The following is a 57671-nucleotide window of genomic DNA, read 5'->3' on the forward strand; positions in this document are numbered from 1 at the left end:
CGTTTGAGGCGCTGGGGGAATGGTGGTCTGACCGGGAAGACGCCTACACCACCACCCTCAAAATCGCCCGCGACCCCACCACCGTCACCGACATCCGTGAGGTAGCCGTTGAGGCGCTGGGGGAATGGTGGTCTGACCGGGAAGACGCCTACACCACCACCCTCAAAATCGCCCGCGACCCCACCACCGTCACCGACATCCGTGTTGCAGCCGTTGGGGCGCTGGGGGAATGGTGGTCTGACCGGGAAGACGCCTACACCACCACCCTCAAAATCGCCCGCGACCCCACCACCGTCACCGACATCCGTGATACGGCAGTGCAAGAGTTGGCCGATCGGTGGCCGGACAAGAAAGACTCCTACACCACCGTCCTTGACGCTGCCCGGAACGCCAACTCCACCTCGCGTGTTGTCGCCGTGCACGTACTAGGGGAGCGGTGGTCTGACCGGGAAGACGCCTACACCACCATCCTTGACACCGCCCGCGACCCCGACTCGGACGACGCGCGCGCCGCAGCCCTGCGAGTGCTGGCCGACCGATGGCCTGACCGGCACCCCACCTACACCACCATCCTCAGCACCGCCCGTGCCCCCCACACCTCCGCGTCCGTCTGCTCTGTAGCCGTGCGAACCCTGGCTGACCGGTGGTCTGACCGGGAAGACGCCTACACCACCATCCTTGACACCGCCCGCAGCCCCGACACTAACGAAGACGCGCGCGTTGCAGCCGTGCAGGCACTAGGGGCGGGATGGTCTGACCGGGAAGACACCTACACCACCATCCTTGACACCGCCCGGCATCTCTACACTGACCCTGGGTGTCGCGGCGTCGCCATGCACGTACTAGGGGAGCGGTGGTCTGACCGGGAAGACGCCTACACCACCATCCTTGACACCGCCCGCGACCCCGACTCGGACGACGCGCGCGCCGCAGCCCTGCGAGTGCTGGCCGACCGATGGCCTGACCGGCACCCCACCTACACCACCATCCTCAGCACCGCCCGCAATCCCACCACATCAGCCCGCGATGCAGCCGTGCATATGCTGGCCGAGCGGTGGCCGGAGAGCGAAGATGCATGGGCCTGTGCAGCAGCGAGAGCGGTTGAGGAACTAGACCTAGACAGCGGCTTCAGCACCTCAGTGCAACTGCTTGCGTTGGTCTGGCCAGACCACAGGGAAACTGAGAAGTTGCTGCGGCAACTCGCAGAGAAGAGACCAACCGACAAAATCGTGATCGCCGGACTATCTTACGTTATCGAGACGAAAAAGCGTCAGCGGCTGGATTCGGCCCAGTTGCCAGACGGGCAACCGAGGATCCGTTGACTGACGTGACGACAGCCCACCGGCGACAAGGCGGTCCTTCTTATGTCCGGCGGTGCGGGGCACCCGACGGATCGAGGACACGAGTCGGGTCGGGCCCGGCCTGGGGTCGGTAGACGTTCACACCGTCGAAGTCCATGCTGCGGTGACGATGCGTCGCCACGGTGCAGTGCGGGCACGGCACCGTGAGCTTTCGCCCCCACGCAGGAATCGCCTGCTCTTCCGGTTCCTGCCGGGAAGGTGCCCCCACGTCCGCTCAGCCTCCCAGGGGTGAAGACCTGATTCCCCGCCACGGCATGACGAGGGTCTGCTGATGGAACTCCCAGAGTAACGACGCGGCCTGACGGAACAACAGCTACCAGTGGGCTGGCCCGCAAGGTGTCCTCGACTGGGGCCGGGGCCTCGCCGAAACTGATTGGCATGGGGGACATCGCTGTATGGGTCGCGGCTCTCACCGGCAGTACGGCCGTGCTCGCGAGCTGGGTGACCAACTTGGGGAACGTGCGGGCTGCCCGGGTTCAAGCCGAGGCGTCGGCACAAGCTCAGCACCGAGGACGTGTGCGGGAGGTAAGACGTGCCGCCTACCTGGGCCTAATGGAACATGCCCACGTCAGCGGCGAGTTGTACCGGCAAGTCAGGGACGCGTTCTATCGAATCACCGACCCAGAACAGCAGCTGGCGCGTTTCGAGGAACTGCGTTCCGAACTGCGCGAAGCCTACGACCCTCTCATGCACAGTGTTCGTGTCGTACTTCTGGAAGGCCCATCCGCCACTGCTGCGGCGGCCCAGGACGTCTTGGACACGGCCCAGAAGACTAACCGGTGCCTATGGCGCATCACCTGCGGTGACGCGGACGCGCGGGAACGCTTCGTCGAATTGCAAGGGGCGTATCTGCGCGATCTGGGACGGTTCGTCGAAACAGCGCGCGCGGCCATGGAAGCATCCTGACCGGGCGCCTGAGCACTCCAACCTGGGGTGTGAAACGTGCTCCGCCAAGTTCCGACCTAATTCGAGAAGACCAGGCGCTCAACTGGCCAATTCGAACGCTCAATGGCCAACTGAAGCGCGCAACCACCCACAGGCGGCGAACGCACCGCCAGCTGTCCCTACAGGTCGAACTCCACCTGCTCGACGTCCGTGAACTCGACCTCCAGGCCCGCGGCGCGGCGGCCGTCGTCGCGGAAGTAGACCTCGCCGAGCGCTTCGGCCGCCAGCGCCCGCAGCTGCTGTTCGCCGGCGCCCTGGTCCTGGGCGTCGAAGAGGCGGGCGGCGTGGTGTGGGGGCAGCGCGAGGGTGAGGTGGCGGATGCGGGCGTCGTCGGTGGTGCCGGGGGCAGCGGTGAAGCCGAAGCGGGCGCGGGTGTCGAGGACCAGGCCGGTGCTGGTGGCGGCCTGGCGGCGGGCCTGGGCGCGGATGCGGGGCTGCCACCGCTGGCGGACGGCGTCCTCCAGGCGCTGCGCGAGGTCGGCGCGCGGGCGGCGGATCTGGTCCTTCACGTACCGCTCGACGGTGCGCTGGGTGACGCCGAGCAGGCCGGCCACGGCGCGGGTGCCTTTGAGCTGTTTGACCAGGTAGCGCATCTGCGCGCCGGCCGACTTGGGGATGGGGCGGGTGAACGCTCCTTGTACGGCGCGGTCGAGACCGTCCCCGAACAGGCTCATCGTGGCCTACTCCTACTCTCCGTTGTCGGCGTCGGTGACGGTGCCGTCCTTGATGTAACGGGCGAGGTTCAGCTCCGGGGCGTCGAACCGCTCGCGGGCCTCCTCACCCCACAGGACGCTCTGCGTGCCCTCATGTTTGACCAGGCCCGGGTTGATGCCGAGCTTGAAGCCGCCGGGCAGCGGCTTGCCCTCCCGGTAGGGCAGGAAGTCCAGCGGGCTCGGTCCGTTCGCGGCGTAGACGACGCAGTCGGACAGGATCGCGACGGGGTACTGGCCGGTGAACGCTGCGTGCTTGACGATCTTGCGGTGCAGGTTGGTGCGGGTGCGGGAGATGACCGCCGCCCGGATGTCCGGCCGCCACGTCGGGCGGGACAGGGCCCGCCACGGCTGCCCGGGCTTCCAGCCCTCGCCCCGGGGGCGCTCGCGGAGCTTGCCCAGGCCGCCCTTGACCGTCGCCTTGACCGCCGAGACGACGATCGCCAGCTCCGGGTCGCGGGCCTTGTAGCCGTTCATCGCGGTGAGGAAGTCGTCCGGGGCGAGGTCGGCACCGACGCCGAGGTCGGACATCGTGGCGAGGTAGGCGTCACGCAGCCGCTGGTACCAGCCGTCCAGGTAGCGGCCGTTGTCGTAGCGGACGTATGCCTCGATCGGGCGTACCTCGTAGCCGAGTTCCGCCGCGTAGGCGACGGTGGGCGTCGCGTACCAGGCCGGCCCCTCGGGGCGTTCGCCCTTCGGCGTGAACGGGGAGGGCAGCAGGCTGCCGTCCAGCTCCACCCACTCCTTGCCGGCCTTCACCCGCGACAGATCGACGTGGGACAGGTCGACCAGCCACGAGCCGGGCAGCTTCGGGTCGAATGCGGGGTTCATGACGTGCGTCGCCTCGCCCAGGCCGACGTTCAGGCCGTTGGCGCCGGCGGCGAAGGCCATGTTGACGTCGATGCCGACCAGGTGCCGCAGCATGCATTCGTCGTCGGTCATGGGCCGGGCCCAGTCGTAGGCCTCCTCGAACAGCTTCTCCGCCGGGCCGCGCACGTGGAAGCGGGGCAGGTCCTTGAGGACGGGGTGGCCGTCGGGGACCTCGCACGGCGGGAAGTTCATCGGGTCGATGGCGTCCTTGCCGAGCGAGCCGGGGTTGTGCTCGCCGGTGCGCTTGCCGTTCTCGTCGGGCGCGGTGGCCCGGGTCGGCGGGTGCAGGGCGGTCATCAGCTCCAGGCCGGTCACGGCGGTCGAACCGCGCGGGGTCATCACGCGCGAGGCATACACGCCCAGGACGCGGGCGAGTTCGGCCGGCGGGAGCTGCCCGGCGTGGCCCCAGTGCCGGGCATCCAGCGCGTTCCACGAGGGGATGCACAACTGCACGCAGGCCCGCTGTGAACCCTGCGCCGGGCGGTAGATCCGCGCCCACGGGCCGAAGCCGCGTTTGGTCAGTTTCCAGTGCGCGCGGGCGAGCTGCTTGACGGCTTTGTGACCCTCCGGGATCCGGCCGGCGAGCCGCTCCTCGTCCGTGAGCGTGACGGGCAGGCCGTAGCGCTCCAGAGCGGCTTCGGTAAGCACGAGCAGCGGGTCGGCGTCCTTGCCCGGCCCGGACAGCCTGGCCTGCCCGAGCCGCGCTTCGCGCAGCGTCCAGTCCACCAGGGCCGCAAGGCTCTTGGCGGGCACGTCCAGGACCAGACCGCCCGTGCAGTACGCCCGTACCTGCCCGTCCTCGACGTCGACGATTGCCAGCGGGCCGTTCTCGAACCGCGGGTCCGTGCCACTGGCCGGGGCGGTGTAGAGGCAGGCAGCGCTCTGCTTCCCCTCCGGACGCCGGGCCGGCTGTCCGCCGTGCGGCGCCGGGCGGGACGGTGCCGCAGGTGCGGACGGCGGGGCGGCGCCCGGGTCCGGCCGCGGCGGCGCCTCGCTGCTGGCGGACGGCGCGGCGGACGCCGGGAAACGCCGGGACAGGCCCTCCAGGAGTCTGCGGTAGGCCTCGAGGCGTTCGGCTTTCGGTTCGGCACGGCCTGCTTCCCATGCCTCGATGCTGGCCACGCGCACCCCCAGGGCCTGTGCGACGGCGGCCTGGGTCAGTCCGGCCGCCTCACGCAGGCGGACCCGTTCGTCCAGGGCAGGCAGCACACCGCCGCCGTCGACGGCGGCGAGCAGCGCGTCGACGGCGCTGAACAGGGACTGCGGCTGATCCGTCATGGCTGCCCCTCGCCTACCGGACGCCCTGACGGATTTCTTCCAGGCGGGTCACCAGCCGCTGGTAGCGCTGGGAAGCCGCCTGGGAGGAATTCAGACCCTGATGCCCGGCGATCTGCCGCCAGTCCATACCCCGGCGCCGGGCCTCGATGACCACCTGCGTCTCGAGCCGGTCCAGCGCCACACGCATCTCCTCGAACAGACTCAGCCCAGCGGCCACCTCGTCGGCGCTCACGTCGGGACGCTGTCCACCGTCCTGCCGGTGGCCGGCGGCGGCCGCCAGCAGACGCCCCAGCAGTGCAGCGTCCTGTTCCAGACGGTGCGCCGGAGCCCAGCCCGCGGCGGAATCCTCCGCGATCGCGGACAGTTGCGCGCGGGCTGGGCCGTGGGCTTCAGATGCCATGCAGGCATGCTACCCCCACCACGCAAGGAAACAACGAAACATTGTTTCCTTGCACGCTAGGAGGACGAGGCGGCTCCCGCGGGGTCCGGGAGCCTCCTCGGCGCCCGGCCGGAACGCCCCGCCTTGAGACGGCCCGGTACACAGTGGCCAGGCCGCGCCGGCCTCCCGGCCTCAGCCGCTGCCCACGGGAGGAAATGGGCCAGGGCCCGCTCCTTGACATCGGGGCCCTGGCCCTGCCGGTGCCGGCGGATGCAGCCTCGCCACGCCGGTGAAGGTGTCAACGATGCGGTGATCACAATGGCGCAGCAGATGCGCAAGGTCGCGGGGCAGCGCGGCGTGGTTCACGAGGACGAATTCGGCAGGGGTGGTGCGGTGCAGATGCACCAGGTCCGCCCACAGGCCCGGGCCGAGCCGGTGCGCACGTAGGACCGTCACCTGGCACGGGCCCGCGGCGCGCAGAGCCACGCGGACGGCGTCCTCCTGTGCCTCCCGGCCGGCGCGGGCATCGACGCGTGCGCCCAGCGCCCGCAGGATGTCCTGCCACAGCAGCCGGCCGCTCGGGGCGACGGTGGGATGGACCACGAAGCGGGTGTGCGCCCGGCACGGACGGTGGCTGCTGGACGCGGACGCCGACCAGCCGCTGGAACACCTCGACCTGCGCGGTGCCCCGGAGGTGGCTGCGGCGCAGCGGCGGTGGGCGGGGGTGACGCGGCGTGCGGTGCGGGCCGGGGCAGAGGGCGCGGAGGCGTTCGCCCTGGCGCACGCGGTCGTGGCCCGGTGGTGGGAGGAGGCCGTGCACTGGGAGCAGGAGGAGATCTGGCCGCAGCGGCTGCACCGGGTGGCGGGCGGCAATGCGGGGACGGATTTTGAGCGGTGGCGGATCGTGGGCCGGGACGCGGTGGTCTTCCCGGAGGTGGTGGCGGTGGCCGATGCGCTGCTGGATCCGGCCATGGCCGAGCTGGTGTGGAGGGACAGCGGTGCCGGGCGGCCGCGGCCGCTGCCCGCCGACGGGGCATTCTGCCGCCGGCTGGGCGAGCGGGTGGGACGCAACTGGCTGGGGCCGCTGGTGGCGGTGGACCACGGCGGGCCTCTGCTCGCCTGGATGGGCGCCGTCATCCGTCGGCGGCGCAGTGCAGGCGGGCCGCCCGGGTGGAGGGACGATCCCTGGCGCCTGCCTCGGGAACAGCAGCCCGCCACCATGGCCGGCCGGCTGCGCGCCCTGGCGGCCGAGACGCAAGAAGGCGGCTCGGGCACCTCATGGCGTGCCACCGTGTCCGCCGAACACCGCTTTCACATCACCCAGTTGGTCAAGGAAGCCGGCGAGCAGCTGGTGGAGCTGCGCGGCGTGCACAGCGGCACCACCGCCGAGGTAGCCCGCACGCTGCTGGAGCACCTCGGCCACAGCGCCGCCCTGATCGACCAGGCCCTCGTGGACACCGCCGCCGCGGCCGTCGCCGCCGGGGTGGCGCTGGAGGATGTCGCCGCGTGGTCACGCCTGCCCGCCCGGGAACTGGCCAAGCTGCTCGTCGCGGACTCCGGTGACGGCTGACACTCCCGGTGGCCGGTGTGCTGCGGGCGGGCAGAAGAGGTCCGGCAGGTCTTGGAAAGTGCAGGAGTCTGCACTGACACCTACCCGTCCGGGCGGCATCCTGGTCCGGCATGGTCCAACCAGCCTAATTTGCACCGCAGTTGCTGTTACCGGCCGGTTCGCCTGCGCGGGATGTCCGGCATGACGTTGTGTGGAGTAGTGATCATCGACAGCAGCCAGGACGGCTTACCGGCCGCCGCAGGCAGTATCTGGCGGGTGCCGGAACCATGCGCGGTGGAGGCGGAGTTCGCCGCAGTGGACGGCAAGCTCGTGCAGCGCCGCTGGACTGACGCCGCGGTAGGCGTGCGGTTCGAGGAGCTCCAGCCGGTTGCGGCGTTCCCGGTGGTGCCGGGGCGCCGGTGGGGGCCGGGCTGGTGGTGGTCGGCCACCACCGGGCGGCACGTCACGCACGGCTCACAGGCGATGTGCACGCAGCTGATGGCCTTGGACCGTGATCCGCAGGTGGTGGGGTTGTCGGCGCGGCCGGTGCGGCTGATCTGGCGGGACCCCGACAGCGGGCGTGTGCTGACCTGGGTGCCGCAGGTGTTCGCCCGCTACGCCGACGGGCGTGCTCTCATGGCCGACTGCCCCGCCGGCAAGGAGCCGGCCGGGGACCGCGCCGCGCGCGCAGCCGCGGTGCTGGGCGCGGCGTGTGCGGCGGTGGGGTTCACCTACCGGCGGCTGCTGCCGCCGGATGCGGTGGTGGCGGCGAACGTGCGGTGGCTGGCCGGCTACCGCCACCCCCGCTACCGCGGCGCGGGCGGGCTGGAACAGGCGGTGCTGGCGGCGTTCGCCGCGCCGCGGCCGCTGATGGCCGGGGCCGCGGAGGCGGGTGAGGTCCTCACCGCGCTGCCGGTGCTCTATCACGCGCTGTGGAGCGGGCGGCTGACCGCGGACCTGGCACGGCCGCTGGGCGAGCACACCCTCGTCTCGGCCGGCTGCCCGAATACGGCCATGGACGGCACGGAGCAGGAGCGGGAGCAGCACGCGAGGTGAGCAGGAATCAAACGGCCGTCCCTGGCGGTCGGTGCGTTGCGGTGGGTGCACAGGTCACATTCGAGGACCGCGTCTGGCAGGTGACCGGCCTGGCCGGCGGGCGGGTACACATGGTGGCCGGGGACGGGGACAGCGCCTGCGTGCTGGCCTCCGCGCTGGTGGCTGCGCCCGGCTTCGCGGTGATCGGCGCGAGCTCGGCGCCGCCGGTGGTCCCGGTGCTGTGGGAGACAGTGCCCCTGGCGGTGCAGGAGCGGGCCCTGGCCTGGCTGCGGCACATCCGCGAGGTGGAGACCGGGCTGCCCGGCGGCCCCGGTAGCGGCACGCCGAGGCCCGAGTACAACCCGCAGGCGTTCACTCTGGCGCAGCGCGAGGCGGCCAAGGCGCGGGAGCTCGCAGGGCTGGGCTGGGCCAGGGTGAGCCGGACCACGGTGCAGCGGATGCGGCTGGCCTACGGCCGGCAGGGGCTGTGGGGGCTGGTCGACAAACGTCACCTGCGCGGCCCGTCGCCCGCCGGGCGGGCGGACGAGCGGGTGGTCGCCGCCGTGCTGGAGGCGCTGCGCCGGTGCCGGGGCCGGAAGAAGACCACCATCCGGCAGGTGATCGAGCTGACGGAACAGATCGTGGCGGACACCCACGGGCCGCATCAGGTGCGGCTGCCTGCCCGCTCGTCGCTGTACCGGCTGGTGAAGGCGCTGGCGGATCCGGCCGAGCCGCCGGGCAGCGCGGCGCGCACCGCCACCGCGGCGGGCCCGGCTGGTGGCCCGCCTGCCGCGCTGCGGCCCGCAGAGCGGGTGCAGGTGGCCACCGCCCGCCTGCCGGTCGGCGTGGTGGGCGAGGACGGGACCCCGGTGGTGGTGGCGGTGACGGCCGCGCTGGACCAGGCGAGCGGCTGCGTGCTGGCCGCCGTGCTGCACCCGGAGCAGGACGGGCCGGTGGAGCTGTCGGTGCTGCTGGCCGAGATGGCCGTGCCCCGGCCGCTGCGCCCGGGCTGGCCCGCCCTGCTGGAACAGGCCCACGCGGGCGGGCCGGTGCGGCGGCTGATGTCTTTGCCCGACCGGATCGAGGCCACCGCGTCGCGTCCGGCGGCCGTCCCCGAGACACTCGTCCTCGACCACGGGCCGGCCGGTATCACCTCGGCGCACCTGACCGTGTGCCAGAGCCTGGGCATCAGCCTGGAGCCAGCCCCGCCGAGAGCGGCGGGCGCCGCCAGTGGTGCGCTGCGCACACTTCAGGTGCTCGCCGGCCTGTTCACCCGGCACGCGGTGGCAGCCCGGCCGGCTCTCACCGCCGGACAGCAGGACCGGGCGGACGAGGCGGACGGGGTGTACTGGAGCATGCCGCAGCTGCAGGACCTGCTGGACGAATGGATCACTGGCGTCTGGCACCACCGTTCCCAGGAGCAGTTGCGGCATCCGCTGCTGCCCCGGGCGGGGCTGACGCCCAAGGAGATGTGGCAGGTGCTGCTGGGCGCGGCCGGGAGGGTGCCGCTGCCGCTGGCCGGGCAACACTATGGCGAACTGCTGCCGGCCCGCCGGTGCGCGGTGACCGAATCCGGCATCCGGCTGGGCGGGCGCCGCTACGACGATGCGTGCCTGGACGAACACCGCGGCCGCGGGGACCGGTTCGAGGTCCACCACCATCCTCATGACCCGCGGCAGGTCTTCATCCGGCTGCCCGACGGCCAGCTCCATGCGGTGCCCTGGGCGCTGGGCGAGCACGGCTTGCGACCCTTCGACGAGCTGCTGCGGCGCCGCACGGGCACCGTCCTCGCACACCGCGCCGCCGGCGGCGGCACGGCGGCCGTGGAACCGGGCGGGTTGTCGGTGTATGACGCCGAGTCGGCGGCCGGACAGTGGTGAACGGCCCCGGCCGGCCCGCGCCGTGGCCGCCGCCCGGCGCTGGCAGGTCAGACTCGGGGCGTATGTGACGTTCGAGGGCCGCCCCTGGCAGGTGGCCGCCACAGCCGGGGCCTCGGTACGCCTCGTCGACGAGGACGGGCAGACCGCCTCGGTTCTGACCTCGCTGCTGTTCGCCGATCCCACCTTCGCGGTGGTGGACTGCCCGGTCCCCGCCGCGGCGCCGTGGGGCCTTTTGGAGGCGGTGCCCGAACGGGAGCGGGAGCGGGCACTCGCCTGGCAGCGGCACATCCGCGAGATCGAGACCGGGCTGCCCGACGGGCCCAGCAGCACCGGCTCCCCCCGGCCCGCCTACGACCCGCAGCGCACCTCGATGGCCGAGCGGGAGCAGGCCAAGGCCGACGAACTTGCGGCCCTGGGCTGGCCGCGGGCCAGCCGGGCCACCGTGCGCCGCATGCGCGCCCGCTACCACACGGGCGGCGTCATGGGCCTGGTCCGGCAGCGCAAGCCGTCGAGCACGACCGGGCGTGCGGATGAGCGGGCGGTGGCCGCGGTGCTGGAGGCGCTGCGCCGCCAGCGCGGCCGCTCCACGGGCACCCTGAAAGGGCTGCGGGAGGTGACCGGGCAGATCCTGGCCGAGGCCCACGGGCCCGGCACGGTGGCGCTGCCGGCGCCGTCGACGTTCAACCGGCTGGTGCGGGTCCTGGCCGACCCGCTGGAACACCCGGGGCGTCCCGCCCGCACCGCCACCGCCGTGCCGGTGCGGCCGTTCACACCAGTGGTGGCGCTGCGGCCGGGCGAGCTGGTGCAGGTCGACACCACCCGGCTGGACATCATGGCCATCAGCGAGGACGGAAAGCCGGTGCGCCCGGAGCTCACGATCGCCCTGGACGTGGCAACACGGTCGGTGGTGGCGGCCGTGCTGCGCGAGCAGAGCACCCAGGCAGTGGACGCGGCCCTGCTGCTGGCGGAGATGGCCGTGCCCCACCCGGTGCGGCCCGGCTGGAGCGAGCATCTGCACCTGGCCCACGCCGCCGTCCCCTACGACCGGCTCCTCGCCCTGGACGCGCGCCTTGAACAGGCCGCGGCACGGCCGGTGGTGGTGCCCGAAACGATCGTCATCGACCGCGGGCGGGTGTTCCTCTCCGCCGCTTTCCTGGCCGCCTGCGAATCCCTCGGGGTGAGCGTGCAGCCCGCCCCGCCCCACTCCCCCACCGCCAAGGGCGCCGTGGAACGGACCTTCGGCAGCATCAACAGCCTTTTCGCCCAGCACGTCGCCGGCTACACCGGCCCCCACATCCTGGCGCGCGGCGAGGCAGTGGAAGACGAAGCCCGCTTCACCGTAACCCAGATGCAGGAACTGCTGGACGAGTGGATCACCGCGTGCTGGCAGCACCGACCCCACGACGGGCTGCGCCACCCCCTCCTGCCCAAGAAGGCGCTGTCCCCGGGCGAGATGTGGGCCGCGCTGCTGGGCGCGAGCGGCTACGTGCCGCTGCCCCTGACCGCAGCCCACTACACGGAACTGCTGCCGGTGCGCTTCCACCCGGTCACCGGCCGCGGCATCCGCATCAACTACCGCACCTACGACCACGTCATCCTCAACGAACACCGAGGACGGCCCTCGCCCACCGGCCCCGGCGGCAAGTGGGAGGTCCACCTCAACCCGCACGACGTCCGCCAGATCTACCTCCGCCTGCCCGACGGACACCTGCACGAGATCCCGTGGATCCACCGCGACCACGTCCACGCGCCCATGAGCGAGACCACCTGGCGCCACATCCGCACCACCCTCGAGCAGCGCGCCGAACGCGAGGCACACGAAGCCGCCCTCGCCGAGGCCGCCGACCAGATCCTGCGCCACACCCGGCCCACCACACCGGCGCCGCCAACTGTGCCCGCCACGGCGCCGGGCACGCGCGCCGGGCACGCGGCCTCCCAGGCAGCAGGCGGCGAACCGGCAGCACCGCACCGTAGTGCGGCCCAGGCCGCAACCAAGGCGCAGGACAGCCTGGATGCGCTGGACGCCCGATCCTCCGGCGAAGACCGGGACGACGCCGGCGCCGATGAATCCGGCGCACTCACGCCGGCGGGAAGCGGCGCGCTGACGCTGTACGACGCCGACCAGGAGGCCGAACTGTGGTGAGCCCTGCCCGCACCTCGCCCCCGGACGACGAGACGGCGGCCGCGGGCACGGTGACGACGTTCGACGGCTTCGCCCGGTTCGCCGCTACCGCACCCCCCACACCGCCGCAGCCGGGCCAGGCACCCCGTACGCTGGAGGAACGCCTGGCCTACCACTCGCAGTTCGTCACCGTGCGCACCCCGGCCATCGAATCCCTGGCACGCCAGGTCCGCACCCTGATGATCCTCGGCCGCCACCAGCAGGCCACCGCCCGCCCGTCGCTGATCGTCACCGGCCCGGCCACCACCGGCAAGACCACCGCACTGCTCCAGGTCGGCCGCACCTGCCACCTCGCCCACACCCGCCGCGCCCACCCGGGCGACACCAGCGTGCCCGTCGCCTACGTACTGGTACCGCCCGGCGCCACCGCCAAGACCCTGGCCGCCGAGTTCGCCCGCTACCTCGGCATCCCCGTCACCGCGCGCATGACCACCGCACAGATCACCACCGCCGTCTGCCACACCTACACCACGGCCGGCATCAAGCTCGTGCTGATCGACGAGATCCACCGGCTCAACCCGCGTTCCTCCAGCGGCGCGGAGGCCGCCGACTGGCTCAAGGACCTCACCGAACGTATCGGCGCCACATTCGTCTACGCAGGCATCGACGTCACCGCCAGCTCCGTTTTCAGCGGAGTACGCGGCGCACAACTGGCCGGACGCGCCTCGCTGATCGACTGCGGAGCACTGCCCGCCCGCGCCGGCCACCGCGAGCCGTTCCGCGAGCTGATCGCCACCCTGGAAGCGGCCCTCGACCTCACCGCGCACCGCCCCGGCAGCCTGCCCAGGCTGGCGCCCTACCTGCACGAACGGACCGCCGGACGCATCGGCAGCCTCTCACGCCTGATCCGCCAGGCCGCCATCGAAGCCATCTGCGACGGCACCGAACGCATCACCAAGACCCTGCTGGACACCATCGCACTGGACCACCTCGCCGAAGAGCACTACCGGCCCCGCACCCCGACAAGCCGCCGCACCCGACCCGGCCGGTGACCGCCACCACCCGGACCCACCCCACACCCGCGGTGCGGCCCGCCGCAATATGGCCCAGCCCGCCCGGCGTGCTGCGCGTACGGCCGCTGCCCCGCGAAACGGCAGCCTCCTACCTCACCCGCCTCGCCGCCGCCTACCACCTCTCCCCCGCCCAGCTCCTCGATGGCCTGCACATCACCACCACCGGCCCCCCCCCGCCACCCCGCACACCACCGAACTCCACTACAGCTGCGAAGCCGCCCGCCGCCTGGCCGCCTTCACCCGCATCCCGCCCGCCCACCTCGACCGCGCACTGACCCGCCGGCCCCCACCCGCCGCCATCGCCACCGCCCCCACCGCAACCGCCCGCTGGCAGCCCCTCGCCCCTGCCGTGCAACCCCTGCCGGCCTGCACCACCTGCACCCTGCGCCGCCCGCCCCACCACGCCGCCCCCACCGCGTGGATCCACCCGCCGCCCGACCTGCCCCGGGCCCTGATCTGCACCCGTCACCAGCAAGCCTCAAGCGACCCCCGACACCGCACCCCCCTCGACATCCGCACCCTGCCCGAACTCACCCACGCCCGCTCCACCGCCCATCGGCCGCCCACCACGGCTTCCCTGAGCTGGGCAACCACGATCACCACCCGCTGGTACGACCACCACCAGCACCTCCACACCCGCTGGCACACACGCCTGCACCAGCTCACCACCGCCAACCCCCACCTCACCCCAGGACCGGCCTCCCCCACCCTGACCTGCCGGACCCTGATCACCTACCCCGAAACCCTCACCCTCGCCACAACCCTCGACCGCCTCCCCCGCCACACTCCCCTGACCCGCACCCAGCAGACCGCCTTCCTCCACCACCTCGCCCGCCGCCTCCACCTGACCCAACTCGTACCCGCCGACCACGACCTGCTCTGGCAACGCCTCACCACCCGCTGAAACACCCCCACCCCCCAGCCCTGGCGCAGCCGACCAGCACCGCTACCTACAGACGCGCCAACCGCACTGAGCAAAAACCACCACCCCGCTCAGCACACTGAGCAACACCAAACAACCAGCTCAACCCACGTACCCCCCCAGCACCGGACACTCGGTTCCGCGTAAGCCTCACCGACTGACCAGAACTACCACCCAGAACAACTGAACAACAGCAGGCCACAATCAAGATCAATAAGCACACCATCAGCAACGCCATAGCACCCGGGCTCCGCAAGGGCGAACTCCTCGGGCTGCGCTGGGAAGATCTCGACCTCGATGGCTGTACTGCCAGCCACCACCGCTCTGCCGTCGACGGCGATCACCTTTCGTCCGAGGGCCGGGACCTGGGGTATCCGTAAGAGCGGTCCCTCCCCGGCGACGCTCTAATCCTGGTCTCAGGTTGATCGGGGACAATCAGCGGCAAAAACATCGACTGGAAGGGGGCGGGCCGGCGTGCGAATCATGATCGCGGATGATGACGCGGCCATCCGTGAGTCGCTGGAGCGGGTGCTTCAGGTCGAGGGTTACGGCACCAGCACCGTCGCCAACGGTTTCGCCGTGCTCGACGAGGTCGGTGGGGCCGGCGGTGACACGCTGGATCTGCTGCTCCTCGACGTGATGATGCCCCGCCTCGGCGGGTTGGAGACCTGCCGGCGGTTGCGGGCCGCGGGCCGCAACCTGCCGGTGCTGATGCTGACCGCCCGTGACCAGGTCTCCGACCGGGTCACGGGGCTGGACGCGGGCGCCGACGACTACCTGCCCAAGCCGTTCGCCACCGAGGAGTTGCTGGCCCGGGTGCGGGCCCTGCTGCGCCGGCGCACACCGGCCGACGAGGAGTCACACATCCTGTCGTTCGCCGACGTACGGCTCGACCCCGACAGGTTCGCGGCGTGGCGGGGCGGGCGGCCACTGCACCTGACCCGGACCGAGTTCTCCCTCCTGGAGGTCCTCTTGTGCAACGCGACCCGGGTCTTGACCCGCGACGCGCTGTTCGAGGCGATCTGGGGCTTCGGTATGAGCTCCACCGCCAACAATCTTCAGGTTTACGTGAGCTATCTGCGCCGCAAGATGGAGGCCGAGGGTGAACCGCGATTGATCTATACAGTGCGTGGCCTGGGATACACGTTGCGGGAGACCCCTCCGTGAGCAGGACCGCCGGCCGGGGGCCGCGCCGGCTGATTCGATGGTGGCGTCGGCGGTCCCTGCGGGCGAGGCTGACGGTGATCGCGGCGACGGCCATCGCGGTCAGTGTGTTCGTGGCCTTCCAGGTGGCCAGCGAGCTGTTGGCCTGGCAGCTGCGGGACACCGTCGAGGAACAACTGCGCGCCGATGCCCGCGTCCTGGCGACGAACGCGGAGCGCGCCGGTCTGGCGCGGGTTGAGCTGCCGCCGTATCCCGGATCCGGCCGGCTGGTGCGGGTCATCCTGCCCGACGGCTCGATCCGGACGCCGGCCGACCAACCCGCGCTGCCTCCGGTCAGCGAGAACGCCGGGCGTGTGGCGCGGGGCGCGTCGGCCGACCTGTTGGAGTCGAACGGCGGCGACGAAGAAGGCCACGCCATCTACACACTGCGGGCGGGCGACGGCGCGGTCCAGGTGGCCCGCGTCGTCGACGACGGCCCGGTCAACCAGTTCGGGTTCGGCATGCTGCTGATCGGTCTGCTCTGCGTGGCCGGCGGCGCCCTTGTCGGGCGGACCGTGGCGCGGACCGGGCTGGCACCGATCGACCGGCTGACCTCCGCCGCGGTACGTGTCGCGCACACCCGCGAGCTCGACGCCGACATCCCGGACGAGGGCGGCGGGGAGATCCGGCGGCTGATCCAGTCGATCAACGACATGCTCGCCGCTCTCCGGGACTCCCGGCAGGCCCAGCGGCTGCTCGCAGAGGACGCCGCCCACGAGCTCAAGACCCCGCTCACCAGCCTGCGCCTCAACGTCGAGCTGCTGATCCGGCTCGATCGGCGCGGCACCCTGGACAGCGCACTGCCGGCGGAGAGCCGCACCCGGCTGCTCAACGATCTCGGCGCCCAGGTGGCCGAGTTGAGCACCCTGGTCGCCGAGCTGACCGACCTGGCGCGCGGTGACGTCAGCGACGAGAGCACCGAGGTACTCGACCTCGCCGACGTGGTGGTGGCCGCCGCGAGCCGGGCGGAATCCCGCATGCCTGACATCGAGGTCGCGCTCGACGTGACCTCCGTGTGGGTGAACGGTCGCCCCGCTGCGCTCGAACGAGCGGTGCTCAACCTCATCGACAACGCCGGCAAGTGGTCCCCCGCCGACCAGCCGGTCCAGGTCCGGCTTCGTGCCGAGGGGGAGTCGGCGGTGCTCGAGGTCGACGACGCCGGGCCGGGCATCGACGCCGCCGACATACCGCGGCTGTTCGACCGGTTCTACCGTGCCGACAGCGCCCGGGGGTTGCCGGGATCCGGTCTGGGGCTGTCGATCGTGCAGCGGGTCGTCGACGCCCACGCCGGCCGGGCCACCGTCGCCCGCTCCGCACGCGGTGGCGCGCTGCTTCGGGTCGGCCTTCCGGCCGCGGCCCCGCCCGCCCCGATCGCGCGGCCCACCACAGGGGACGACACCGCGGCATCCTGACCCACCCCGGCGTCGCGGCGCGGGACAAGGGACGGTGGCTCTCGGCCATTGCCCCCCTCCCGCGCGGCTCACCGCCGGGGCAGGACACCGCGATGCGCCGGCCCCAGCCCCGGCGCGTGGCGCAGGACCAGAGGGCGGCGACCCTCGGGCCCACGAAAAGGATCCGGGACGGGGCCTGGAGCCCCGTCCCGGATCTGGTCCGTGCCGCCGCGCTCACCGTTGCAGCGCGGACTCCTCCTTGCCGGCGAGCGGCTGTCGACCGTCCGGCAGCTCCGCCGCTGGACGGGACAACCGGCTCGGCCACCACATCCGCCGGCCGATCAGCAAGGTAAGGGCGGGCACCAGGACCGACCGCACCAGCAGGGCGTCGAGCAGCACGCCGAAGGCCACCAGGAAACCGACCTCGACCAGCATCACCAGCGGAAGTGTGACGAGGACCCCGAACGTGGCCGCCAGGACCAGGCCTGCCGAGGTGATGACGCCACCGGTGGCCGAGAGGGCTTTGAGCATGCCCTCTCTGGTGCCGAGGCGCATGGTCTCCTCCCGGGCCCTGCTGGCCAGGAAGATGTTGTAGTCGACGCCGAGCGCCACCAGGAACAAGAACGCCAGCAGCGGCACCGAATAGTCGACACCCTTGAACCCGAGGATCGTGTCGAAGACGAACACGCTGCCGCCGAAGGCCGCGGCGAATGAGACGACCACGGTGGCCATCAGGACCAGCGGGGCCAGGACCGCGCGCAGCAGCAGCCCGAGGATGATCAGGACGACGACGAGCACCAGCGGGATCACCAGCTTCTCGTCACGCCTGGTCGTCACCTCGGTGTCGAGGTTCTCCGCGCTCGGCCCGCCGACGATCGCCTCCGCCCCGCTCACCATGTGCACGGCGGTGCGCACCCGCTTGATCGTGTCGTACTCCGCGGCGGTGTCCGGCGCGTCCTTCGGGAACACGGCGATGTTGGCCCAGCCACCGACGGTCTCCTCCGGGACGGCCATGGCCACGCCTCGGGTGTCCTCGACGACGTCGAGCACCTTCTCCTGCTGCGCCGGACGCGTGAAGACCGTCAGCGGCTGACCGCCGAGCTCCGGGAAGTGCTCGCGCAGAACGGCGAAGCCGGTGACCGACTCCGGCGCCGACAGGAACTGGTCCTGCTCCCGCAAGGCGCCGGTGTTACCCGCCAGCCCCAGGGCGAGCACGCCGAGGACTCCGAACGAGCCGAGCGTCGCCACCCACCGGCGGCGGTTGATGCCGATGCCGAGCCGTCCCCACAGCCCCGGCTTCTCCTCCACTGCCGTGCTGAACCGCGGGATGGCCGGCCAGAAGATCCGTCTGCCGAGCACCACGAGCACCGCCGGGAACAGCGTCAGCATGGCCACCAGCGCGCACAGGATGCCGGCCGCACCGATCGGACCCAACCCACTGGTGCTGTTCAGGTCCGCGACGAGCAGACACAGCAGGCCCGAGACCACGGTGGCCGCGGACGCGACAATGGCCGGCGCCGCGCCGCGCAGCGCGTGGACCATCGCGACCCGGACGTTCTCATGGTGGTGCAGTGCCTCCCGATATCGGGCGATCAGCAACAGCGCGTAGTCCGTTCCCACGCCGAACACCAAAATCGTCAGCAGCGCCGAGTTCTGGTCGTTGACCACGATGCCGAAACCCTTGACGAGCAGGTAGACGGTCCCCATCGAGGTCAGTGCGGCCGCACCGACCGCCACCAGCGGGGTGATCCACAATACCGGGCTGCGATAGGTAAGGATCAGCAGGAGCGTGACGACGGCGATGGTGGTGAGGAGGACCTGCTCGTCTATGCCGTCGAAGACGGCATCCATGTCACCGTCGATCGCGCCCGGTCCCGTCACCTCGAGTTCCAGCCCGGAGGGGCGGTCCTTCGCGGCGGCACGCAACGGGCCGACGAGCTCCTCCGGTGGGCCGTAGACCGTGCTCACATCGAGGGTGAACGTCATCGCCTTGCGGTCGGTGGAAAGACTCGTCGGTGAGCCCTCGTCGTCCTCGTCGCCCGCCTCCGTCGTCTTCGGCGCGTACCGCTTGGCAAGGGTGTCGTAGTGACGCTGGACCGCCGCCTGGTCGGCGGCGGTCATGCCCTCGGCCCGGTGGTACACGAAGACGAACATGCTGTCCTCGCCACCGGGGAGACTGTCGTCCAGCGCCGCCACCTTGGTGGACTCGGCACCGGCCGACAGGGTGTCCACGGCGCTGTCGGTGGTGACCGAACTCAACTTCCCGCTCAGCGGCATCATGCCCGCAGCCAGCACCAGCCACAGGCCGATCACCAACCATGGCACCCACCGGCCTGCCAACCGACCGGTCGGCGCTTTCCCGGACGGCGCTGTATTGACTGCCATCACTGGCCTCCTACATGCGAGTTGCATCGCTTTCCTGGATGCGCACTTCCTACTGAGCGAACCTGAGACGACCGTTAATGCGCTGCTCAGGCCGGTTGGCAGAACCATGTGCCCAGCGCACGAGCCCGTGTGATGGCGTGGGACTGCTACACGGACAGGTGATGCCTGACCTGGTTTGCCGATAGGCGGCCTGGAGTGCCCAAGCCGTAGCCGAAGGGGTTCCACGAAGGACGTCGTGCGGGTCGCGCGCAGCCGCGAGCCGGCATCTCGCCGGAACAGATCGCCACCGACCTCGGCGTCCACCCGATCACGCTGTCCAGGTGGCTGCGGCGCGCCAGTAGAGGAGGGCGCCGGGTGCGGCATATCCGTCGCAGGCGAACCTGCCGTCATAATGATGTACCTGCTCGTCCGCGAGATGGCCACCACCGCAGCCCCTCACCGGGTGCCGGTGTCGGTGACGTGCCGGGTACTCAATCTGCGCCACCAGCCCTACTACCGGGTGGCTGGCCTCACCGGTGACCGACACCAACTCTCGGAGGCATACCGGGCAGGCGCTCTGTTCGACGCGCATCGCGACGACCCTGAATTCGGCCACCACTTCCTCTTCGAGGAGGCCCGTACGGCTGGCGAGCCGATGGCCGAGCGGACCGGCTGGAACATCTGCCGCGACAACCGCTGGTGGAGCGCGTCCGGGAAGCGCAGGGGCCGACAAGTTCGTCTCCGGCAAGAGCAAGCAGAACGCGGTCAAGATTATGGTTGTCACGGACGGCGATGGCCGCGTCCTCGTCTGCAGTCCGGTTCAGCACGGCAGCTGCGCAGACATCACCCATTCCCGCCAGTTGGGGCTGGTCAGGCTCCTGGCCGACGGACCCGCAGTGGAGATCCTTACCGATGCCGGCCAGCTACCAGGGTCCGGGCGCCCGGACCGGCGGTCGGGTCGTGACACCACCGCACCGCAGGTTCAAGAAGAACGCCCGCGGTGCTGCGAGGAGATGCACGAACGACAGCGCAAGACGCATTCCTCACTCCGCATTCACGTCGAGCACGGCACCGCCCACCTCAGGAATTGGCGGGCACTGGCCCGCCACCTCGGCCGCCGCGAGCACATGAGCGAGACGGTCCAGGCCGTCGCCGGCCCGCGGGACCCGAATGCCTTCCAGGAGGGGGCGTGCGCAGATGCTGTCGTGGCGCTGGCCGGGTGTCAGCAGGATAGCGAGAGGCCGCCCGCGTCCGCCGCAGGCGAGGTGGACTTTGGTGGTCAGTCCTCCTCGGGATCGGCCGAGGGCGTGATAACTCCCACTCCCGATCGGTGAGTTCATGGCGGCGCATCACCCCACCATGATCCACCAACTTGATGATCTTTGAAGACGAACCCTATGCCGTCTGCCCACGCCGAGATCTCCGCGGCACCCCACCGGACAGCTTCTTCCGGGTCCTGGACGAGCTTCCCGCAGACCGCCGCGACGTCTGGCACACCGTCCGGTGTCACCAGCGCGTCATGCACCCCGGTCTGCAGCCAGTCAGCGTAGTCGCCGACAGCCTCGGCAACCGCGAGCGCGATAAGCCTTACTGCGGCCACAGTCCCCACCCGGGTCAGGGCTTCTGCCGTCCGCCGGGTTACCGCCGTGTCCTCGGCATCCAGCAGCAGCCCTGCCAGCACTTCCGCAGCCTCAGGAACATCAGCGAAAGGAGCAAGGCCACGTCCAGCACGGACACGCTGCCTCCACGAAGGAGACGACGCCTCAGCCAAGGCCGCCTCCAACCCGCTCTTCATCTCTGGCACGACCAGACAGTTTCATGCCCTACGAAAGAAGATCGGCTCCCGGGCCGAATCCGTCCGCAAGCTTGACCAAGAACATGGAGGCCCGCACCGCCCCCGCGACGGACGGCAGTACGGGGGCACGCCTCTGCGTGCTGGGGCGCGGTCGGGGGTGCGGCGCGGTCGTTCGGCGCTGGCCAGCCGATCGTCGCGCCTTCCGCGATCGGCCTCGACAGGACGATCCGACGGTACGAACTCGGGGCAGCTCAGAATGACGCGAAGAGGGTGTTGAGGCCCTCCGCCAGCAGCGGGTGCGTGAAGATGGCGTCGGCCATGGCGGTGGCCGTGAGACCGCCGAGCATGGCGACTTGGATGACGGTCATGATCTCGCCGCCTTCGACGCCGAGAACCGCGGCGCCGAGAATCCGGTCGGTCCGCGCGTCGATGACGGCCTTCATGAAGCCACTGGCCTCCCCCGTCTCCAGGGCCCGGATGACGGCGTTCATCGGCAGCTTCGCGACGCGCACTTCCAGGCCCTGCTCCCGGGCCTCCCGCTCGGTCATTCCGACACGGCCGAGCTGCGGGTCGATGAACACGGTGTAAGGGACGACCCTGCCGCGTGTGCTCACCCGCCCGCCGCCGAGCAGGCGGGCGCGCAGGACGCGGTGGTCGTCGTAGGAGCTGTGCGTGAAGGCTGGCCCGCCCGCGACGTCCCCCATCGCGTACACGCCGGGGACCGAGGTCTCCAGGTGCTCGTCGACCTCGACGAAGCCGTCGGCGTTCAGCCGAATGCCGGCGGCCTCGGCATCGAGCACATCCGTGTTGGGGACCCGTCCGATGGCCGAGAGCATGTGGGAGGCCTCGATCTCCCGCTCTCCTTGCGAGGTGCGCACGGTGAGCCGCACACGGCCGGCGCCCGCCGCATCGACACGGCTCGCTGCTGCCGAGGTCAGGACCGTGACACCTTCCTCGCGCAGCAGCGCGGCGACCTCCTCTGAGATGTCCTCGTCCTCGTTCATCAGCAGGCGGGGCCCGCGCTGGACGAGGGTGACCTCGCTGCCGAAGCGGCGGAACATCTGGCCGAACTCCAGCCCGATGTATCCCCCGCCGAGGACGATCAGGTGTTCGGGGACCTCGTCCAGCTCCATGATCGACGTCGAGTCCAGCACGGTGACGTCACCAGCGCTCTCGATCGCGGGCGGCCGGGGCCTGGTGCCGGTGTCGATGACGATCGCCCGCGCGCCGAGTACGCGCGCGCCCCCTTCCGCGAGCGCCACCTCAACTGTCTTCGGGCCGATGAAGCGCGCCTCGCCGCGGACCAGGTCAAGCCCGTCCACGTCCAGTCGACCCGCGTAGTTCTCCTCGGCGCCCGCGACCATCGCCCGCTTGCGCTCCCGGACGTCGGCCAGGTCGACCGACACCGTGCCAGTGCGCACCCCGTACTCTGCGCCGCGCCGCGCCAAGTGGGCGAGGCGCGCGCTAGCGATCATGGTCTTGGTCGGGGTGCATCCGGTGTTCACGCAGACGCCGCCGAGCGCGCCGCGCTCGATCAGCGCGACGCGCTTGCCCGCCCCGGCCAGGTCGACGGGCAGGAACCGGCCACCCTGGCTCGTACCGATCACGATGACGTCGTACCTGTCGTCTGCCATACGGCACAGAATGACATCCCCGACCTCACCCGAGGAGGATTGCCCACCGGGAGTCACCATGCTGAGGACACCGTGCCCTGCCCCACCGCGTACTCCCTCGTCTGTCGCCCTCGTCTACGCGGCGCTCCTGGATGCGGAACCCTGGCCGTCGTGGCCACCTCAGCCGGAAGCGGACATAACCTCGTGAACCGCCCACTCAGACCTCGGCGACCTCGCCAAGAGCGGCGACGAAGAGTGCACCACCACCTCCCCCGCCACCAAGGGCGACGTCACCCGGCTGGACGAGCACGACGCCAAGGGCACCGGCTACCGTCCTGACCAACTGCCCCGAACTGACAGCACTCTCCGAGCACGTGCTCACTCCGTGACGACAGCGCATGATTTGGCCGCGATCCGGGTGAGCAGCTTGTTTGCGCAAGGAGGGCCACACATCCGCGAGCACGCTGTAGTACAGCGATTCACGGCGCGTACCGTCCTGGCGCATCATGTGGCTGCGCGTCGTCCCTTCGTAGACGAGACCCAGCCGTGTCAGGGCCTGCTGGGACCGCACGTTGAGGTTGTCGGTGCGCAAGGCGATTCGGGCAAGGCCCGGATCGTCGAAGGCGTACCCCGGAAGCAGCAGCTTCGACTCGGCGTTATACGGGCCGCCCCAGCAAGAACGATCGAACCAGGTCGCGCCAATCTCCGCACGGCCCTCAGCCAGGTCGAGCTCATACAGACTGGTCGAACCGATCATCACCTCGTCCGTCAGACGCTGGACCACGAAGCACCGCCGGGCTCGGTCCGTCAGCATTGGCTGATCATCACCTGCATCTCTTCCAGAGAACCGGGTCACGGTCGGGGCATCCACTGCCAGGCCTCTGGATCCGACGCAGAGGGAAAGAGCGCTTCGGCGTGGTCGACGGAGAGCGGGATGAGACGGTTGGCGCGACCGAGGAGGGAGTCATCACACACCACTACACCGTAGCTTCGGGCTCACTACCTCAGGACGGGGATATAGATCCTATTGCGCCGTCACACACAGCGACCGCGCCCCAAGAAGTGGACCATAGCCCCTGGCAAGTGACACAGCCACATGACCACGCCTCGGCCCGTGCCCTGCTGTTCGCGGCACGTCGCCTTCGGGCCGAGAACATCGCCCTGGTGTTCGGCGCCCGGGACGGCTTCGACGCCCGCGGGCTGCCCGTGTTTCGGCTGGCCCGTCTGGACCCTGTCAGCAGTACGCAACTCCTGGCGGAACGCTCGCCCGAGCTCGACCTGCCGCTCCGCCGTCGCATGGTCGCTGCCGCACCGGGCCGATGCCTACGGCCGTGCGCCACTGCCCCCGCCGCACCATATCCAGCGGGCGTACGGCGCACGGATGGCAAAGCTGCTGCCCGGGACCCGGGCGGCCCTGCTCGTTGCGGCGGCCGAGGGCACCGGCGACCTGGATGCGATCCGTCGCGCAGGCGCTGACCTGGGCGCGGGCCTCGACGAGCTGGACGCCGCCGAGACGGCCATGTAGTAAGGGGGTCCAAACGCCTCGGCGGGTGCGACGGGCTCCGAGTGATCGCTCATGGCGCCACCGCAAGACGGTGTGCGCCCCACGCTCCAGCGTCCCTCCTGACCGAAATGCCCGAGGGGTCAGGCTTTTGACCGGATCGGACCTGCCGCTTGCGCCCAAGCTGTCTGGGCCACCGTCGGCGGACCTCGCGGCCCCCGGCCCGCCGGCGGCCTGGTCGCCGCGCGGCGGGCCGGTGTCGATGCGGACGCGTGGGACGAGGTCAGGCCCGTCCCACGCCTCACGAGGGAAGAAGGGAAGATGGGGGCATGACCGAGATCCGCACCCCCCGTCTCGTCCTGCGCCGATGGCTGGACGACGACCTGGTCCCCCTGTCCGAGATGCACGCCGATCCGGCGGTGATGCAGAACGTCGGCGACGGCCGGTCGTACTCCCTTGAGCGAACCGCCGAGCAGATCGAGGCGTGGGAGGAGGAATGGGACGAGGAAGGGTTCGGGATGTTCGCGGTCGAGCTCCTGGGCTCCGGTGAGCTGGCGGGGGCCGTCGGCCTCTCCGTTGCCGACACTCCGGGCGAGGTCGTCGGCCAGGTGGCGATCAGCTGGCTGCTCGGGCGGGCGTTCTGGGGGCAGGGATATGCCTCTGAGGCAGCCCACGCCACATTGGAGTTCGCCCTGCAGGATCGCGGCCTCGACCGCGTGGTCGCCGTGTGCCGGACGAGCGACCACGCTTCCATGAAGCTACTCGGTAAACTCGACATGCGGGCCGAAGGCACCGCACAGCACCCGTTCCACGGTCATGACGTGTCCGTTTACGGCATCGACCTGACGCAGTACCAGGCATAGCGCCACATCTCGACTGGGGGCTCAAGTCATACCGGGGCCGAAGACCGGGAGCCTCATTGCGAGGCCACGCAGACGGTAACGGGGACTTGACGGGTCCGAGTCCTGTCGATCAGGGCAAGTGCGGCTCAAGGATCCACCTGATCACCGAGCGGACCGGTCTGCCCCTGTCCGTCGGGATCTCTGGCGCTAACCTCCACGACAGCAAGCCCTGATCCCGCTCGTGAAGGACATGCCTCCGCTCCGGTCCCGCCGGGGCCCCGCCGACGCAGACCCGGCAAGCTCCACGCCGACAAGGGCTACGACTACCGCTACCTGCGGCAATGGCTGTCACAGCGAGGCATTCGGCATCGCAGCGCCCGCAAGGGTGTCGAAAACTCACAGCGGCTGGGGCGACACCATTGGACCATCGAACGGACCATCGCCTGGCTCGCTGGCTGGCGCCAACTCCACCGCCGCTACGAGCGCAAAGCCGAGCACTTCCTCGCCTTCGCGAGCCTCGCCGGCATCCTCATCTGCTACCGCCGCATGAACTCCTGAACACACCCTGCAGACACTGCCGTGTGAAGGAGTATGGCCAGGTGAGCACACCCGAACAGATCCAGAATGCAGCCCTTCTCTGGCAGGAACACCGCGATGCCAAGTTCCCCGCCGACCTACGAGGCGTCGAGTTCGAAGACATCGACATGGTGATGCTCGATGCGGACACCGCAGGATGCATCTACACCTGGATCGACAACGGCGGCATCCTCGATCCACAACGCAGGCGCATCCTCGAGGCCTGTGTCCAAGACTTGGACCGAGTGATTCCGCAGATCAGCGACCCGTCGGGCCATCGGTACTACCAGCGCTTGCAGCAACTTGGTCTGCTCATTTCGGGTGCCCTAAACGCCAAATGAGATCGCCTCTTAGCGGCGTCGAGCATGCCGTCGGTGTTGGTGTGCACCTCGGTGAGCTGCAGATTCTTCTCAGCGACCAGGTCGTGTAGTTCACTGCGGAAGAGATCACGTCTTGCGGCTGTGGCGCGCAGCGGACCATGACGACGTGGTCGAACTCGGTGTCGCGCAGCATGCCCATCATGGGCGTAATGCCGCCGCCGGCCGTCAGCTAGAGCGCCCTGGCGAGCTTGGCGTCCGGCAGAACGAAGTCACCCGTCGATGTCGACCCCTACCCGCACGTACTGACCGGCCGTGTGGCCGCGCAGGGCGGCGCCCGCATGCAGCGGGCTGAGCAGATCGAGGTAGTCCGACGGCAGCAGCGGCGTCGTGACCATCTCCAGCAGTATCCACGCCCTACTTCGGAGGGCTGCTCCCGTCATGACTCCAGCTTGCTGCGCCTCAGGGCGTAAGGTCCTGACCTCACGACGTGAGCCATGCAATCCGGAGGGCCAGCGAGCTGGCACTGGATGAGATGACGGTCACCGCGCTGCGGGCCGCATTGAAGACCACCGCCGACGAGGTCGTCATTCCCGTGGCCGCCGCCGTTGACCTGGTCCACAGTGGGTGGCGTTCTTCGGCTTCTCATCGAGCGTCTTGACGATGACCCGCTCGACGTCCGCGTCGGTGATCTTCCGCGGGACACCGGGCCGCGGCTCGTCGGACAGGCCGTCCAGGCCACGTTCCAGAAAGCGCCGCCGCCAGGTGCGTGCCATGTCAGCGGTGAGTGGCGGTCCGTCGGGTTTCGCCAAGCCCTCTCAGGTGCCCCGCTCACCTCTCTCGCCAGGCGGAACAGTGAGGGGTGAACCAGATCCAGTGCCTGCCCGTCGGATCCGGGATGCCAGTCCCGTTCTGCTTCGGGAACCTGCTCCAGAACCCGGACCGCCTCGCGCAGCCGGGCCTGAGTCCGTCGTCGCCAGTGTGTCCGACTGCCACACCCCGTCGACGGCGGACACCTCGACACCCGTTCGCGCGTCCCGCGGCGTAACGCCGGAGTTCGGCAAGCACGTAACGAATCTGCGCCTCGGTGAGGCCCTGGGCGACCGCCTCCCGTGTCCGCCTGGCGGGGTGCCAGGGCCTGCGGGGACAGCGCGGCGGAGTCAGCGACGATGCACGCTGACCGCGTAACCGCCGCCGTCGTAGGGATCGGCGTCCCAGGTGGCGAAGCGGTCGGTGAGAGTGAGGCCGGCTGTGGTGCAGTGATCGTCGTACTCCGTCAGCGTGAGGCTGGGAGGCACGGGGAGATGCTCCCGGTCCAGGCCGAAGCCGGCGACGAGCAAGCCGCCCGGGCGCAGGGCTCGGGCCAGCGTGGCGGCGACGGCGCCCTCCGTGCCCGGCGCGAGGAGCGGGAAGACGTTGCCTGCCGCGACGACGAGGTCGAAGCCGGTGCCGACCCTCGCAGTGGCCGGGTCGAGATCAGCCAGGTCGGCCTGCAGCCAGGTGAGCCGTGGCGCGCTGCGACGTGCCACGGCCAGCATGGATGCGTCATGGTCCACACCCACCCCGTCGTAGCCGAGCCGGGCGAGCTCGATCAGGACCCGCCCGGTGCCGCAGCCCGCGTCCAGCACTCGTGAGCCGGGCGGCACAAGTGTGGCGCACAGACGCGCCTCGCCGTGAACATCCTGTCCGCGTTCGGCCAGTTCCGCGAAGCGGGCGGCGTACTGCTCACCGGACCCGCCACCCGTCAGCCGCTCCCATCGGTTCATACCGGTAAGCCTAAAGGCGTAGGGGCCGCACACGAGCTTCGGGAAGGGAGAACGGCCTCTCAGGGAGTGACGGTGGGGAAGCCGGGGTCCGGCTTGTCCAGGGCAGACATGAGCCGGGTGAGCAGGGCGGGATCGCCGGTCGTGGTGATGCCGTCGGTGCCCCGCCGGCGAGCAGGCTCACGGGCTGGTCCCTGGTCATCGCCATGGTGAGGCCCGCGTCGTCGGCCGAGCAGACCCGTGGTTCAGGTGAGGAGCCCGTTGGCGAGGCGGAGGCGCCAGCGACCGTCGTCGACGTGCCAGTCGATCGTGAGGTCGATCGCTCATGCTGTCGGCCCGTCGACCCGGACGGCGAGGCCGTCGATGAGCCGGCCCACGGCCAGGGCCTGCCGCACGTCGGGACCGAGTGCGGCACCGGCGCCGGGAGGGGCGCCGGGGGTGAGTTCCCGGGCGTCTGTAAGGCAGAAGTTCCGACAAACGGCGTTCTCCATGGCGTGGCCCAGGGGGTGTAGAGCGTGGCAAGGTCACGGTGGGCGCGCCTGTCGTCCGGATCGTTGAAGTCGGCATGGTGGAGCTGGGTGACGGCGAAGCAGGGGTCTCCCCGGTCCGCGTAGCGCCGGGCGCGTGCTCGGGCTGCGGACTGACGCCGGGGGTCTTGACCCTGCGGCGGGCCTCCTCGACCGGGGGTGCTCCCCCAGATGGGCGGGGCTCACCGTCCCACCCGCCATCACGGAGAGATCACGCAGGCAATGGATCATCGCGTTCCGCTCTCCGGGTACCGTCAAGACATGAGTCATCCGCATCCCGAGCTGAAAGCCGCCCCGCCCCTTCCCGAAGGGGGGCTGCGGGTCGTCCCCCTGGGCGGCCTGGGCGAGATCGGCCGCAACATGACCGTCTTCGAGCACGCGGGCAAGCTGCTCATCGTCGACTGCGGTGTGCTGTTCCCCGAGGAGACCCAGCCCGGCGTGGACGTGATCCTGCCGGACTTCACCTCGATCCGGGACCGGCTGGACGACATCGTGGCCGTGGTACTCACCCACGGCCACGAGGATCACATCGGCGGTGTGCCGTATCTGCTGCGTGAGCGCTCCGACCTACCCGTCGTCGGTTCGAAGCTGACCTTGGCGTTCCTGGAGGCCAAGCTCAAGGAACACGGCATCCGGCCGCGCCCGGTCCGGGTGCGTGAGGGCGATCGGCGGCGCTTCGGACCCTTCGACTGCGAGTTCGTGGCGGTCAACCACTCCATCCCGGACAGCCTCGCGGTCGCGATCCGTACCGGCGCCGGACTGGTTCTGCACACCGGGGACTTCAAGATGGACCAGTTCCCTCTCGACGATCGCATCACCGATCTGCGCGCCTTCGCCCGGCTCGGCGAGGAGGGCGTGGACCTCTTCCTCACCGACTCGACCAACGCCGAGGTGCCGGGCTTCACCACCTCCGAGCGTGAGCTGAACCCGGCGATCGAGCAGGTGATGCGCACCGCGCCCAGGAGGGTCATCGTCTCCAGCTTCGCCAGCCACGTGCACCGCATCCAGCAAGTCCTGGACGCCGCCCACCAGCACGGCCGCAAGGTCGCCTTCGTCGGCCGTTCCATGGTCCGCAACATGGGCATCGCCCGTGACCTGGGCTATCTGAAGGTCCCGTCCGGTCTGGTCGTGAGCACCAAGGAGCTGGAGAAGCTCCCGGACCGCAAGATCACTCTCGTGTGCACCGGCTCCCAGGGCGAACCGATGGCCGCGCTGTCTCGGATGGCCAACCGCGACCACATGATCCGCATCGGCAAGGGCGACACCGTCCTGCTCGCCAGCTCCCTCATCCCCGGCAACGAGAACGCCATCTACCGGGTGATCAATGGCCTCACCCGGTGGGGTGCCCATGTCGTCCACAAGGGCAACGCCAAGGTGCACGTCTCCGGGCACGCCAGCGCCGGTGAACTCGTCTACTGCTACAACATCGTCAAGCCCCGCAACGTCATGCCCGTGCACGGCGAATGGCGCCACCTGCGGGCCAACGGCGACCTCGCCATCCGTACCGGTGTCGACCCCGACCGGGTCGTCATCGCCGAGGACGGCGTCGTCGTCGACCTCGTCGGCGCGCGGGCGTCCATCACGGGCAAGGTACCCGCGGGCAACGTCTACGTGGACGGCATGGAAGTCGGCGGCGCCACCGAAGCGTCGCTCAAGGACCGCCTCACCCTCGCGGAGGAGGGCGTGGTGACGGTGGTGGCCATCGTCGACGCGGACACCGGTGCCCTTGCCGAGGCCCCCGACTTCCTGGCCCGCGGGTTCGTCCACGACGACCGCACCTTCGAGCCGGTCATCCCCGTCATCGAGAAGACCCTGGCCACCGCGGCCGAGGAAGGTGTCGGGGACGCGCGCCAACTCGAACAGCTCATCGCCCGCGCCGTGGCGAACTGGGCATTCCGCACCCACCGTCGCAAGCCCCTCATCATCCCTGTCATCATCGACGCCTGAGCCACAGCCCGGCAGCACCACCCCCGATTCCGGTCGCAGCCCCGCGAGCACCGAGATCGGGCACGGGAGCCGGCACTGGCGAACGGGCGCGCCGGCCGGGGACGCGCACACCGAGCTGACACGGGACGACTTCGGGCTGGCCTCTCAACTCCCTGACGAGCTCGGAGAGCTGGCCGGTCAGACGTGTGGTGCGGCGCTGATGGCGCTCCAGAAGCCCGGGAACCTGCTCTCGGAAGGACTGCCGCCCGCAGCCCAGGACTGGACGGACCAGCCGTCGTATCCTCACCCGGACCACGACCTGCCGGCCGTCGACCGGAACGTCCCGCACCGTCCGGCCGTGATACCCATGGACCCTCCCGTCACCGCCCCGCACACCGGACAGGGAACCGGAACATCCCGGGTCCGAGCCGTAACCCGGACTGTCTCGCCACCGTCCGCCACATCCTCGACGACCAACGCCGACAACACCATTCGTACAAGCGCGTTCGCATCACTGCGCGGGGACTGCGCCGTAGCGGCGGTTGCGGTGGGTGTAGTCGGTCATGGCCTGCCACAGGTCACGGCGGTCCATGTCGGGCCAGAGCTTGTCCGTGAAGAGGAGTTCGGCGTAGGCGGTGTGCCAGGGCAGGAAGTTGGAGATGCGCTGCTCGCCGCCTGTGCGGCAGAGCAGGTCGACGTCGGGCAGCTCGCCCAGGGGCAGGCGGGAGCGCAGCAGGTGTTCCGAGACCCGGACTCCGTCGAGCTGTCCGGCCCGTGCGGCGTCGGTCATGGAGTTGGCGGCCTGGATGAGTTCGTTGCGGCCGCCGTAGTTGAGGCAGAACGTGAGGTTGAGGCCGGTGCGGTCCTTGGTGACCTGCTCGTGGTTGTGCAGGAGGTCGGTGAAGTCGACGGGCAGGCCGTCGGGGAGCCCGGCCCAGCGAATCCGCATACGGCGTTGCAGGAATTCCCCGGACAGCAACTGTTCGCGTGCGAACGTCAGCAGGTTGTCGATCTCCTCCGGCGGGCGCTTTTCCCGGTTCTCGGTGGAGAGCAGGTACACGGTCAGGTACGGCAGCCCGATCTCCAGGGCGCCGTGCACGGCATCGACCAGCATCCGCACTCCGGCCTCGTGGCCGTCGCTGCGCGTGAGGCCGCGTGCGGTGGCCCAGCGGCCGTTGCCGTCCATGATGATCGCGACATGCCGCGGCATGCGCTCGGGTTCGAGTGTGGGTGGTCGGGCGCCGCCAGGATGGGGGCGCGGCGGCAGCAGCCCGCGGTCCGCGGTCCGGGGCGCGGGGAGTGCCGGGCGGGTGGGCAAGGGCACGGTGCGCCGTGTGGGCAGGGGGAAGAGCCGCCAGGCCGCGGCCGCCATGAGGCGGGCCGGGCCGGTGATGCGCCAGCCTGCGGCCCGGGAGGGTTGTACGGTGCGACGCAGCACCGCGGGTCCGGCTTGTTCGACGGCACGCAGGCGGGCGCGGTAGAGGTTGCAGCCGGTGCGCATCATGAGGGCCGGGCCGGTCGGCAGGCCGGCCCACAACTGTGGGTTGTCCAGCCAGCTTCGTGCTTGACCCAGGAGATGGCTGATCAGTGCCTGTACCTGGGGGGTCCACCGGCGTTCCAGGAGGTCTGCCTCGGTCACGCCGAAGCGTTGCAGTTCCTCCGCGGGCAAGGCGGCCGCGCCATGGCCGAGATCCTCGGCGAGATCTGTCAGTGCGTCGGTGAGCAACAGGGCATCGGCCAAGCGTTGGTAGGAGTCCAGGTGATGGAGATGGAGCGGGGTGTCGACGCCGGCGTGGCGCAGCATCTTCAGGCACTGCTCGAGGAAGGGCGTGATGGTGTTTCTGCTGCGCCTGCGCCATTCCTGCCAGGTTGCCGCGGCCGGAGCGGTCCGCAGGGCGTCCTGGTGGAAGGCGGCGAAGGTGGCGTCCACGTCGCCCGCGCTCAGGTTCCAGCACCACATGGCGTGCACGAGCGCCCGGCGGACCGGGTCCTCGCTCGTGCCGAGCCGCAGGTCGGTGTCAAGGGCGTCCTGCCATGCGCGCAGGCGCTTCGAGCCCTCGCTCCCACCGGTGTCTGCCAGGTCATCTGCGACGCAGAGGGCGGCGAACAGGGCGCTGCATGCCGGGCGCAGCTGTGGGGGCATCAGCAGCGAGATCAGGAAGTCTTCACGCCTGGTGGACCGTCCGTAGTCGTAGCACTTCCGGTAGGCGGCTCTCAGTTGCGGGTCGTGGATTTCGGCTTTCGTGCAGTCGGCAGCGAACACGGTGCTCCTTCGGGAGAGGGCGGGGTCGGGTCGGAGGCCGCGGCGCTGCTGTGTCGCCGGGAGGCAGGCCGGGGAAGGAAGCGGCGTCGAACCAGGCCGGTCGCACGCCGAGGGAACTCGGCACAGTGAAGGAGTGTGTGCGGGATCGTGCTCCGGCTGGTGCGGACGGTGAAGGCCGCGAGCCCGGCCATGGTGAGCCCTGCCGACCAGCACAGGCCGAGCAGGAGCTGACGCCAGGGGATCAGGGTGAGATCGACCGCGGACACGGCCGCCTGCATCGCCCCGTAGGCCGGCAGCCACTTCAGCATCGGGCTGTCCGCGGCAGGATTGGCGACGGGGTTCTGCAACGACAGGTCGACGAAACTGACCATGATGACGACGAACATCCCCGCCAGCTCGCTACGCAACACCGCCGCGAGCAGGATCCCGACACCTCCGTAGGCCAGGGCCCCCACCGTGAAGGCGCCGACCATGACATCGAGGCGCTCTGGCCGGTAGAAGACACACACCCACGTCGTGGCGTAGCCGGCGGTCAGCGCAGCGGTGAGCAGCAGAACACCGCTGCGGGCCAGTACCAGACACAGGCGTGGGTATCCGGCGATCACCAGCCGGTGGTCGAACTCCGCCGCGCGGCTGGCGGCGAGGAACATCATGAAACCGACGATCAGCGCGATGGCGTGCAAAGCACCCGACAGCTGGGTCACGGTGTCGGCGTCGAGGTCCACCGGCCGGTCGGCCGCCCGCAGGAAGAACCGCACCGGGTCACTGGGCAGGACCCGGTAGGCAAGCGTCAGCCACAGCGGTACGAAGAAGACGACCAGGACCAGCGCCAGGCGGTTGCGAGCCTGCTCCAGCACGGCGTGGCGCACCGCTGTGCCCAGACATTGCCAGAACCACTTCACGCGGCACTTCCCGCGACACCGCTGCCGTCGACGGCCAGGACGCCGTCCTGAAGCCGGTGCAGCACATCGAGGCGCTCCCGGTCGTAGACGAGATGGGAGACCACCACGACGGTGCGGCCCCGCTCCCGCAGAGCCTCGGCGATGTCCCAGAACCGCAGATACGTCTCCCAGTCGAAGCCCTGGTACGGCTCGTCCAGCAGCAGCACCTGCGGATCGTGCATCAAGGCCACGGCCAGGTTCAGTTTCTGCCGCGTCCCCCCACTGAGCGTGTGCAGACGGCTGCGAGGGCTCTCGTCGAAGCGCAACTCCTCCAGCAGCTCCCACGCCCGCTCGCAGCCATCGAGCCGGTAGGCGGCCTGGAAGAACCGCACATGCTCCCGCACCGTCAACGCCGGGTGCAGCACGGTGTTCTGCGGGCAGTACCCGATCCGCCCTTCGCAGTGAACCGTGCCGCTGTCGGCCGCCGCCTGCCCCACCAGGATGCGCAGCAGCGTGCTCTTCCCAGCCCCGTTCGCACCGACAATGCCCAACAGGCAGCCCTGCGGAACCTCCAGACTCACCCCGCGCAACACCGGGCGCCGACCATAGGCCTTACAGACAGCATCGAGGCGCAGAACGCCAGCTGGGGGTACGGGGGTTGCAAAGGTCACATCATTGGCAACGACTGGGCTGCGAGATAGTGGCGAGGGATCCGGGACGGTGTCGGCGGGACACCCCGGTCACGGACAGCTGCGCCGCCGACGTAGCAGCCTTCGTGCGGTCCGCTCACGTATTCGCCTGCGACGAGCCGCCCCGGCCTCGGCCTCGGCCAGCGAGTCGCCCCCCAGCGAGGCCCGCCTCGAAGTCGCGGGCCTCAAGCATGGCGGCCGTGGCCTGAGGCCAGGGGTCCCCACCCGGACGGATCGTGGATCGTCTGCGGTGACGAACGGGAGCCGGCAGGGACGTCACGATCGCCTCGGAACACAGCGCCACGAGATCTTTGGGTGGCCCGGACCCCGCGCTGATCCGCCGTCGGGCACTCAACGCCTGATCTCGTACCTGGTCGGCACCACGCCGAGCAACTGGCTACTGTCCTACCCCTACCCCGCCTGCACTTCGCCCCGACCGGATCCCCCTGGCTGAACCCGGTGGAACGCCGGTTCGCCGAGCTGACCAACAACACCGCCGTGCGTCTAGTGCCGCTCGTCGGTGCTCAGGTCCAGCCGCTGGTGGACCAGTCGGGCGAAGTGAGCCAGGGTGCGTCCGGTGGCCAGGTCGGCCGGTCCGAGGCGGATGTCGAACAGATCCCGGGCCTGTACCAGGAACTGCATCCCCAGCAGCGAGTCCAGTCCGAAGTCGGTGACGTTGAGCGTGGGGTCGAGGTCGGCCGGGTCGGCCTGCAGGACACCGGCGAGGAGCTGGGTGACCACGTCGGTGATCTTGCGCACCGCCTCGTCCACCGGGAGGCCCGCCAGCGTGTTCAGGAGCTCGTTACGGGCGTCCGGGGATGCCGCGGAGGACGCCGGAGCGAGCGGGGCGAACCGAGGGGTGGTCAGGGCGGGCAGCAGATGACGTGCGGTCCCCCAGCGGTAGCGGCCCGCTCCGGCGACATCGGTGCCGGCGGCCAAGAGGTGGTCGGCGGTGGTCAGGACCTCGGCGGGGGTGAGCAGTTCGAGGCCCCGTCCTGCCATGGCGGCCGCCATGCCGCTGCGGGCGACGTAGCCGGTTTCGCCGATCGGCCCCCAGGCCAGTGCCGTACCCGTCCGGCCGGTGCCGCGCCGGGCCCGGGTGAGGGCCTCCAGGTAGGCGTTGGCCGCCGCGTAGGCGGACTGTCCCGGATTTCCGATGCCGGCGGAGACGGACGAGTACGTGAGGAACAGGTCCAGATCGCGTTCTGCGGTGAGGTGGTCCAGCAGGGCCGCGCCCGCCGCCTTGGGCGCCAGTACGGCGGCGAACCGGTCGTCGGTGAGCTCGGACAGCACCGCGTCGTCCATGTGCATCGCCGCGTGCACGATGCCTTTCAGGGGGTGCCCGGTGGCGTCCACGGCCTTTAGGACCCGGCGCAGCGCCGCTTCCTCGGTGACGTCGGCAGCGTGTGCGGTGGCCCGCACACCACGGTCGGTCAGTTCCCGCAGCAGGGTGTGCGCGCCGGGGGCGTCGGGTCCGCTGCGGGAGAGCAGGGCCAGGTGCCGGGCCCCGCGATCGGCCAGCAGGTGTGCGGTGGCGGCGCCGAGCCCGCTCAGTCCGCCGGTGATCAGGTAGGTGCCCTCGCCGTCGAGGCGGAGGGAACCGAGTGCGGGTTCGACAGGGACGGGTTCGTCCAGGGGATCGAAGGTGACGACGACCTTGCCGGTGTGCCGGGAATGCTGCAGGAGGTGGAAGGCCTCGTCGACACGGGCGGCGGGATAGACCGTGTGGGGCAGAGGCCGGTAGGTGCGGGAGCCGATCGCCGCAGCGAAGTCCCCGACGAGCCGGGTCCGGAGGGCCGGGTCGTCCACGACGGCGTCGAGGTTGAAGCCGATGAAGGTGAGACTGCGGTGGAAGGGGCGCAGCGTGATCGGATTGTTGAGGAAGATGTCCCTCTTGCCGAGCTCGATGAAGCGGCCGTTGGGGCGCAGGAGGTCGATGCCCTGGGCGATGGCCTCACCGCTGAGGGAGTTCACCACGACGTCCACACCCCGGCCGCCAGTGAGCTCCTGAACCCGGTGGACGAAGTCCAGGCTGCGGGAGTCGAGTACGTGCTCGACGCCGAGCGTGCGCAGCAGGTCGCGTTTGGTCTCCGTGCCGGCGGTGGCGATGACGTGGGCGCCCTGCCGGCGGGCGCACTGCAGGACGGCCAGCCCCACCGCCCCGGCTCCGCCGTGGACGAGCACGGTCTCCCCCGCGCCGAGTCGGGCCAGTTCGACCAGGGTGTGGTGGACGGTCAGGAAGGCGACGGGGAAGGTCGCCGCCTCCGTGAGGCTCATCCCGTCGTGAACACGGACGACGGCGAAGGCGGCGGTCGTGGCGTGCGAGGCGAGTGCGGCGGGCACGAGGCCGCAGACCCGGTCACCGGGCTTCAGGTCCTCCACCCCCGTTCCCACGGCCCGCACGATGCCGGCACCGTCGGTGCCCAGTCCCCGGCCGAGCGGACTGTTCTCCACCGCCTCGGGCGGCAGCAGGCCGTTGGCCCGCATGGGGTCCCGGTAGTTCAGGGCCACGGCCCGCATCTCCAGTACCACCTCGCCCGGTCCGGGCTCGGGCTCGTCTGTCTGCCTCCAGACGAGCCGCCGGTGCAGGCCCGGGTCACGGGCTTCCAGGATGAACGGCGTGCCGGCGGGGACGCCCGGGGGCTCGTTCACCGGGTGCTGTACCTGCCGGGGCACGAACCTGCCCCGTGCGGTCAGGACGATCTCGTCCTCCCGAACGCTCCGGTCGTCGTCGCCGGGTGCGAGAAGTTCGCCGGCCAGGCGGCGGGCGTCGGTGTCGGTGTCACCGGTGCGGTGGCAGGACAAGCGGCGCAGCCACAAGTCCGGGCGCTCGTTGGCGAGGGTGCGGCAGGCCGCCCAGACGGCCGCGTCCACCGGGTGCGTCGGCTGCTCCGGGGCCGGGAAGAGGCCGGTCGGACGTGTGACGAGCCATACCTGAGGGCTGGTTCCGCCCTTCAGGCCGTCGCAGGCGGTGGCCAGGGAGCGCAGGAGGGCTGCGCGGCGGGTGGTCCGCGTGACGGTCTCGTGCGGGCCGGGTGCGGCGAGCAGCAGGACGACGCGCGGATCGGGCTCCGTGGGCAAGGCCGCGCTCCAGGAGGCGGCCTCGTCGGGCGCCGTGATCACGGTGGCCTTCCCGAGACGGGCTGCCAGAGCTCGCGCTGTCGCCGTCTCGGTGCCGTCCTCTACGGCGATGACCCAGGTGGTGCGCGGCACCGGCCGTGCTGTCGAGGTGGTGCCCGGCACCGGCCGCGCTGTCCCGGTGGTGGCCGTCGCCCGGCCGTGGTCCGCCGCGGCGAGGAGGACGGAGCGGTCCTCGGGCCCGGTCTGCGCCACACCGGAGAAGCCGCACCGGTACAGCAGCGGTGTCCACCGGTCCCGGCCGAGGATGCGGGACACGGGGCGCAGGGTGTGGTCCCCGCGCTCCCAGAAGTCGTTCAGCGTGCCGTACAGCAGAGCTTGGAGCGGGGCGTGGTGCGGTTCGGTGGCCAGCAGATGTCCGCCGGGGGCCAGCACACCGTGCAGCCGGCGCAGGGTCGCGGCCAGGTCGGTGGTGGTGTGCAGGGCGTCGCCCGCGAGGACGAGGTCGTATCCGCCTCGGGGCAGGCCCTGGTCGGCCGGGTCGGCGTTCGGGTTCACCGTCCGGTAGTCGACGAAGTCGTGGGCCGAGAAGCGGTGTTCGGCGCGAGTGAGGATGCTGCCGGTGGGTGCGGTGCACGTGTAGCGGGTCCGGTCGGCCGGCAGCACGGGCAGGGCCGCGGCCGTCAGGGCGGTGGTGGTCGCGCCGAATTCCAGGACGCGCAGCGGGCGGTCGGCGGGCCAGCGGGCGACGATGTCACCGAGCAGGGCCTGCACGGCCCGGTGGGCGAAGCGGTGGGCGGGGCCGGACTCGTGGAGTTGCTCGTAGGCGCTGTCCCCGGCCGGCAGGGTTTCGCGTGCGTCGGCGTGTCCCCGCACCACGTCGGGCAGCCGGCGCAGGTGCCGGTTGATGAGCAGTGTCTCGGCGCCGTAGGCGGGATGGTCCTCGACCAGGGCGCGCAGCAGGGCCTCGGTACGGGTCTCCGCGCCGGTCAGCAGCCAGGTCTCTCCTGTCGGCCGGGCGAGACCGTACTGGGCCAGCAGGGGCAGCATCAGCCGGGCGAGCCGTCGGTGCCGGGGCTGGAGGCCCCCGGCCACGAGGTCGTCCATCGAGAACGGGGCCGCCGGGTCGGCGAGAAGTCCGTGCAGCGTCCCGGCCCAGCAATGGGCGCCGGCCTGCTCGGCGGCCGCGGTGAACCGGCGGTGGCCGCCGTCGTCCAGGGCGGTGCGTGCGGCGGCGATGCGCGATTCGGCCGCGGATGCCACCTCGGCGGGCGTGGGGAGCGGGGAGGGCGGGGCGGCGGTCGGGGGGTGGGGGGCGGCCCTCAGGACGGTGCGCTGGACGGTCAGCGGGGTGCGTTCGGCCAGGTGTGCCCGGCGGGTGCGGCAGCCGTCGATCTCGACGGTGACCGTGCCGTCGGGGTCGGCGTATGTGATGTCCCAGCACATCTCGTTGGCGCTGCTGCTGCGACGGCGCAGATGTACGACGCCGGCGGGCGCGGGGGTGCGCCACACGCGTACGGCTCCGAACACGGTCGGGAGGAACGCGGCGGACTCCCCCCGCGCCTCGGCGAGGGCCACGGTGGCCTGCAACGGCGCGTCGATCAGGACCGGGTGGGCGGTGTAGGCGTCGGCGGGGTGCTTTAGCCGGTAGCTGACCAGTGCCTCGCCGTCGCCGGTGTCGACGCGGTCGACGAGCTGGAAGTCCGGCCCGCAGTGCAGACCGATGCCGTGGCACATGTGGTAGAAGCCGGGGCCGTCGAGGCTCCGGTCGCAGCGTGCCCGGAGTGCGCCGACGTCGAGCGGGGCCGGTGCCGTGCCGAGCAGGCTACGGACCTGTGCGCGTACCACGGGCAGGCACTCGCCGCCGTGTTCCTCACGGACGCTGATGGTCACGGCGCCGTCGTCGGGGGTGACCGCGGTCTGCAGGGCGACCGGCGTCGGGTCCGGCCATCGCAGGGACAGCGGACGGCCGATCTCCAGGTGCCGTACCTCGACCGGGCGGTCCATGGCCCGGCGACCGGCGCTCAGAGCCATCTCCACGTAGGCGGCGGCCGGCATGAGGACGTCGTCGCCGATCCTGTGGTCGCCCAGCCAGGGCACCAGTTGCGGCTCGACGGTGCCGTGCCACACGGGGTGCGGGGCGGGCATCCGCTCGCCCACCAGTGGATGGTCCAGCAGGCCGCTGCCGCTGGTGTGGGCGACCAGGTCCTGCGCGGTGCCGTGCCAGTGCCGTTCGTGCTGCCACGCGTAGGCGGGCAGGTCGACCACCCGGCCGGGGCGGGGGAAGTGGTGCCGCCAGTCGGTCGCGGTGCCGGCGGCGAGTACGGCGGCGACGGCTGCCGCGGACTCGCGCAGGCCGTCCCCGTCGCGGTGCAGGGTGGGGACGCAGATGGCGCCCGTGTGGCGCAGATAGGGGCGCAGCACCGGGTGCGGTCCGATCTCGACCAGGACACCGGCGTGCTCGGTGGCGAGGTGGGCGGCGGCCTCGGCGAACCGTACCGGCTCACGGACGTTGCGCCACCAGTACGCGGCGTCGAGTTCGGGCCCGTCCAGCGGGGTGCCGGCGACGGTGGAGACGAACGGGATGCGGGCCGGGGCGGGTTCGAGGCCGTCGAGGGCGTCGAGCAGCGGCTTCCTGATGGGGTCCATGGCACGGCTGTGGAAGGCGTAGTCGAGGTCCAGTTCGCGGAAGAAGACGCCGCGGCCGGTCAGTTCGGCTCCCCAGGCCGCGAGCGCGTCGGCGTCCCCGGCGACGGTCACGTCCCGGTCGCTGTTGATCCCCGCGATCTCCAGCGCGCCGTCGTGGCGGAGCAGCTCCTCGCGTGCCTGTGCCTCGGGCAGCCCGACGGCGGCCATCCGGCCCCGGCCCGCCGTGGCGCCCTGGGTGCGGCTGCGTTCGGCGATCACCAGCGCGGCCTGCTCCAGGGTGAGGACCCCGGCGGCGAGGGCGGCGGCGACCTCGCCGACGCTGTGTCCGGTCACCGCCCGAGGGCGCACCCCGTGCGAGGCCAGCAGCGCGGTGAGGCCCACCTGCACGGCGAAGAGGGCGGGCTGGGCCACCTCGGTGCGCTGCCATTTCCGGGGGGACGGGTGGGCCAGTTCCTTGGCCACCGACCAGCCCAGGTGGGGTGCCAGGGCCGCGTCGGCCTCCTGGACGGCTCCGCGGAACACCGGTTCGCTCCGCAGCAGGTCGGCGGCCATGCCCGGCCACTGGGAGGCGTTGCCGGAGAACACGAAGGCGATTCCGTCCCGCTCACCGGCGCGTACCAGGGCCCCGCCGGCGGGCTCCGCGGCCGTCAGCCGGTCCAACTGCCGGGCGGCCTCCTGCGGGTCGGCGGCCAGTACGGCGGCGCGGTGCGGGTGCGCGGTGCGCCGTACGGTGCTGGTGTGGGCCACGTCGTAGAAGTCCGCCGGCTCGGCGTTGCGCAGTCGCTCCGCCATGCGGGCGGTCATCTGCTTCAGCGCCTTGGCGGACCGGGCGGAGACGACGAGTGGCAGCGGGCGTCCGTCCGGCACCGGGCTCGGCTCGGGTCGCCGGGCGGTGGGCGGCTGGACGACGACGGCGTGGGCGTTGGCTCCGCCGAAACCGAAGGCGCTCACTCCGACGGCCGCCCTCTGCTCCGGGTCCAGCGGGACGGGGACGACGGCGGGGGCCAGTCCCAGGCCGTCGAAGTCGATGCGGGGGTTGAGGGGAAGGGCGTGCAGGGACGCCGGTACCAGCCGGTGGCGCAGGACCAGGATCGCCTTGAGCAGGCCGGCCATTCCGGCGGCGGGTTCCAGATGGCCGATGTTCGTCTTCACCGAGCCGATCGGCAGCGGTCCGCGGCTGCGGCGCCGGCCCAGGGCCCGGCCGATGGCCTCGGCCTCGGCCGGGTCACCGGCCTGGGTGCCGGTGCCGTGGGCCTCGACGTACACCAGGTCGTCCGCGTCGATCCCGGCCTCCGCGTAGACCGTGTGCAGCAGCGCTTCCTGGGTCTCGGCGCTGGGTACGATCATTCCGGTGCTGCGGCCGTCCGTGTTGTTGCCGGTGGCGGCCAGTACGGCGTGCACGCGGTCGCCGTCCGCCACCGCGTCCGTGAGGCGCTTGAGGACGAGCACCGCACCGCCCTCCGCGCGGACGAACCCGTCGGCGTCGGCGGAGAACGCCGCGCAGCGTCCGCGGCGCGACAGCATGCCCGCGTAGGAGAAACCGGCGAAGGAATAGGGGTTGGACAGCACGTTGACGCCGCCGACCAGGGCGACGCGGCCCTGGCCCTCGCGCAGAGTGCGGCAGGCGCGGTCCAGGGCGACCAGGGCGGAGGAGCAGGCCGTGTCCACGGCCATGCTCGGCCCGCGCAGGTCGAAGGCGTACGACATCCGGTTCGCCGTGATGGACAGGGTGGCGCCGGGCATGGTGTGCGGGCTCGTGTGGTCCTGCATCATGGACAGGTTCACGCCGTAACCGGGGTCGGAGACGCCCACGTACACGCAGGTGTCCGACCCGGCCAGTGACTCGGCGGGAATGGCGGCGTCGTCCAGTGCCTCGGCCGTCATTTCCAGCAGCAGCCGCTGTTGCGGGTCGATGTGCCGGGCCTCCGCGGGTGACATGCCGAAGTAGGCCGCGTCGAACGAGGCGACGTCCTCGAGAAAGCCGCCGGCGGCGGTGTAGCTGCGACCTGCCCGCACGCCTCCCGGGTCGACGATGCGGTCGCGGGGCAGCCGGTCGGCGGGCATCTCGCCGACCATGTCGCGCCCGTCGCGCAGCACGGCCCACAGGCCCTCCAGGTCGGTGATGCCTCCGGGAAGCCGGCACCCCACGCCCACCACCGCCACGGCCCGGTCAAGCTGCTGCATCGCCAAGTCCCCGCCCCTTCACATCGATCACTGGCCTTCGTGCGGATTGAAGAGGACGAAGCGGTCAAGGAATGGAGGAATTGGCGGTACAGCACTCGTTGTAGTGAATATCAGCACACATACGTCATGCCGGTTTCGCACCGGCTACGGTGACCCGGTGTCCGAAGCCACCCGTGCCCGTATCGCCGCCGTCTGCGCTCACCTTCCGTCCCGTTACCGGACCTTGGACGAAACCCGTGTCAAGATCACCGAAACGGGTGGCTACGCCCCGCCGCCCGGTCTGCTGGAGGACCTCACCGGCGTGCGCGGGGTCCATGTCCACGAGGACGGCGAGAACGCCTCCGACCTCGCCGTGGCGGCCGCCCGCAGCGCCCTCGACGAAGCCGGTCTGAAGATCGGCGACGTGGACCTGCTGCTGTTCGCCTCGACCTCGCAGGACCTGGTCGAACCCGCGACCGCCCATCTCGTGGCCACCAAACTGGGCGCCTCCTGCCCGGTGTTCGACGTCAAAAACGCCTGCAACAGCTTCCTCAACGGCATGGAGGTGGCCGCGTCGTTCATCGAGACCGGCCGTTACAGCACGGTCCTCATCGCCTGCGGCGAGCCCTCCACCCTGGCCACCCGCTGGCACCTTCCCGACCGTGAGGACCTGCTCAGGGCACTTCCCGGCTACACGGCCTCCGACGCCGGCGCCGCGATGGTGCTCGCCGCCGGCCCCGCGGGCGACGGCGATCCCGGCATCCTGTCCCTCCGGTTCGTCAGCAACTCCCCCGCCTGGGAGGCCTGCACGGTGGCCGGCGGCGGAAGCATGCACCACCTCTCCGTCCACGACGACCACACCACCCTGCGCCTGAACGGGGACCTGCGGCAGAGCGCACTCGACGTGCTCCCCCGGATCATGGACACCGCAGGGGAGGAACTCCGGGCGGCGCAGGCCGGCGCCTACTCCTTCATCGCCTTCCACCAGATCGCCATGCCGCAGTACCGCGAGGTGATCGACACCTTCTCCCTGCCCGAGGACCGGTGCATGCCCGCGGTGGCCGAGCACGGGAACTGCGCGGCGGCCTCCCTGCCCCTGCAACTGGCCAAGGCACGGGAGGCCGACCGCATCGAGAGCGGGGACCTGGTGGCGATGATCGGTCTGGCCAGTGGTTTCAGCTTCGGTCTGGCGCTCGTCCGGTGGTGACCGTGCGAGCCGGGCAGGCCCCGGCACCGGATTCCGCCGCACTGGAACGGCTGATGCCGGGCTACCCCGCGCCCCGGCACTGGCGGCGGGTGCCGGTCACCGGCCAGCACTACCTCGACCTCGGCTCCGGCCGGCCGGTGCTGTTCCTGCACGGCAATCCGTCGTGGAGCTACGCCTGGCGCAAGCTGCTGCACCGGCTCGCCCCGCACGCCCGCTGCCTGGCCCCCGACCTGCCGGGCTTCGGGCTGTCCCGGCACCTGCGGCCGGCGGACGGGGTGCCCGACCCCTACGAGGCCCAGCTGGAAGGCCTGGACAGCCTCCATCGCCACCTGGTGCGCAACGAGGGCCTGCCCGAGCGCGGCTGGACGTTCGTCCTGCACGACTGGGGCGGCGCGCTCGGAACCGCCTGGGCACTGCGCAACCCGGGCGTCGTGGCCCGCCTGGTCGTCTGCAACACCGTGGCCTTCCCCTTCCCGGACGGTTTCCGGCTGCCGTTCTACCTGCGCTGGATCCGCGACCACCGGCCGGTCGCCGAGCTCGTCCACGCCACCAACGCCTTCGCCCGCGTCGCCGTACGGGCCGGAGTCCACCGCCCGCTACTTCCGGGCGAGCGGCGGGCCTACCTGCGGCCCTACGCACGCCACACGGAACGCCGGGCGGTCACCGACGCCGTACGAGCGATCCCCCGAGGTCCCGCGGACCCCGCGTGGCGCCTGCTCGAACCCCCAGGCACCGGGGCCGGCCTGGCGGACCTGCCGCTGCTCGTCGGGTGGGGCATGCGCGATCCCGTGTTCACTCCGGACCTGCTTCAGGAGTGGGCCCGCCGGTGCCCGCAGGCCGTCATCCACCGCTTCCCCGGCGCCGGGCACTTCGTCATGGAGGACGCCGCGGCCGAACTGGGCGACCACATCCGTGACTTCCTCCAGGGGGCCCCATGACCACGACCGCCGCGGACTTGACCGGGCGCCTGGCCGAGCGGCCGGACGCCATCGCCCTCGTGGAATGCCGCAGGGGAGCCTCTCGGACGACCCGCCGCGGCGAACTGGTGCGCCACTGCCGCCACATCGCCCAGGGTCTGCGCGACGCGGGGGTCCGGCCCGGACACAAGGCCGTCGTGATGACCCGCGACGCCCACGATCTCACCGCCGTCTCGTACGCACTGGTCCTTCTCGGCGCCGTACCCGTGCTGATCGAACCGCGCGCCGAGGTGGGCCGCTGCCTTCAGGACATCGCACCGGACGTCTTCGTCGGGGAGCCGCTGGCCCACCTGGGGCGGCTGGCGCTGGGGTGGGGCCGCCCCCACGTCCGGACTCCGCTGGTGACCGGATCCGCGCCGCTCCCCGTGGGACGGCGACTGGTCACCCGGACGCCGGCCGGCGGTGCCTCGTCCCCGCAGGTGCGTGAGCCCGGCGCCGACGAACCGGCCCTCATCGCCTTCACGTCCGGCTCCACGGGGCGGCCGAAGGGCGCCGAGTACCGCCATTCCACCCTGGCCGGTCAGCTCGACGCCCTGACGACGCTGATGGCTCCCCGGCCCGACGACGTACTCCTCGCCGGATTCCTGCCGGTCGCGCTGCTCGGTCCGCTGCTGGGCCTGGCCACCGTCGCCCCGGCGGTGAACCACCTGGCCCCGGCCCGCACCTCGCCGGAGGAAGTCGTCGGGCCCCTTCGGGAACACCGGGCGAGTATCGTCCTGGCCTCCCCCGCCGTCCTCACCCTGATCGCCCGTCACTGTGCCCGCCACGGCGTCACCCTGCCCTCGGTCCGGCAGATCCTGTCGTTCGGAGCTCCGCTGCGCACCGGTCTCGCCGACGCCCTGCGCGACGTTGTGCCGGACGACGCCGAGATCCTCAGTGTGTACGGTGCCACGGAGTGCCTGCCCGTGTCCGCGATCGGCGACCACGACCTGCGGGCCTCGCGCACCGCCCCGCCTGCCGGGCACTCGGGCACCTGCCTGGGACGGCCGCTGCCCGGCGTCCGCGCCCGGATCCTGGACGCCGACGCCACCGGGCTCGGCGAGATCGCCGTCACCGGCCCCACCGTCAGCCCCGTCTATCACGCGCGTCCCGACGCCGACGCCACCACCAAGAGCGACACCGACCACGGTGTGCTGCACCGCACCGGGGACCTGGGCCGGCTCGACGACGAGGACCGGCTGTGGTTCCTGGGCCGTAAGGCCCACCTGGTCACCGGCACCGGCTTCACCCTGACCACCGAGGACATCGAGGCCGCGGCGGACACCGCCCCCGGCATCCGGCGCACCGCCCTCGTCGGCGTCGGCACGGCCGTGTGCCAACTGCCCGTGCTCTGCGTGGAACCCCTGGCCTCCACCCCCCGCGCCTCCGCCCTGGAGGCGGTCCGCGCCGTTCTGAAGGGCCACCCGGACGGGCACCGGGTCGGCGCCGTGCTGATCCGTACCGCCTTTCCCACCGATCCCCGGCACAACTCAAAGATCGACCGGATGCGACTGGCCGGCTGGGCCGCCAAGCGCCTGCGCGGGAGAGTTCGATGAAGGTACTGGTCACCGGCGGAAGCGGCTTCCTGGGACTGGAAATCTGTCGCCGGCTGAGCGCACGCGGCGTCGTCACCTCTTCCCTCAACCGCCGCCCGAGCGGCGCGCTGCAACGGCTGGGCGTCCACCAGCACCTGGGCGACCTCGCCGATGCCGCCGCGGTCTCCCGTGCCGTCGCCGGGTGCGACGCCGTCATCCACAACGCCGCCCTGGCCGGCGTCAGCGGCCCTCTGCGGCCCTACTGGGCCACCAATGTCGTCGGCACCCGGCATGTCATCGAGCAGTGCCGCGCCCACGGCGTGCGCACGCTCCTCTACACCTCGACCGCCAGCGTCGCCTTCCGGCCCGGCGGTCTGGAGGGTGTCACGGAGAGCCTTCCCGTCGCTCCCCGTCACCTGGCCGCCTACCCCGCCACCAAGGCCCGCGCCGAGGCGCTGGTACTGGCGGCCCACGGCCCGGAGCTGGCCACCGTCTCGCTGCGCCCGCACATCATCTGGGGCCCCGGCGACCCCCATTTCGCCCCCGCTCTCGCGCGCGCCGTGCGGGCCGGCCGCCTGCCGATGCCCGGTGACGGGGGCAACCTTGTCGACACCACCCATGTCCGCACCGCCGCCCACGCCCATCTGCTCGCCCTGGACGGCCTGCGGCAGTCGCCGGAGACCGTGGGCGGCCGCGCCTACTTCATCGGGCAGGGCGACCCGCGTCCGCTGCGTGAGATCACCCGGCACTTCCTGCGCGCCGCCGGCATCGACGCCCACTGGTGCGCCGTACCGCCCCGGCTCGCCACCGCCGGGGCCGCGGTCGGCGACACGCTCCTGCGCGCGGCACGCAGTACCCGCACCCACGCCCTGAGCCGCTTCCTGGTGGCGGAGCTGCTGCATCCGCACTACTTCGACCTCACCGCGGCCCGCCGTGACCTGGGCTTCGCGCCGGCGGTCGGATTCGACGCCGGTATCGCGGAGCTGACCCGGTCCACCCCGAACGACAGCGAGGAGACACCGTGCCGGACACCTACGACACCATCCGATCCATCCTGAGCAGCGCCTTCCGCGTCCCCGTGGACGAGATCCGGCCCGACCTCACGCTGGAACAACTGGACCTGGACTCCCTGGCCCTGACGGAGCTGGTACTCATCGTGCACGAGCACTTCGGGGTGAAGATCGACAGCGCGTACGCCTCCCGGAGCACGACCGTCGCGCAGGTCGCCGGCCACCTCGACACATTGCGCGCGGGCGACACCGGGGCGGTGGCCTCCTCGTGACCGATCCCGTCGCCGTCACCGGCCTCGGCCTGATCACCCCCGCCGGGGAGAACACCGGCGCCACCTGGGACACGGTCCGCCGCGGCGCGGGCACCGCGGCCGCGCACGACCCGACGCTGGCCGGCCTTCCGGTGGACTTCTCCTGCCGCGTCCCACTGTGCCGCGACGACCTGGACCGGCGCGTCGGCCGCACCGCCTGGCGCATGTCGCACAACGCCGTGCTGGCGGTGCTCGCCGCCCGTGAGGCGGTGCACGACGCCGGCCTCGATGCCCGGACGTGGGACGGCGACCGGGTCGCCGTCGTCATCGGCTGCGGGCTGGGAGCGGACGCGGTGCGCGAGGAACAGTCCAGGCGGCTGACGGAACGGGGCGCCGACATGGTCTCCGCGCTCACCATCCCTCAGATCATCCCCAACATGGCGGCCGGGGAGGTCTCCATCGACCTCGGGGCCCGTGGCCCCGGCCTCGCCCCGGCCACCGCCTGTGCCTCCGGCGCCACCGCCGTCGCCGTCGCCCGCGACCTTCTCGCCGCCGGCCGGTGCGACGTCGCCGTGGCCGGAGCCACCGAAGCCGCCGTCACCCCGCTGTCCACCACGGGCTTCTGGCGCGCCGGTGCGCTGTCCCGCCGCACCGGGGAGGTCACCGGCGCGTCCCGGCCGTTCGCCGCCGACCGTGACGGCTTCGTCATGGCAGAGGGCGCCGGCGTCCTCGTACTGGAACGGACCGCGGACGCGACCACCCGTGGTGCCCGCGTCCGCGCTCTGCTGGTGGGCTGCGGCAGCACCTCGGACGCCCACCATCCCACCGCGCCCGCCCCGGACGGCCGGGGCGCGGAGGCGGCTCTGCGCACCGCCCTGGCGGACGCGGGTCTGGCTCCGCACGACGTCGACCACGTCAACGCCCACGGCACCTCCACGCCGGCCAACGACGCCGCCGAGTCAGCCCTGATCGCCCGGGTGCTGCCGCACCGCCCCAGTGTCACCGCGCCCAAGGGTGTGCTCGGCCACAGCTTGGGCGCGGCGGGCGCCGTGGAGGCGGCGCTGACCGTGCTCACCCTTCAGCACGGCACGGTGCCCCCGGTCGCGAACCTGGACACTCCGGCTCCGGGGTTCGACATCGACTGCGTCACCAAGGAGCCCCGCCGGCAGGACGTCCGTATCGCCGTCAGCCACTCCTTCGGCTTCGGCGGACACAATGTCGTCCTTGCCATGGCCAGGGCCTCCTGACCTGCTCGGCGGTCGGGAGCGGTGGGGCGGACGACGGGCCCGCGTTGGTTCAGTGGGAGTCCGGGGCCAGCCGGGGGCCTGAGTTCGTCCGCGGGGCTCGTTCTCGCGTCGGGCCGGCCGGTTGGAAGAGACGTCGGGCGGCAAGCCACCGCGTCAACCACGACGACGCCGCCGGTGACCTTGATGGCGCGAAGGGCCACCAGGCCGACGGCCAGGCGCCCCCTCGCGCTGTCGACGGAGTCCAGCAGTCCGCGCAACCGGTCGCCGGCCAGAGGCTCTGACGACACGGGCGTCGTGAGGGAGAGACCGACGACGTGAGGGAGAGACCGGAGAGCGGGTTGGCGAAGACCGACCCTCCTGCCTGCCAGCAGGTGGGCGTGGAGGTCTGCATGCCGGCACCTGCGCTCCGCGCCTGACGGCATGTCCAGCATCGACTCCGTACGCGATGTCTCTCCGGAGAACCTGCGGGAACCGCTGCATCGTCGAGCACGACCTCCATGCTCAGCGTCCCGGGCCCGGAACCGCTCGGCCTCCGTGAACCCCGGCTTTGCCGCGAGGCGCATCGAGCAGACGTTGGCGGTCTGGGTGGCGAGCACCACCGGCCCGCCGGAAATGACGCCGTCGAACCAGTGGGGTGCTGCCGCGCACGACTCGGTGGCGTACCCGAATCCCCACGCCCGCGGCAGGAACATGTGGCCGAGATCAACCTTCCCCGCAGCAGCCGGGCTATGGTGCTCCGATGGTCTCCTGAGCAGGATCTGGCCGATCATCACCCCAACGAGATCGACGACGAAAACTCTCGGGCCTCGGGCTCACGGGGCACGAGCCGCTCCGTGCTGATGCGGGCAGGCGGCCGGGTGACGGGTCCGAGCGCAGTCATCCGACAAGCGGACCAGCAGGCTCGGCAGCGATCAAGGCTCGCGAACTGATCAGCCCACGGACCCAACCCGCAATCCGCCGACGACCCGACCCAGCACCGCGTCGCCCTCCCCGGCTGTTCTGTCCCAGGTCGGCATCTCCTCGGGACGCGGCGTGGTCGGGGCCGGCTGCATCGGCCGCCTCGTCGCAGGCGGCGCGGGCAGCCGTTGCTAGCGCGTTCGTGCCCGCTCAAGGAGCACGTTCAGCCTGGCCGGTAACCGGCGACTGCCTCTGAGTATCCCCTTCGGCCGGGCGCCCAGCGGCGGCAGCGACGCGGCCCACGATCTCCTCGGCGGGACCATGCCCCGCGCCTTCCAGCGCCGCACGCGCCGGGCGACGTCGCGCGGGACGGAGTGGACGCGCTCGTCGCGCCCCTGCCGGCCGAGGGTATGGAAGCCGCCGGCCACTTCCTGGCTCCTCGGACGGCTCGACCGGTCCGTCGGCGGTCGCAGGCCGCTTCGTCCGGGACCGGGTACCGGGCTACTCGCCGTGCGGGTCCGAGTGGTTGAGCGTCTCGACGACCTGCTCGTAGTCGCCGCGGGCCTCCCCGTAGCGCAGGTACTTCACGCGTTCGACCTGGATTTCCCGGGCGTCGGGCTGGGTCTCGATCAGACTCACCACCTCAGCGATGAACTCGTCGAGCGGCATGGCGTGCTCGTTGTCCTCCTGCCCGGGCAGCAGCGCCGTACGGACGGACGGCGGCTCCAGTTCGAGAATCTTCACCGACGTGCCGGCGAACTGGAGCCGAACGGACTCGCTGAGCAGGTGGATGGCCGCCTTCGACGCGTTGTAGCTCGGCGTGACCTTGAGCGGCGTGAACGCCAGGCCGGAGGAGACGGTCATGATCGTGGCGTCGGACTGGGCTTGCAGATGCTCGACGAATGCAGCGATGAGGCGGATCGGACCGAGCACGTTCGTCGTGATCGTGGACTCGGCGGTGGTGAGGAACGATGCGGGACGGCGCCAGTCCTCGATGTGCATCACGCCGGCCATCGTCACCAGGACGTTGAGGTCCGGATAGCCCGCGAGCACCTGCTTCGCGGCAGAGGCGATGCTCGCGGCGTCCGTGGTGTCGATCTGAACGGTGCCGATGCCCGGATGCCTGGCTGCGATCTGTTCCAGCAGCTCGGCACGTCGGCCACCGACGATGACGGTGTTGCCCCTGGCCTGCAACGCGAGGGCGAGGGCGAGACCGATGCCGCTGGTGGAGCCGGGGATGAAGACGGTGTTTCCGGAGATGTTCATGCTCCGATCGTCGCCGGTCCCCGCGGGCGGGTTCAGGGAGCGGTTGTCGGGGGATCGGCGATCCCTGGCTCGCTGTCCGGCGCGGGACGACAATTGACAGCATGGACCGTGCAGCAATGGCCGACTTCCTGCGCCACCGCCGCGAGGCACTCCAGCCGGAGGATGTCGGCCTGTCCCCCGGTGCCCGCCGGCGGGCCCGAGGTCTACGGCGTGAGGAGGTCGCGGCCCTTGCCCTGATGTCGACCGACTACTACACACGGCTGGAGCAACGGCGCGGCCCGCAGCCCAGTGAACGCCTGCTGGCCTCGCTCGCGCGTGCGCTGCGGCTCACCCGCGCCGAGCGCGACTACTTGTACCGCGTCGCCGGGCACAACGCACCGGCTTCCCTGTCCGACCCGAGTCACATCGCGCCCGCGCTGCTGCGCGTGCTGGACCGACTCGGTGACACCCCGGCGCTCATTCTCACCGAGCTGGGCGAGACCCTGGTGCAGAACAGGATGGCTGTTGCTCTCTTCGGCGACGCGTCCAAGCACACGGGGCTCGCCCGCAGCGCCGTCTACCGGTGGTTCACCGATCCCTCCGAGCGGGCGGTCTACCCCGAGAGCGACTGGGGCCGCCAAAGCCGCGCCCAGGTCGCGAACCTGCGTGCCGCCTACGGGATGCGAGGCGCGCGGTCGCACGCCGGCGCGCTCGTACGGATTCTGCAGCAGTCGAACGAGGAGTTCGCCGAGCTGTGGGAACGGCACGAGGTCGCACAACGCTTCGAGGATCACAAGACGCTCATCCACCCCGAAGTCGGCGCGATCGAAGTCGACTGCCAGGCGCTGTTCACCGAGGACCAGTCCCAGACACTGCTTGTCCTCACCGCTCCGCCTCGGAGCGAGGGTCACGAGAAGCTGCAGCTCCTGGCCGTACTCGGGCTCCATCGGTTCACCGAAGCGGAGGATCATCTGCGGTGATCACGAGCGCCGTCGGCCGTGGGGTCTGCATCATGGCCGGGGCGCGGGCCGGCTGCGCGGCACAGGGTGAGGGCTCGCAGTCCCCACAGTCCCTTGCCCAGTGCCATCATCCCGCCCGCCAGTGCCAGAGCAAGCACCAGCCACCGCGCCCGATTCTCCGGCAGCCTGCCGGAGAACGTCCGGCCGATCACCATCCCGATGGTCAGGCCACCCGCGAGGCACACCCAGCCCTCGGTGTCGAGGTGGGGCGGGCCGTGGGCGGCGACGGAGTTCATCAACCCGCCCAGTCCGCTTGCCGCGAGTGCGCCCTTGCGTCCGCGCAGGGCCGGTACGCGTGCGCCGCACATGACGAGCAGCACGGCGGCCGTGACCAGCGCGCCCATGAACGTCAGAGGCACGGGCTCGGGCAGGGCCGCAGTCAGCCGGGCCCCGATCAGCACGATGCACATCGCCGCGGTGCACAGCGGCACCATCGCCCCCCCCGCCCGCACCCGCCGCCAGCCCTGGGCCAACCCGGCGAGGCAGATGATCCCGGAGGCACAGTTTGTCAGCACGACTCCTCGGACGGTCCGAGCAGCAGCACCAGCGGGGGCGCGGCGACGAGCGCGAACCCCATACCGCTCATCCACTGCACCGACGCTCCGAACAGCACGATCCCGGCAAGCACCAGGTCATCCATCGAAGCAGTGAACCAAGCCGCCGTCGGCCGCGGGAGGACGCCGTGCCCTTCTGGTGCGCGATCCTGGCAGGGGTGGTGCCGCTCCGGGGCAGGGCCGGCGTCCGCCCTGCCCCCTCATCCGTCGGCGATTCCCCGGAGCAGGGCGCCGAGCACCCGGTTCAGACGTGGTTCCACCTCCACGACGGCGTGGGCGAGCCGGGGATCGCTGCGGTAGAGCGTTTGGATGTGCGGTCCGGGCGTCGCCATCTGCCACAGGGCGCCCGCCAGGCTGGTGGCCGTCGCGATGACGTCCACGGCCTGAGTCTCGTCGACGCCGAGCAGTCGGCGCAGCTCCACGCCGATGCGCCCGACCTCGTCGAGAGTGGCGATCTTGAAGGACCGCACCGACTCGACCGACACGTTCCGTTCGAGATTGAGGGGTGCCTGGGCCAGTAGGTCGCAGAACAGGGGCCTGGCTGCCAGGGTGGCGGCGAGCACTCGCCCGACGTCGTCCGGTGCCGCGCCGGGAAGCTCGCGCAGTCGAGCGCACAACTCCGCGGACCAGTCTTTCCAACCCTCGGCAGTGATCTTGAGGAAGATCTGTTCGCGTGTCTCGAAGTAGCGCAGGAGCGCCGACTTGTGCATGCCCACGGCCGCGGCGATGTCGGTGAGCGTGATCTCGCGGATGCCACGCTCGGTACCCAGCTCGCGGGCCGCTTCGAGGATCGCCTCTTCCCGCTGCTGCTTGGCCTGTGCGCTGCGAGCGCGCTGGAATCCGGACCCGGTCATCACATCATCATAGGGCAACCTTGTTGCGTTATTAACGCAACGGTGTTTCACTAAAGGCATGGAACAACGCAAGCACAGGCAGCAGGTCTGGTTCGTCACCGGCTCCTCGCGCGGCCTCGGGCGCGCTCTGGTCACCGCCGTCCTCGACGCGGGCGACCTGGTCGTCGCCACCGCCCGCCGCCCCGAACAGCTCGACGATCTCGCACAGCGGTACGGCGACGACCGCGTCCACCCGGTCGCTCTCGACGTCACGGACGGCACCGGAGCACGGGAAGCCGTCGATGCGGCGATCAACCGCTTCGGACGCATCGACGTACTGGTCAACAATGCCGGGTACGCGAACGTGTCACCGATCGAGACCACGGACGAAGCCGACTTCCGTACGCAGTTCGAGACAAACTTCTGGGGCGTGTACAACGTCACCAGGGCCGCCCTGCCGGTACTGCGCCGCCAAGGCGCCGGCACGGTCGTGCAGATCTCGTCGGTCGGTGGGCGAGTGGGCGGATCACCCGGCATCGCGTCCTACCAGGCGGCCAAGTTCGCGGTGGACGGATTCAGCCGCGTACTCGCCGTGGAGGCCGCGCCGTTCGGCGTACGTGTCATGGTCGTCGAGCCGAGCGGATTCGCGACCGACTGGGCCGGATCCTCCATGACGGTGCAGCCGGTGCCCGCGGAGTACGAGGAGACCGTCGGCCTCATGAACCGGCGCATGCGCCAGAGCGACGCGGGAACTGCGGGCGATCCCCGGCGCGCCGCCGCCATCATCGTCGGCGCGGCCCGACGCGACAACCCGCCGTCGCACCTCCTGCTCGGCGTCAATGCCGTGGAGATGGCGACGGAGCACTCCCGGCAGCGGCTCGCGGAAGCCTCCCGGTGGGATGGCGTCAGCCGCTCTGCCGACTTCGCCGAGCCCTACCCCGCCCCGATGCCCCCCGACGAGGGAGCCGCGTAGCAGGACAGCCGCGCGGTGGGGGTCCCGGCCACCACCGTCCACAGGGACGGTCCGGAACGCACGGGCCTCCGGCTCAGGCCACCACACCGCAGGTCAGGTGCGTGACCGAGGCCGCCGCCCGCGACGTCACCTGTTCGAGCGTTCGTGGGAGAACACCTTCGAACAGCCGCGTACCCACACCCTCGACCGCCCGCTCCCCCTGACCGCTGACGACGCCGACACCGTTGAACAGCGAGTGCGGTACCCCCCAGTGTGCGACGGCGCCCAGTTGCTCGACGACCTGAGAGCCGATCAGCCCGGTGTCGCCGAAGACCGTGGTCTTCGTGACGTGCCTCTTCACTTCCCGGGAACGCGTGGCTCAGGAATCACTTGGTGCGTGCCGGCGGGAAGCGGCGTTCCGAGCACCCCGAAGAAGAAGGTTTCACGGGCCGTCGACAAAGGTGACCGTCTCCTCCAGAGCGGCCCGGCCCGTGCGGGCGGGCTTCGCCGTGGGGTCCTCGTAGCCGATGGACATGCCGCAGAAGAGCATCAGGTCGTGTGGCGGCGCCACGGTCTCAGCGACCGTGCGGTGGAATTTCGCCCACGCCATCTGTGTGCAACTGTGCAGGCCCTCCTCGCGCAGTAGCAGCATCACATTTTGCAGGAACATGCCAACATCGGACCATTGAGGGCGCCCCAGGTCGCGGTCGATGTAGCAGAACAGCGCGGCGGGAGCCCCGAAGCACTCCCAGTTGCCGGAAGCGGCCCGCTGGCGCGCCTCCGTATCCTCGCGCGCGATACCGAGGGCGCCGTAGCGCTGCTCGCCGAAGGCGGACCGCCGCTCGCGGTACGGCGACTTCAGATGCTGCGGGTACTGCTCGTACTCCGATTCGTCGAAGGGGTCGCCGGCGTCCAGGCGAGCCCCCGCGCGCTTCTTCAGCGCGGTCAGTGGACCACCGCTGAGCACGAAAGCGTGCCAGGGCTGGAGGTTCGATCCGGAGGGCGCCCAGGCGGCGGCGGACAGCACGCGCTTGAGCACTTCTCGCGGGACGGGCCGGTCGGAGAATCGGCGGACCGACCGCCGGCTCTTGACCGCTTCGTAGACATCCATGAGGACACGTCTCCCTGGTCGCTCTGATCATAATTGCGATCGCGACAGTATCATTCGCGACCATCTCGTGTATAACTAGACGCCGAGCCTGACCAGCGCCCGGCCGCTTCCGGGCGCCATACCGCCGTCTGGAGAACCCATGGCCACGCTTCTGCACATCGACTCGTCCGTCTTCCCGGCCAAGGCGTCCGCGTCCCGGTCCGTCACGGCCGTGTTCCGCCGAACCTGGGAGGAGCAGCACCCAGAGGGCACGGTGATCTACCGCGACCTCGACACCGACCCGGTCCCGCACATCACCGCGGCCGCCTGGTCCGCCGGTTACGCCGACCCGTCCGAGCACACCGAGCGCCAGTCCGCCGCGTTCGCCGCACGCCTGGAGCTCATCGAGGAGCTGGAGCGGGCTGACGTCATCCTGATCGGGGCCCCCATGTACAACTACACGGTCCCTTCCACCCTCAAGGCATGGCTGGACAACGTGCTCCTGCTCGGCCGCACGGCCGGCGAGTCGCCCTCCGCGCAGGGCACTCCCGCCGTGGTGGTCGCCAGCCGCGGCGGCTCCTACGCGCCGGGCACCCCCCGCGAGAACTTCGAGTTCGTGCAGAACTACCTGGACGCTGTCCTCCGCAGCACCCTCGGACTGGACCTGGAGTTCATCGTCCCCGAACTCACCATGGCCCCGCGCAATCCGGCCATGTCCGAACTGATTCCGCTCTTCGAGACTTCGCGGGAGCGCGCCCACAGTGGGGCGGTCACCAAGGCGAAGGAACTCACCGAACGCCTCACCGCGGACGACGGCAGGTGACGCGCGGCTGACCCACCCGCCCGCCGGAGCAATTCCCCGGGCGTGCCCTAGGCCTCGCAGCCGCCCGGATGCGCGAGGCGGGTCAGCAGACGCATCAGCTGCGCGGAGCCCTCCGGGCCCAGGTCGGCGACCAGCCCTTCGGCCAGCGGCGCCGCCGCGACGTGGGCCGTGTCGAAGAGCTCCAGCCCCTCCGGGGTGATCTCCACGGCCCGTGCCCGACGGTCCCCCGGGACGGGCTTGCGCACGGCGAGGTTCCTGCGCTCCAGGTCGTCGACGACCCGCATGATCCCCGCCTTGTCCGTCCCCGTCTCCGCCGCCAGGTCGCGCTGCACCGTGGGGCCGCGGTCGACGAGGACGATCAGCACCGCGAAGTGCCGCAACTCGATCCCGAGTGGCCGCAGCGCCTCCGACATCACCCCCGCCGCGCGCCAGTGCGCGCGGCGCAGCAGCAGCCCCAGGGCGAACGGCGAGGCGTCTCCGGGGCGGTCGCTCGCACGCGACGCGGCGTCTCGGGAGGAAGCGTGAGCGGCCATGACGGCATCGTACCGTCGCCGAGTCGCCCGATACCGTTCCCGTGATCTCGGGCCATGGAGTGTTCGCCGTGCCGACAGGACGAGCCGGCCGGGCCGGGTTGTGCGGAGGCGGACTGCTGACCTTCAGCTGTCGTGAGTTCGCGGTCCGGCAGCGGTGGTCGTGGGCCGGTCGTCAAGCGGGCGTCTCCGGTACAGCACATGCCGTCCGTCACGTGTCCGGGTGACCAGTTCCGAGGAGTGCAGGACACGCAGGTGTTCAACCCGGATCCGGAACCCCGACGCCCGCCATATCGCCGGCCGCGCCGGAACCCTTCGAGGGACGCGTTGGCGGGACGGGGCAAGGTACGTATGCGCCCGCGAAGCCGCCGATGGCGCCTCAGCGCTGCGATTTCGGCGGCTCGGCCCTCTTGTGCGAGCCCGTGTTACTGGCCTCTTCGGTCTTCGTGGCTTTGCCGGGTGGGCGGCGGTTCCGGGCTTTGCCTGACGCGCCGCTCTCCGATGCCGCATGCGATGAGCTCATGTCGCCTGGTGCGCCCTGCGTCGGGGAATCGTGTACAAGTGCGACGGCAGCCTCGTCCAAGCCGGTGCCGGTCTCGCCGCGATCGAGGCCACCGCCGACGGCCGTCCTGCGTGCACTCAGCGACCGTCAGGCCACAGGTGGCGGGCGGCTTCTTCGCCTCTCCCTGGCAGGCACGGCCTCCTGGTTGCTGCACGACATTCCGCCGGCCCCTCTCCGGGACGAAGCCGACCTCCACGACCCCGGACCCTGGCTCACCGAGGCCGCATCCCCCTACGGTCCGCTGCGCCATGCGCTGTCCCCGGTCCACTACGAAGGCGCACCCGCGAACTGGAACCGTGGACCGACTCGTTGGGGTACCGATCTGCCGCACTGGGCGTGAACGGCGCCGAGGAGCCCGGCCGAGCCGTGAGCACGCGGCCCGTGCCCGGACCGAACCGCTGCACTCCCTGGTCGTCGGGCGGACTGCACCCAGTTGGGGCTACAGCAACATTCCGTGCCGCACGTACCCGCGGCGCCGGGGCATCCGGCACACAATCCCCGAGGAGACCGACAGCCAGGCCGCCCGCCTGCGCAAGGGCTCACGCGGCCGACGGCTGCCCGGCGTCGACGAAGAGCGATTCAAGAAGCGCCATTGCGGTCGAACGAGCGATCAACAGGCTGAAGCAGTCCCGGGCCGTGGCCACTCGCCACGACAAGCGCGGCTACGTCTTCCTCGGCACCGCCACCACCACAGCTCTGCTCATCCGGCTTCGGAGTTGAGCCGGCACCTCACCAAGGGACCGGCCGGTACGCCAGAGCCTGGTCGACCACCTCGTCGGCCGAGGCGCAGTCCGCGTCCATGATCCGCTGTATGAGCGCGACCGCCTCCGCGCGGCTCATCTCTACAGCACTCAACAGGTGCCTCCGCTGAGTCACCCTGACGGGACGCGTGGTCGCCCGGACAACTCCTCGTCGTGTCCGATCAGGGGCCGACCCCCTGCGCTCCGGCCACGTTGTGTGGCGCTGCCTGTGTGTGCGTGCGTGCGTGCGATGCATCACGTTCGTGTTCGCTCGAACCGCTCCGCCCAGTAGGCGGTTCGGTCCAGGTAAGACGTCTCGGCTGCTGGACCGGTCAGTCCGTAGGCTCCGTCGTAAGTCTGGTACCCGTGTCCCGCTGGTGGGGTGCCGTCCGCTGGTTCGATCGAGCTTCCTTCATGCCACTCATTGAAGGACGTGACCGAAACCCATGTCGGTGTGCCGCCGGTTGCGGGGGCGAGCGCGTTGCTCCATTGCCGGTCGTAGGCCGCGCCGTCATCTCTGTCTACGGTGGGGGTCGTGTTGCCGGGTACTGCTCG

The 57671-nt window shown here is 71.1% G+C and carries 47 protein-coding genes and 8 pseudogenes (1 of these 55 only partly in view); 28 read left to right on the forward strand and 27 right to left on the reverse strand.

Annotated features, from left to right (window positions below; all coding sequences use genetic code 11):
- Positions 1 to 1322, forward strand: a 1322-nt coding sequence (locus ACZ7MF_RS15105; RefSeq protein ID WP_471477263.1) for a hypothetical protein, incomplete at its 5' end; no start/stop codon positions are given.
- A gap of 417 nt (positions 1323 to 1739) precedes the next feature.
- A complete protein-coding gene (locus ACZ7MF_RS15110; RefSeq protein ID WP_471477264.1) occupies positions 1740 to 2267 on the forward strand; it encodes a hypothetical protein in 528 nt (175 codons plus the stop codon).
- A gap of 158 nt (positions 2268 to 2425) precedes the next feature.
- Here ACZ7MF_RS15110 and tpg read toward each other — a convergent pair whose 3' ends face one another.
- The 3 genes from tpg to ACZ7MF_RS15125 are packed head-to-tail and all read right to left on the reverse strand — an operon-like array spanning position 2426 to position 5564.
- Positions 2426 to 2980, reverse strand: coding sequence for a telomere-protecting terminal protein Tpg (gene tpg, locus ACZ7MF_RS15115; RefSeq protein ID WP_471477265.1), 555 nt, complete (start codon positions 2978 to 2980; stop codon positions 2426 to 2428).
- Between the two features lie 12 nt (positions 2981 to 2992).
- Positions 2993 to 5164: a telomere-associated protein Tap gene (gene tap / locus ACZ7MF_RS15120; RefSeq protein ID WP_471477266.1), complete on the reverse strand. Its 2172-nt coding sequence runs from the start codon at positions 5162 to 5164 to the stop codon at positions 2993 to 2995.
- 13 nt (positions 5165 to 5177) lie between these two features.
- The gene (locus tag ACZ7MF_RS15125; protein ID WP_471477267.1) at positions 5178 to 5564 is read right to left on the reverse strand and encodes a hypothetical protein; all 387 of its coding nucleotides are present in this window, start codon (positions 5562 to 5564) and stop codon (positions 5178 to 5180) included.
- 288 nt (positions 5565 to 5852) lie between these two features.
- Here ACZ7MF_RS15125 and ACZ7MF_RS15130 point away from each other — a divergent pair, with 288 nt between their 5' ends.
- From ACZ7MF_RS15130 to ACZ7MF_RS15175, 10 genes are all read left to right on the forward strand, one after another.
- Positions 5853 to 5990 carry a hypothetical protein gene (locus ACZ7MF_RS15130; protein WP_471477268.1) on the forward strand — a complete coding sequence of 46 codons (138 nt, stop codon included), beginning with the start codon at positions 5853 to 5855 and terminating at the stop codon, positions 5988 to 5990.
- Positions 5991 to 6132: 142 nt separating this feature from the next.
- A complete protein-coding gene (locus tag ACZ7MF_RS15135) occupies positions 6133 to 7113 on the forward strand; it encodes a DNA-binding protein (protein ID WP_471477269.1) in 981 nt (326 codons plus the stop codon).
- Positions 7114 to 7368: 255 nt separating this feature from the next.
- On the forward strand, positions 7369 to 8148 hold the full coding sequence (locus tag ACZ7MF_RS15140; RefSeq protein WP_471477270.1) for a TnsA-like heteromeric transposase endonuclease subunit: 780 nt from the start codon (positions 7369 to 7371) through the stop codon (positions 8146 to 8148).
- Between the two features lie 41 nt (positions 8149 to 8189).
- The gene (locus ACZ7MF_RS15145; RefSeq protein WP_471477271.1) at positions 8190 to 10007 is read left to right on the forward strand and encodes a Mu transposase C-terminal domain-containing protein; all 1818 of its coding nucleotides are present in this window, start codon (positions 8190 to 8192) and stop codon (positions 10005 to 10007) included.
- The gene (locus ACZ7MF_RS15150) at positions 9976 to 12150 is read left to right on the forward strand and encodes a transposase family protein (protein WP_471477272.1); all 2175 of its coding nucleotides are present in this window, start codon (positions 9976 to 9978) and stop codon (positions 12148 to 12150) included. Before ACZ7MF_RS15145 ends, ACZ7MF_RS15150 begins: the two co-directional genes overlap by 32 nt.
- Positions 12144 to 13181 carry a TniB family NTP-binding protein gene (locus tag ACZ7MF_RS15155; RefSeq protein ID WP_471477273.1) on the forward strand — a complete coding sequence of 346 codons (1038 nt, stop codon included), beginning with the start codon at positions 12144 to 12146 and terminating at the stop codon, positions 13179 to 13181. Before ACZ7MF_RS15150 ends, ACZ7MF_RS15155 begins: the two co-directional genes overlap by 7 nt.
- Positions 13178 to 13477: a TniQ family protein gene (locus ACZ7MF_RS15160; RefSeq protein ID WP_471477274.1), complete on the forward strand. Its 300-nt coding sequence runs from the start codon at positions 13178 to 13180 to the stop codon at positions 13475 to 13477. The genes ACZ7MF_RS15155 and ACZ7MF_RS15160 overlap by 4 nt, the downstream gene beginning before the upstream one ends.
- Positions 13478 to 13551: 74 nt before the next feature.
- Positions 13552 to 14106 (forward strand): hypothetical protein, encoded by a 555-nt coding sequence (locus ACZ7MF_RS15165; protein ID WP_471477275.1) that lies wholly within the window; start codon positions 13552 to 13554, stop codon positions 14104 to 14106.
- 492 nt (positions 14107 to 14598) lie between these two features.
- The gene (locus ACZ7MF_RS15170) at positions 14599 to 15291 is read left to right on the forward strand and encodes a response regulator transcription factor (protein ID WP_471477276.1); all 693 of its coding nucleotides are present in this window, start codon (positions 14599 to 14601) and stop codon (positions 15289 to 15291) included.
- Positions 15288 to 16739, forward strand: a complete 1452-nt coding sequence (locus ACZ7MF_RS15175) for a HAMP domain-containing sensor histidine kinase (RefSeq protein WP_471477277.1) — start codon at positions 15288 to 15290, stop codon at positions 16737 to 16739. The genes ACZ7MF_RS15170 and ACZ7MF_RS15175 overlap by 4 nt, the downstream gene beginning before the upstream one ends.
- Positions 16740 to 16952: 213 nt before the next feature.
- Here the strand turns inward: ACZ7MF_RS15175 and ACZ7MF_RS15180 are convergent, their stop codons facing one another.
- On the reverse strand, positions 16953 to 19103 hold the full coding sequence (locus tag ACZ7MF_RS15180; protein WP_471478818.1) for an MMPL family transporter: 2151 nt from the start codon (positions 19101 to 19103) through the stop codon (positions 16953 to 16955).
- Positions 19104 to 19367: 264 nt separating this feature from the next.
- Between ACZ7MF_RS15180 and ACZ7MF_RS15185 the strand changes: the two genes are divergently transcribed.
- Both ACZ7MF_RS15185 and ACZ7MF_RS15190 read left to right on the forward strand, forming a co-directional pair.
- The gene (locus ACZ7MF_RS15185; protein WP_471478821.1) at positions 19368 to 19622 is read left to right on the forward strand and encodes a helix-turn-helix domain-containing protein; all 255 of its coding nucleotides are present in this window, start codon (positions 19368 to 19370) and stop codon (positions 19620 to 19622) included.
- Positions 19619 to 20176 (forward strand): annotated as a pseudogene (locus ACZ7MF_RS15190) (transposase family protein); the annotation flags it as partial. The gene ACZ7MF_RS15185 and the pseudogene ACZ7MF_RS15190, both read left to right, overlap by 4 nt.
- Before the next feature lie 66 nt (positions 20177 to 20242).
- Here ACZ7MF_RS15190 and ACZ7MF_RS15195 read toward each other — a convergent pair.
- The 4 genes and pseudogenes from ACZ7MF_RS15195 to ACZ7MF_RS15210 form a co-directional block, all read right to left on the reverse strand.
- Positions 20243 to 20392, reverse strand: a pseudogene (locus ACZ7MF_RS15195) (transposase); the annotation flags it as partial.
- Positions 20393 to 20418: 26 nt separating this feature from the next.
- Positions 20419 to 20877, reverse strand: a complete 459-nt coding sequence (locus tag ACZ7MF_RS15200; protein WP_471478823.1) for a HEAT repeat domain-containing protein — start codon at positions 20875 to 20877, stop codon at positions 20419 to 20421.
- A gap of 251 nt (positions 20878 to 21128) precedes the next feature.
- The gene (locus tag ACZ7MF_RS15205) at positions 21129 to 22511 is read right to left on the reverse strand and encodes a mercuric reductase (protein WP_471477278.1); all 1383 of its coding nucleotides are present in this window, start codon (positions 22509 to 22511) and stop codon (positions 21129 to 21131) included.
- A 196-nt stretch (positions 22512 to 22707) separates the two neighbouring features.
- A complete protein-coding gene (locus ACZ7MF_RS15210; RefSeq protein WP_471477279.1) occupies positions 22708 to 23304 on the reverse strand; it encodes a GNAT family N-acetyltransferase in 597 nt (198 codons plus the stop codon).
- 567 nt (positions 23305 to 23871) lie between these two features.
- On the opposite strand from ACZ7MF_RS15210, the gene ACZ7MF_RS15215 reads away from it, so the two are divergent.
- The 4 genes and pseudogenes from ACZ7MF_RS15215 (at position 23872) to ACZ7MF_RS15230 (ending at position 25750) form a co-directional block, all read left to right on the forward strand.
- Positions 23872 to 24015, forward strand: coding sequence for a hypothetical protein (locus tag ACZ7MF_RS15215; RefSeq protein ID WP_471477280.1), 144 nt, complete (start codon positions 23872 to 23874; stop codon positions 24013 to 24015).
- A 305-nt stretch (positions 24016 to 24320) separates the two neighbouring features.
- On the forward strand, positions 24321 to 24854 hold the full coding sequence (locus ACZ7MF_RS15220) for a GNAT family N-acetyltransferase (protein WP_471477281.1): 534 nt from the start codon (positions 24321 to 24323) through the stop codon (positions 24852 to 24854).
- An 80-nt stretch (positions 24855 to 24934) separates the two neighbouring features.
- A pseudogene (locus ACZ7MF_RS15225) lies at positions 24935 to 25391 on the forward strand (IS5 family transposase); the annotation flags it as partial.
- Positions 25392 to 25432: 41 nt separating this feature from the next.
- Complete coding sequence (locus tag ACZ7MF_RS15230) at positions 25433 to 25750, forward strand: hypothetical protein (protein WP_471477282.1); 318 nt, start codon at positions 25433 to 25435, stop codon at positions 25748 to 25750.
- A gap of 8 nt (positions 25751 to 25758) precedes the next feature.
- Here the strand turns inward: ACZ7MF_RS15230 and ACZ7MF_RS15235 are convergent.
- The 5 genes and pseudogenes from ACZ7MF_RS15235 to ACZ7MF_RS15255 form a co-directional block, all read right to left on the reverse strand.
- A pseudogene (locus ACZ7MF_RS15235) lies at positions 25759 to 26124 on the reverse strand (ferredoxin reductase domain-containing protein); the annotation flags it as partial.
- Between the two features lie 189 nt (positions 26125 to 26313).
- Positions 26314 to 26502 (reverse strand): helix-turn-helix domain-containing protein, encoded by a 189-nt coding sequence (locus ACZ7MF_RS15240; protein WP_471477283.1) that lies wholly within the window; start codon positions 26500 to 26502, stop codon positions 26314 to 26316.
- A gap of 11 nt (positions 26503 to 26513) precedes the next feature.
- Positions 26514 to 26851: pseudogene (locus tag ACZ7MF_RS15245) on the reverse strand (DUF4246 family protein); the annotation flags it as partial.
- Positions 26852 to 26886: 35 nt separating this feature from the next.
- The gene (locus ACZ7MF_RS15250) at positions 26887 to 27492 is read right to left on the reverse strand and encodes a class I SAM-dependent methyltransferase (RefSeq protein WP_471477284.1); all 606 of its coding nucleotides are present in this window, start codon (positions 27490 to 27492) and stop codon (positions 26887 to 26889) included.
- A 59-nt stretch (positions 27493 to 27551) separates the two neighbouring features.
- On the reverse strand, positions 27552 to 27725 hold the full coding sequence (locus ACZ7MF_RS15255; protein ID WP_471478826.1) for an alkyl sulfatase C-terminal domain-containing protein: 174 nt from the start codon (positions 27723 to 27725) through the stop codon (positions 27552 to 27554).
- Positions 27726 to 28277: 552 nt separating this feature from the next.
- On the opposite strand from ACZ7MF_RS15255, the gene ACZ7MF_RS15260 reads away from it, so the two are divergent.
- The gene (locus ACZ7MF_RS15260) at positions 28278 to 29963 is read left to right on the forward strand and encodes a ribonuclease J (protein WP_471477285.1); all 1686 of its coding nucleotides are present in this window, start codon (positions 28278 to 28280) and stop codon (positions 29961 to 29963) included.
- Positions 29964 to 30099: 136 nt separating this feature from the next.
- On the opposite strand, the pseudogene ACZ7MF_RS15265 reads toward ACZ7MF_RS15260, so the two are convergent.
- The 5 genes and pseudogenes from ACZ7MF_RS15265 to ACZ7MF_RS15285 form a co-directional block, all read right to left on the reverse strand.
- Positions 30100 to 30434 (reverse strand): annotated as a pseudogene (locus tag ACZ7MF_RS15265) (transposase family protein); the annotation flags it as partial.
- Positions 30435 to 30453: 19 nt separating this feature from the next.
- A complete protein-coding gene (gene uppS / locus ACZ7MF_RS15270; RefSeq protein ID WP_471477286.1) occupies positions 30454 to 32205 on the reverse strand; it encodes a polyprenyl diphosphate synthase in 1752 nt (583 codons plus the stop codon).
- Positions 32157 to 33107: an ABC transporter permease gene (locus ACZ7MF_RS15275; RefSeq protein WP_471477287.1), complete on the reverse strand. Its 951-nt coding sequence runs from the start codon at positions 33105 to 33107 to the stop codon at positions 32157 to 32159. Before ACZ7MF_RS15275 ends, uppS begins: the two co-directional genes overlap by 49 nt.
- A complete protein-coding gene (locus tag ACZ7MF_RS15280; protein WP_471477288.1) occupies positions 33104 to 33757 on the reverse strand; it encodes an ABC transporter ATP-binding protein in 654 nt (217 codons plus the stop codon). The genes ACZ7MF_RS15275 and ACZ7MF_RS15280 overlap by 4 nt, the downstream gene beginning before the upstream one ends.
- A 522-nt stretch (positions 33758 to 34279) precedes the next feature.
- Entirely contained in the window at positions 34280 to 41686 is a 7407-nt protein-coding gene (locus ACZ7MF_RS15285; RefSeq protein ID WP_471477289.1) for an SDR family NAD(P)-dependent oxidoreductase, read from the reverse strand.
- A gap of 157 nt (positions 41687 to 41843) precedes the next feature.
- Here ACZ7MF_RS15285 and ACZ7MF_RS15290 point away from each other — a divergent pair, with 157 nt between their 5' ends.
- Genes ACZ7MF_RS15290 through ACZ7MF_RS15315 form a run of 6 tightly spaced genes read left to right on the forward strand, consistent with a single transcriptional unit; the run spans position 41844 to position 47871 of the window.
- The gene (locus tag ACZ7MF_RS15290; RefSeq protein ID WP_471477290.1) at positions 41844 to 42872 is read left to right on the forward strand and encodes a 3-oxoacyl-ACP synthase III family protein; all 1029 of its coding nucleotides are present in this window, start codon (positions 41844 to 41846) and stop codon (positions 42870 to 42872) included.
- Positions 42873 to 42874: 2 nt separating this feature from the next.
- The gene (locus ACZ7MF_RS15295; RefSeq protein ID WP_471477291.1) at positions 42875 to 43810 is read left to right on the forward strand and encodes an alpha/beta fold hydrolase; all 936 of its coding nucleotides are present in this window, start codon (positions 42875 to 42877) and stop codon (positions 43808 to 43810) included.
- Complete coding sequence (locus tag ACZ7MF_RS15300; RefSeq protein ID WP_471477292.1) at positions 43807 to 45384, forward strand: AMP-binding protein; 1578 nt, start codon at positions 43807 to 43809, stop codon at positions 45382 to 45384. The genes ACZ7MF_RS15295 and ACZ7MF_RS15300 overlap by 4 nt, the downstream gene beginning before the upstream one ends.
- Positions 45381 to 46421, forward strand: coding sequence for an NAD-dependent epimerase/dehydratase family protein (locus tag ACZ7MF_RS15305; RefSeq protein ID WP_471477293.1), 1041 nt, complete (start codon positions 45381 to 45383; stop codon positions 46419 to 46421). Before ACZ7MF_RS15300 ends, ACZ7MF_RS15305 begins: the two co-directional genes overlap by 4 nt.
- The gene (locus tag ACZ7MF_RS15310) at positions 46385 to 46645 is read left to right on the forward strand and encodes an acyl carrier protein (protein WP_471477294.1); all 261 of its coding nucleotides are present in this window, start codon (positions 46385 to 46387) and stop codon (positions 46643 to 46645) included. The genes ACZ7MF_RS15305 and ACZ7MF_RS15310 overlap by 37 nt, the downstream gene beginning before the upstream one ends.
- Complete coding sequence (locus tag ACZ7MF_RS15315) at positions 46642 to 47871, forward strand: beta-ketoacyl-[acyl-carrier-protein] synthase family protein (RefSeq protein WP_471477295.1); 1230 nt, start codon at positions 46642 to 46644, stop codon at positions 47869 to 47871. Before ACZ7MF_RS15310 ends, ACZ7MF_RS15315 begins: the two co-directional genes overlap by 4 nt.
- A 500-nt stretch (positions 47872 to 48371) precedes the next feature.
- On the opposite strand, the pseudogene ACZ7MF_RS15320 reads toward ACZ7MF_RS15315, so the two are convergent.
- Both ACZ7MF_RS15320 and ACZ7MF_RS15325 read right to left on the reverse strand, forming a co-directional pair.
- Positions 48372 to 48751, reverse strand: a pseudogene (locus ACZ7MF_RS15320) (GNAT family N-acetyltransferase); the annotation flags it as partial.
- A 518-nt stretch (positions 48752 to 49269) separates the two neighbouring features.
- Entirely contained in the window at positions 49270 to 50034 is a 765-nt protein-coding gene (locus ACZ7MF_RS15325) for an SDR family oxidoreductase (protein WP_356867174.1), read from the reverse strand.
- A 101-nt stretch (positions 50035 to 50135) separates the two neighbouring features.
- Here ACZ7MF_RS15325 and ACZ7MF_RS15330 point away from each other — a divergent pair, with 101 nt between their 5' ends.
- Entirely contained in the window at positions 50136 to 50993 is an 858-nt protein-coding gene (locus ACZ7MF_RS15330; RefSeq protein WP_471477296.1) for a helix-turn-helix transcriptional regulator, read from the forward strand.
- 77 nt (positions 50994 to 51070) lie between these two features.
- Here the strand turns inward: ACZ7MF_RS15330 and ACZ7MF_RS15335 are convergent.
- Together ACZ7MF_RS15335 and ACZ7MF_RS15340 are read right to left on the reverse strand one after the other, a co-directional pair.
- Positions 51071 to 51660 (reverse strand): annotated as a pseudogene (locus ACZ7MF_RS15335) (sulfite exporter TauE/SafE family protein); the annotation flags it as partial.
- A gap of 126 nt (positions 51661 to 51786) precedes the next feature.
- Complete coding sequence (locus ACZ7MF_RS15340) at positions 51787 to 52440, reverse strand: TetR/AcrR family transcriptional regulator (RefSeq protein ID WP_471477297.1); 654 nt, start codon at positions 52438 to 52440, stop codon at positions 51787 to 51789.
- Positions 52441 to 52498: 58 nt separating this feature from the next.
- Between ACZ7MF_RS15340 and ACZ7MF_RS15345 the strand changes: the two genes are divergently transcribed.
- Positions 52499 to 53392 (forward strand): SDR family NAD(P)-dependent oxidoreductase, encoded by an 894-nt coding sequence (locus ACZ7MF_RS15345; RefSeq protein ID WP_471477298.1) that lies wholly within the window; start codon positions 52499 to 52501, stop codon positions 53390 to 53392.
- A 73-nt stretch (positions 53393 to 53465) separates the two neighbouring features.
- Here ACZ7MF_RS15345 and ACZ7MF_RS15350 read toward each other — a convergent pair whose 3' ends face one another.
- Entirely contained in the window at positions 53466 to 53732 is a 267-nt protein-coding gene (locus ACZ7MF_RS15350; protein ID WP_471477299.1) for a hypothetical protein, read from the reverse strand.
- Positions 53733 to 53813: 81 nt separating this feature from the next.
- Positions 53814 to 54482, reverse strand: coding sequence for a nitroreductase (locus tag ACZ7MF_RS15355; protein WP_471477300.1), 669 nt, complete (start codon positions 54480 to 54482; stop codon positions 53814 to 53816).
- A 139-nt stretch (positions 54483 to 54621) separates the two neighbouring features.
- On the opposite strand from ACZ7MF_RS15355, the gene ACZ7MF_RS15360 reads away from it, so the two are divergent.
- Entirely contained in the window at positions 54622 to 55284 is a 663-nt protein-coding gene (locus ACZ7MF_RS15360) for an FMN-dependent NADH-azoreductase (protein ID WP_471477301.1), read from the forward strand.
- A gap of 47 nt (positions 55285 to 55331) precedes the next feature.
- Here the strand turns inward: ACZ7MF_RS15360 and ACZ7MF_RS15365 are convergent, their stop codons facing one another.
- From ACZ7MF_RS15365 to ACZ7MF_RS15375, 3 genes are all read right to left on the reverse strand, one after another.
- Positions 55332 to 55817: a MarR family winged helix-turn-helix transcriptional regulator gene (locus ACZ7MF_RS15365; RefSeq protein WP_471477302.1), complete on the reverse strand. Its 486-nt coding sequence runs from the start codon at positions 55815 to 55817 to the stop codon at positions 55332 to 55334.
- 1288 nt (positions 55818 to 57105) lie between these two features.
- Positions 57106 to 57231 carry a hypothetical protein gene (locus tag ACZ7MF_RS15370; protein WP_471477303.1) on the reverse strand — a complete coding sequence of 42 codons (126 nt, stop codon included), beginning with the start codon at positions 57229 to 57231 and terminating at the stop codon, positions 57106 to 57108.
- 140 nt (positions 57232 to 57371) lie between these two features.
- Positions 57372 to 57671, reverse strand: the end of a protein-coding gene (locus ACZ7MF_RS15375; RefSeq protein WP_471477304.1) for a glycoside hydrolase family 99 protein. It continues 1860 nt past the right edge of the window; only the last 300 of its 2160 coding nucleotides appear in the window; its start codon lies off the right edge, out of view; the stop codon is at positions 57372 to 57374.

This window comes from Streptomyces sp. NPDC111628 (assembly GCF_055635195.1).

Excerpts from the sequence above, each read along its gene's own strand:
- ACZ7MF_RS15110 (WP_471477264.1), top strand. The coding sequence starts at position 1,740 with ATGGGGGACATCGCTGTATGGGTCGCGGCTCTCACCGGCAGTACGGCC.
- tpg (WP_471477265.1), bottom strand. The coding sequence starts at position 2,980 with ATGAGCCTGTTCGGGGACGGTCTCGACCGCGCCGTACAAGGAGCGTTC.
- tap (WP_471477266.1), bottom strand. The coding sequence starts at position 5,164 with ATGACGGATCAGCCGCAGTCCCTGTTCAGCGCCGTCGACGCGCTGCTC.
- ACZ7MF_RS15125 (WP_471477267.1), bottom strand. The coding sequence starts at position 5,564 with ATGGCATCTGAAGCCCACGGCCCAGCCCGCGCGCAACTGTCCGCGATC.
- ACZ7MF_RS15150 (WP_471477272.1), top strand. The coding sequence starts at position 9,976 with ATGACGCCGAGTCGGCGGCCGGACAGTGGTGAACGGCCCCGGCCGGCC.
- ACZ7MF_RS15180 (WP_471478818.1), bottom strand. The coding sequence starts at position 19,103 with ATGGCAGTCAATACAGCGCCGTCCGGGAAAGCGCCGACCGGTCGGTTG.
- ACZ7MF_RS15200 (WP_471478823.1), bottom strand. The coding sequence starts at position 20,877 with ATGAAGAGCGGGTTGGAGGCGGCCTTGGCTGAGGCGTCGTCTCCTTCG.
- ACZ7MF_RS15205 (WP_471477278.1), bottom strand. The coding sequence starts at position 22,511 with ATGGCAGACGACAGGTACGACGTCATCGTGATCGGTACGAGCCAGGGT.
- ACZ7MF_RS15210 (WP_471477279.1), bottom strand. The coding sequence starts at position 23,304 with ATGCTGACGGACCGAGCCCGGCGGTGCTTCGTGGTCCAGCGTCTGACG.
- ACZ7MF_RS15215 (WP_471477280.1), top strand. The coding sequence starts at position 23,872 with ATGGCAAAGCTGCTGCCCGGGACCCGGGCGGCCCTGCTCGTTGCGGCG.
- ACZ7MF_RS15220 (WP_471477281.1), top strand. The coding sequence starts at position 24,321 with ATGACCGAGATCCGCACCCCCCGTCTCGTCCTGCGCCGATGGCTGGAC.
- ACZ7MF_RS15240 (WP_471477283.1), bottom strand. The coding sequence starts at position 26,502 with ATGGCACGCACCTGGCGGCGGCGCTTTCTGGAACGTGGCCTGGACGGC.
- ACZ7MF_RS15250 (WP_471477284.1), bottom strand. The coding sequence starts at position 27,492 with ATGAACCGATGGGAGCGGCTGACGGGTGGCGGGTCCGGTGAGCAGTAC.
- ACZ7MF_RS15260 (WP_471477285.1), top strand. The coding sequence starts at position 28,278 with ATGAGTCATCCGCATCCCGAGCTGAAAGCCGCCCCGCCCCTTCCCGAA.
- ACZ7MF_RS15285 (WP_471477289.1), bottom strand. The coding sequence starts at position 41,686 with ATGCAGCAGCTTGACCGGGCCGTGGCGGTGGTGGGCGTGGGGTGCCGG.
- ACZ7MF_RS15300 (WP_471477292.1), top strand. The coding sequence starts at position 43,807 with ATGACCACGACCGCCGCGGACTTGACCGGGCGCCTGGCCGAGCGGCCG.
- ACZ7MF_RS15305 (WP_471477293.1), top strand. The coding sequence starts at position 45,381 with ATGAAGGTACTGGTCACCGGCGGAAGCGGCTTCCTGGGACTGGAAATC.
- ACZ7MF_RS15325 (WP_356867174.1), bottom strand. The coding sequence starts at position 50,034 with ATGAACATCTCCGGAAACACCGTCTTCATCCCCGGCTCCACCAGCGGC.
- ACZ7MF_RS15330 (WP_471477296.1), top strand. The coding sequence starts at position 50,136 with ATGGACCGTGCAGCAATGGCCGACTTCCTGCGCCACCGCCGCGAGGCA.
- ACZ7MF_RS15340 (WP_471477297.1), bottom strand. The coding sequence starts at position 52,440 with ATGACCGGGTCCGGATTCCAGCGCGCTCGCAGCGCACAGGCCAAGCAG.
- ACZ7MF_RS15345 (WP_471477298.1), top strand. The coding sequence starts at position 52,499 with ATGGAACAACGCAAGCACAGGCAGCAGGTCTGGTTCGTCACCGGCTCC.
- ACZ7MF_RS15355 (WP_471477300.1), bottom strand. The coding sequence starts at position 54,482 with ATGGATGTCTACGAAGCGGTCAAGAGCCGGCGGTCGGTCCGCCGATTC.
- ACZ7MF_RS15360 (WP_471477301.1), top strand. The coding sequence starts at position 54,622 with ATGGCCACGCTTCTGCACATCGACTCGTCCGTCTTCCCGGCCAAGGCG.
- ACZ7MF_RS15365 (WP_471477302.1), bottom strand. The coding sequence starts at position 55,817 with ATGGCCGCTCACGCTTCCTCCCGAGACGCCGCGTCGCGTGCGAGCGAC.